Genomic DNA, 52,319 nt, shown 5'->3' with positions numbered 1-52,319 from the left:
GACCGACATGACACCACGGCGGTTTGAGCCCTCTGCCTGCACAGCGAGCCCGGAGGACCTACCTCCATCACCAACACAGCACGGTCCACAATCACGACCTCCTACATCGCAACCACTCGCCTTTCAGGACACACTCCTCTGCTGATCAAGCTCGTCAGAGATCTTCCCTTCCTGGGTGATCGTCGACCTCCATGATCAGCAGAGGATTTGCATCATCTGGCCGCCTTGAGCCGGAGCTCGCCGACCGATCGCGTGATGCCCTGTCCTTGAGATCAAGACCCCCCAACTCCCACTATCCAGAGGAGGAAGGGCGTTTCCGTGTTACGGCACCGACCCACCCACCACAATCCGCCGTGGGTTAAGGCTCAGGCTTCAGGATCTGTTCGCCATGTAGCGGGCGAACAAACTCAAGAGAGTGACCGCTGCCCACGAGATGATGCCGTACACCAGCGCCAAGCAAGCGGCGAGCACGCCGACGAGAAGGCCGCCGAAGAAAGCGCCCTCATTCGCGCCCTTGGTGATGCCCACGACCACAGCGACCACAGCGGCCACAACCCACAGGATCAGGACTACAGCCGCCAAGACACGAAATAGCCCAGCGACCGTTCGGGCACGGGTTTCCAGAAATGAGTCGAAGACCACCGGGGTCTGGGGCAAACCAGACGGGGCCTCGGACATGCCCACCTCCGACGACTGTGTGCCAACTCGCGGCTTAGCTATCCTCGGCCAGTCAGGCCAGCGACCTGGAGCCCGAGGAGCAGGTCAGATCTCGCCCCGGTCGTCCCGGCGCTTCCTCCAGCGCTCCTCCATGCGGTCCATGAAGCCTCCCTGCCCAACGTGACCACCTTTGTGGGCGGCCACTGAGGAAGTGCGTGGGCGAGCTGAATCCACGTCGTTAGATACCCCCTGGCGACTGGTAACGGCTCCATAGATCAGGAATCCGCCCGCGATCATCGCTAGGAAGCCAAGAACGCCGATGACGGCCCAAGAAGTCGCCACCCCTGCCAGGAGGATGCCAACCCCTAGAACAATGCCTAGTACACCGAGCAAGGTGCGCAGTCGGTCGATCTGCACGCGATGGGTCTTGCGCAGGTTCTCAGCGAACTTCGGATCCTCCGCGTACAGGGCCTTTTCCATCTGGTCCAGCAGACGCCGTTCGTGTTCCGATAGCGGCATGCGACACCTCCCTTCTGCTCCTTCCAGAATAGGCAGCGGCAGGTCATGTTCCAAGCCGGGACCGAAATCTGTGAGCACTTAGACTGTGTTCTGTTGTGTGTGATCAGCGGCTCCAGCTTCCGGCTGGACTGCCGGGGGGTCTGGACTTGATGTCATTCTGCCCGTACTGACCAGTCGTCGCCTGCGGTTTGCGCACAGCGGCTACCGAATTAGCAACCGTGTGGCCGCTCATTCCATTCCTTCAGCGACGCCGGTTGTTGCCTTGGGAAGGCGGCATCCCAGGTTCCCGGCGATCCACCAAACTCGCGGGACACACAGATCCTCTGCCGAAGCGGTCCTCGATCCGATCGACCGCTCGCTCCACATCACGCCAATCCGGGCCCGTGTCGCCGAGCGTCAACTGGCGAGGAGTGTCGGCCACTTCTGTCAGCCCGCTGACCCTTACACCGACCAGCCGGAGCCGGGCCCGTTGCAGTCCAAGCCCGGAGAACAGCTTGCGGGCAACCGTGTAGACATCTCTGCCTGTGTCTGTCGCATCAGGAAGAGTCCGGGAACGGGTGATGGTGGAGAAGTCCGCAAATCTGACTTTGAGGTGGACGGTCCTTCCCACATAGCCTCTGCCACGCATCCGGGATGCGACCTTCTCGCTGAGCCGGAGAAGCTCCCGGATCACATGTTCCGGATCGTCGACGTCCGAGGAGAACGTTTCCTCCGCGCCCATGCTCCGATCCGGCAGACGAGATCTGACCCTGCGCGGATCACGGCCCCACACGAGGTCGGCAAGATTCACGGCTGCCGCGTGGCCCAAGACCAGCCGCAACGTCTCGACTGGAGTGGCGGCGATGTCGCTGACCGTTCGCAGACCGAGTCGGCGCAACGTCTCATCGGTGCGCTCGCCCACTCCCCAGAGAGCAGCAACAGGCAGTGGATGCAAGAAAGCGATGACCTGATCTGGAGGGACGATTCGCATACCGTCAGGCTTGCTCAGTGTCGATGCCAGTTTCGCTATGAGTTTTGTGGAAGCCACGCCTACTGAACAAGTGACGCCCTGTTCGTCATTCACGCGGGCGCGGATGGTCCTGGCTATCTGGCCGGATGAGCCCAACCTGCGGCGGGATCCAGAAACGTCCAAAAATGCCTCATCCAGACTCAACGGCTCCACGATTGGTGAGATGGACCGGAACAGGGACATGACTGACTCGCTGACCTCCTGATAGCGCCGGAAATTCGGTTCAACTACTGTCGCCCGCGGGGCGAGTCTGCGCGCCCGCGCCATTGGCATCGCCGAGTGGATCCCAAGCGCGCGGGCCTCATAAGTAGCGGAGAGAACTACCCCGCGACTGCTCGAACCCCCGACTATCACGGGCTGACCACGAAGATCCGGGCGGTCCAGCAAGGACACCGACGCGTAGAAGGCATCCATGTCGACATGCAGGATCGAGCATGCACTGTCATCCACATCCGACGCGGCGGAAATCCGCGGACGCCTGATCTGACTAAGGCTCACCTGTTCACCACCCACTGCTTCCAGGACTCGAATGCCACAGCTTGGTCGGCGGACCCTCCGGATTCTCGTACTCGCGGGAGTCATCACGTATCCGCGGCGAAGCGGACTTGACGTTCTCCCCCGCTGGCTTTGTGTCCGAGTATGCCGACACCCGGAATCCGTTCGCGTGCACCAGAACCCGGCGTCGTTGACCCACCGTTGCCGAACCGACGGAAGCGTCTGCCGTGCCTGCCGTGCCTGCCGTGCCTGCCGGAGAGTCGAGCAGCATCCCACGCACGCCTGGAACTCCCTGGGCAATCCATCTCTTTCGCACCGCTCCCAACTCCCAGCATCCGGTCGCCCGAATCGACACGCCGCGAGGACCTGTGCGACGCACGTGGCCTCGCACGAGCAACATCCAGGAGTGAAACAAAGTAGCCGCGTACGCGCCCTGCGCGTCTGAGAAGAACGTGGCGTCCACCGGACCGGTTGAGTCGTCCAGCGTCAAGAACACAACCCGCCTCCCGCCGCGAACGGGCGGAGTCTGCGTAGCGACCTTAACTCCTGCCACCAAGATCTCGGCGCGCGAACGACAGGTCAACAGATCACGGGCACGTACCACATCCAGATCTCGGAGCAACGGCTCGTAGAAAGACACGACGTGACCGCTCACGTCCATGCCGAGGATCTCCACCTCAGCCCGAACTCGCTCGCCCGCGGTCATGTCTGGCAAGCCACTAAGGGTAGCGGTCGGGGTATCAGCCAGGCCCAGAACCAACTGCACCGGAATGTCCTCCGGAGCGCGGACGGCAGCGGGAGCTTGCGACTGTCGGCGCACAGCCAGTACCAAGTCCTGGCCTGGAGAGCCCGCATGCGACTTGGCGGGTTCGCGGCCAGCGGCCCGCCGCGCACCCCGCGCACCTCTGGATCGGGTGTAGCGATCCATGCAGATCACCTGAAGGAGCAAATCGCGCCGATTAGCCGGTCCGGTACCCGAGTTCGCCCCGGTACCGTCCAGATTGTCGAATCCCCCGGTCAGGACTAAGTGCTCGGCTGTTGGGCGGGACACCCCGGCCCTATGCCAGAAATCAGCCAACGACTCATACGGTCGCCCAGCGATGATCGAGACTTCCTCGGCTGCGGAAATTCCCTTGACATCCGAGAGCGGAACCCGGATTCCACCCAGATCGTTTGAGCTTCCCTGCGCTGGATCACCCGCGTCCGAAACCCGTTCTACGCGATAGACCCGGTCGGACTCGTTGACGTCCACGCCGAGTATCCGGATGCCGAAGTTCCGGGCGTCGTTGAGAATGAGCCGCTTGGGGTACATGCCTGGGTCGTGAGTGAGCACTCCCGCGAAGAACGCCGCCGGATGGTGGGCCTTCAGCCACACGGACTGATAGGTGGGCAGGGCGAAGGCAGCGGCATGCGCTTTGCAGAACCCGAATGAGGCGAATGCCCGCAACACATCCCACACCTCTTCCACAGTTCCCAATCCGTAGCCACGCCGCCGGGCTGCGAGGTAGAACCAGCCGCGCACCTTCTGCTGCCCCTCCGGACTACCCAGTTCGCGGCGAATCTCGTCTGCCTCAGCCAGGGAGCATCCTGTGATGACCGAAATGATCCGGATCACTTGCTCGTGGAATACGACCACCCCAGCGGTTTCCGACAGAACGGGCCGCAGGTCTTCGTGCAGATACTCAGGCTCCGCCCAGCCCTGCCTGGCTCGCAGGAATGGGTTGACCATGTCGCTCTTGACCGGGCCGGGACGGAACAGGGAGATATCTATGATCAGGTCGTCGAAAGTCTCCGGCGCGAATTTTCCAACTAGCTCCCGCTGGCCGGGCGACTCGATCTGGAAGCATCCAAGGGTCCGTGCGCTCCGGATCAACTCGAAGGTCGTCTCGTCGTCGCGGGGAATGGCGTCGATATCGATCCGTCTGCGGGTGTCTGCTCCGCCAGGGGCGCCTCCGCCGATCCTGGCGATCTCGTTCACCGAATGGGCCATAGCGGACTGCATCCGGATGCCGAGCACATCGAGTTTGAGAAACCCCATCTCCTCGACATCGTCCTTGTCGAACTGGCTCATCGGGAATCCAAGCCAGGACGCCTCGATTGGTGTGCGATCCAGCAAAGTCGAGTCCGACAGCAGCACGCCGCATGGATGCAGTGCTACGTGCCGCGGCAAGCCGTCCAGTGCCTCGACCAGATCGAAGAACCCGTCCAGACGACCCTGCTCCGCTAATCGGCCGAACCCTGAAGAACGAAGTTCCGGTAAGTCGGCCAGGGCCGCTCTGGCGTCCCGGGCCCGGATGTGCGGCAACGATTTGGCGAACAGGTCGACTTCACCTGGAGGCATGCCCAACGCGGCGCCCACGTCGCGGATGGCGTGCCTTGCCCGGTAGGTGTCCATCATCGATACGCACACACAGCGCTCTCCGCCGAAACGGTTCAGGATCTTCTCGTACACCTGGGTCCGGCGCGCTGACTCCACGTCTACGTCAATGTCCGGCAACGCCCGGCGAAGCGGGGACAGGAACCGTTCCATCAGCAGACCGTGCCGAAGCGGATCCACACCAGAGATGCCGAGGAGATAGTTCACCAGACTCCCCGCGCCCGATCCGCGAGCCGCCACCCGCACCCCCATACCCCGGATGAGGTCTACTACCTCCGCCACAGTCAAGAAGTAGCCGCCGAAGCCCAATGTGGCGATCGTTCGTAGTTCTTCCTCCAGTCTCTCCCGGGCCTTGACCGCATCCGCCCCGGGGTAGCCAACCCGGTGCAGACCCTCCTGGCAACGGCGCCTCAAGAGCTGATCAGCCGCCGCCTGGGCGGTGACACCAGGCGGTGGAACCCCGCCCATCAGCACATCCAGCTCTGGAACATGAACGGATCCGATGCCGAGGTCCGCCACTGGGTCCAGCGCGCATTCGTCGGCCAACTCCGCCGTCCGCCTGAGCCACTGGCGGGAGAACATGGCTGGATCCCTTTGGCCAGCCGCGACTGCCACTTGTTCGGCCACGAATAGCATCTCGGCTGCCGACTTCAGGTATCCCTCACTGTTGCCCCGGTCAAGATGCCGCCCGCTTATCGGCACCAGCCGGCGGACCGAGTCCAGAACATCAACGGCCCGCGCCTGCTCTTTCGTCGCATGGCGGACCGCATTCGACAAGATCACAGGGACTTGCCGCTGGACCGACCAGCCCAAGAGACGGGCCGCCGAGGGAATAGACAGACCCGCTATCCAGCCAGATGATCGGTTCGTGGTCAAAGACGCTCCCGCATCAGGAACCAGATGGGACACGACTTCCACAGCCACCCGGTCGAAGCACTGCCGCCACTGTCGCAGGATCTTGTCGGCGAGATCCGGCCTCCGCGCCGTAATCGCACGCCCCAGCTCCGACTCCGGGCCCAGGAGTAGGAGGAGCCCGGAGCTGTGTTCCGCTACCTGCTCGAACGTCGCGACGGGTTCGCCACGTGACCCACTCAGATGAGCGGCTGATACCAGGCGGCACAGCGAGGCCCACCCACGCGCGCCCTGCGCGAGCAGAACTACCCGCGCGTGGTCCTGGCCACGCCAGACACCGCCGCGCGCCGGTGTGCGTCTGTCCGCGCCCGGAGCACCGGAAGCTCGCCCCGCTGTCAATCCGCTTGAGTGAACTGCCAGATCGACTCCAAGCACTGGCCGGATCCCCGATTCACGGCAAGCGCGAACGAACCGGACCGCTCCGTACAACCCATCGCGATCCGTCAGTGCCAACGCGCTCTGCCCAAGATCCGCGGCACGCTGTACCAACGCATCCGGCGTTGACGCCCCGTACCGCAGCGAATACCCGGACGCCACATGTAGATGACTGAACGCGGTACCCGGCAACGTATTCATCCCGCCACCGATCCCGCGATCGATGAGACGCCAGGATCCAATGTGGCAGCGACGATGTTGAGGAAGTGATGGGACTCCCGAACTAGGTCATCAGCCTCACGTGCCGTGACGACATGATCCAGCCCCGCCAAAACCGCTGCCTGCTTACCGGCTCCCGACGCGAAGAACATCGACCACTCCACCAGTTCCGGCGCGACCGTCGGCAAAACTGACCACACATTGCGCGGACCCTGCCCACCGCCAGGTCGCGCACCTGCCGCCAGAACCGCGGCAGCAGCACGTAACGCACCTAGTTGGGCACGCACGTAGCGAGCGGCAGGCTTCGGTTCCACCATCGCGGCCTCGACCTCCGAGGCCGCAGCTGCGAGAAGTTCAAGACTTGCCGTGGGTATCTGAGTAACGGGAGCGCGCATGTCGCACCTTTCGTAGATCTATGGGTCTGGTCATGGGATGGGTCAGTCGAAAGACCGGGCGAGGAACCACTCCCCGGATATCTGGCACAGGTCATACACGCCTACCCAGGGTCCTGACGCGGCCTCAACTCTCCAGACCATCCGTTCCCCAGGGAGTTCCCCCGACTTGTGCACCGGTGCCAGCGAGAGCCACCATGAGTCACGCTCAACCCACCGGGCCAACACCAACTGGATCCTGTAGCGGCGCCTGCTCCAGAAGAATTCCGTCGGTGGCCCGCGCTCCGAAGCCGACCGGACCGTGATTGCATCCGCGTAGCGACGACTCATGTCGGACTCCCAACGATCAGGTTTCAGCAAGCCATATCGAACATGTGTTCGATATGGGCCAACGCTATGCGAAGGGTCCGACAACGGTCAATACCGGCTGGCGACCAGAAGCGCCGGACCGGTTGGAAGCCTGTGGTCGCAGAGGTCGACGTTCAACTGGGGGTCCCCCCGCCCGGCGAAGCCGGGGAGGGGGAGGGGTCTTTCCCCCGCAAGCTGGGGGCACCCCCTTTAGGGGGAGGGGACCCCCAGCAAGGACTGCTGATCACCCACCGTCCGGTTCGTCCCATTCGACCAGCCTTCCGCCGCGTGACACAGCTCGCAGTCTCCGCTCAGCGCGCGAGCGGACATCCGATGTGGCAACGATCAGCAAGCGGTCACCCACACGGAACCGCGAGTGCGCGTCTGGAACGAAGCCGGTTCCGTCGCGAACCACAAGTGACACCGACGCCCCCTCGGGAAGCCTCAGATCCGCCAAGTACAGGCCCGCGATCAAGGAGCCCAACGGGACATCAACTCCCAGTAGCGACGCTTTCATCCTGTCAAGCGGCGCAGCTTCAACGTCCAGTTCGTCCGCTTGGCCCGGCTCTCCAACGCCCAGCCGACGACCAGCCCAAGGCAGTAGCGGCGTTTGGATGAGAGTCAGTAACACGACCAGGATCAGCGTCGTATCGAACACTGTCTCCGATCCCGGCATACCCAACCCGAGCGGGATAGCCGCGAAGACGATTGGAACGGCGCCACGCAGACCAGCCACCCCCGTGAACGCTACCCAGCGCTTGGGCAACCCGGCGAACCCGAGCGAGAGCAGCACCGAAACCGGTCGAGCGAGCACCAACAGCGTGGCCCCGGCGACGATAGCCGGGACGATGGCGCTCACCGCCCTCTGAGGGTCGGCCAGAAGGCCAAGCATGATGAACAGGCCGATCTGCGCCGTCCAGGCCAGCCCCTCCGCGAATCCGACAACAGACTGACGATGGGGCAACTCTCTTGACGAACCGACTAGCACGGCCGCCACATACGTCGCCATGAACCCCGAGGTGTGCAGCACACTCGCCAGTCCATAGGCGCCGACCAGGACGCTCATGACCGCGATCGGGTATAGGCCGGACGCTGGCAAAGCGAGCCGGGGCAAAGCTTGCCGCGCAATCCAGCCCACCCCGATTCCGACGATCGCGCCGCCGATGATCTCGGCGAGCACGATCAACGGAACCATCCACGCCGAACCCGGATCGAAATCCGGAGCGGACACTACGACAACAAGCACCACAACCGGGGCGTCATTGAAGCCCGCTTCCGCCTCCAGGAGCGAGCGCAGGCGCGGATGCAGACGAAGTCGGCGCAGCACTGAGAACACGGCGGCTGCGTCAGTGGCCGCGACTACGGCTCCGATGAGCGTCGCGGTCCGGGCATCTACTCCGGCGATCCAGATCAGGGCGCCAGCCACCACGGAGATGCTTGCGGCCACTCCCACCGTCGCCAGCGCGACCGACGGCCACAGAACAGGACGCAGATCCTCAAGTCTGGTCGTCAGCCCACCTTCCGACAGGATGACGACCAGGGCGGCGTAGCCAAGCACCGCGCCCAGCATGGCGTCGTCGAGTCGCATGCTCGGGAAGGCCGCGCCCAGGCCGAGCCCGAGAGCCAAGTAGAGCAACAGGCCTGGGATCCCCAGCCGACTTGTGACGCGCACTCCGACTACCGCCACCAGAACAATGACGGCGCCGATCAGCAGGTAGTCCGCCAGCGCGCTCAGGTCCACGATCGCAGTCTCGCAGTTCGAGCCATCGCCTTGTTACCTTCGTCAGCTTCCAGCCCGGGCCGCGAACCGGTTCTGCAGGCCAAGTCGCGAGTAGATCTCTCGTGTGGCGGACGAGCGGTTCAGCGTGAAGAAGTGCAGACCCGGAGAGCCACCCGACAGCAGCCTTTCGCACATCTGGGTCGCCACGGACACACCCAGCAGCCTGACGGCCTCTCCGTCTTCGGCCACCGCATGGAACCGCGCAGCCAGAGCTTCGGGGAACTTGGCGCCGGACAACTGAGCGAACCGCTCGATCTGGGCCACGTTCGTCACTGGCATCACGCCGGGGATGATCGGGATCGAAACCCCCATGCGCGCCGTACGCTCCCGCAAGCGGAAGTAGTCATCCGCGTCGAAGAAGAACTGAGTCACGGCGAACGCGGCGCCGGCATCCTGCTTGCGCCTCAAGACCTGTGCATCGAACTCAAGGTCAGGCGCCTCCGGATGCCCCTCGGGGAACGCCGCCACACCCACAGTGAACGAGCCGAGACTCGTGATCAGCCGTACAAGGTCCTCAGCGTGATCCAGTCCTCCCGGATGCGGCTGCCAAGGTTGACCCGCCCCTCCCGGCGGGTCACCGCGGATGGCGAGGATGTTGGTGACCCCGGCGGACGCGTACTGGGCCACAACGTCACGAAGTTCGCCAGCACTGGCACCGACACAAGTGAGGTGACCCACGGGCGTGACCGTGGCCTGGTTCGCGATGCGCTCGGTCAAGCGGATAGTGCGGTCCCGGGTACTCCCCCCGGCGCCGTATGTCACCGACACGAAAGTTGGGTGCAGGGCCTCAAGCTCCCGCAAGGCCAGCCACAGTCGCTCGACCCCCACGTCGGTCTTCGGTGGGAAGAACTCGAACGAGAACGAACGCTCGCCAGCTTTGAGGATCTGCCCGAGCGAGGGCCGCGAGGTTTCGTGGCGCTGACTGGGCATCTGTAGAGGCTAGCCGAGCGGGTCCTGCGGAATCGAGGCGTCCGCATAGGGTCTACCCGTGACACCGAAGCAGCTCCGCGGGTCGGAGGATATTCCTCGCCTTACCGGGGAACGTCTGGAACGGTTCCTCGCCGAGAAGAGGATCGAACTGGCTCAGATCAGCTCCGAACTCGATCCGATCGCGGACTGCCTGTGTGACTTCCTGTCGGGCGGAAAGCGCCTGCGGGCCACCTTGCTGTTCATGGGCTGGCGGTGCGCGGGCGGCCCTGACTGCGACGCGATGATCGATGCCGCCGCCGCCATGGAACTCGTCCAGGCGGGCGCGCTGATCCACGACGATGTGATTGACGAATCCGACTTCCGCCGAGGCAAGCCCGCCGTCCACCGGTGTTTCAGCGGACTGCACGCGGACAGCGACTGGCATGGATCGGCGCACAGATTCGGCAACGCTTCGGCCGTACTGATCGGAAACCTCTGCCTGGCGTGGGCCGGCGAGTTGCTGGGCGAATGTGACCTGCCAGCCGAGGACGTGGCCCGGGCCAAGTCGTATTTCGCCATCATGCTGACCGAACTCATGGCTGGGCAGTACCTCGACGTCCTTGAGCAAGCAAGGGGCTCCGATAACGTAGCGGCCGCCCTGCGCGTCGCTGAGACCAAGACGGCGAAGTACACATTCGAGAGGCCATTGCAGATAGGGGCGGCTCTGGCCGGGGGAAGCGATGATCTGATGGAGGCGCTCTCGCGCTTCGCGCTACCCCTTGGCCGGGCATTCCAGATGCGCGACGACATGCTCGGTGTCTTCGGAGACCCGGACAAGACAGGCAAGCCAGCCGGCGACGACCTTCTGCAGGGCAAGCGAACCGTCCTCGTGGCACTCGCGCTCGCGTCGATGTCCGCCAATGATGCGCGCTTCCTGGACGCCAGTCTCGGGAATCGTGATCTTGATTCGGCGATGATCGACGACCTTCAGCGGATCATCGAGTCCTCGGGTGCGCGCCAGCAGGTGGAGGAACTCATATCCCAGGACACGCGCGAGGCGATCGGCGCGCTCGATGACGGTGGCTTCACCGCCGGGCCCCGACGGGCTCTTGAAGACATCGCGCGGGCGCTGTCGGCGCGGTCCGCCTGAGCGCGCGGTTCAGTCCCTCTCACTCCCTATCGGGCGGGCGACTGCTCCCGTTTGTTCAGATGACACCTTGCGTTTTCTGCTGCACACAGGGTAATGTCTGCCCATTCCGTCCAGTAGCTCGGAAACGGGGGCCGACAGATGAGTTTCTCGCCTTCTCGCCTTCTCGCCTTCTCGGGGCTGAGCGTGTTGATGGTTGGGCTGTTGTTCCAGCCAATGTCCGCTCAACCCGCGGCCGCCGCAGTCAACGATTCCACGGTTGAGTCGCTGCTGCGGCTAACGGCCAGGGCGATGGAACGACAGGCCCGGCCCTTGATTACGGGACGTGTTCCGCGGAGGAATGAGCCGTGGGTCAACGACACGACCGAGGCCTTGCGACTCAAGCCAGCACACAGCCGGTCACTGGCTCGTTTCGGGCGCAGCCTGAAACGGGCGGACAGCGGGTACTCCGACGTCAAGGTCAGGCTCCGCAAGGTCTCAAGCAGACGGGACGGCGAGAATCTCGTAATCGAGACGAAGAAGTACTTGCGCTTCTACTACACGGTACCGCCCGGGGCGAAGCCCGACGTGATGCATCAGGTTCAGGATGTGACGTTGACGTATCGGCGGGTGAGCGGCACATGGATTGCGGTCAGCGCGAAGACCCTGCTGCACCCCACCGCACCCCGTCAGCCCCTTGAGGACCCCTCCTTCCGTTTCCCCGTGCCGAAACGGGCAGCCGCCACTGCCATCGACAGGACGAGTCCCGCCTCGTCGCCTGACGCTACTGGCCCGGCTTCGGAGGCCCACGGCGAGGTCGCCACACAGGGGATGTCGAAAGCCAACAGGCTGAAAGTGCGTGACTACGCGCGGACTTGGGCCAAGGGGCACAACCCCGCGTACGGGGATCAGTGGAAGGAGGATTGCACGAACTTCGTCTCCCAAGCGGTCCGGGCAGGCGGTTGGAGCTACGTCGGCGACGGGTCCTGGTCACAACGCACCGAGTCGAACAAGTGGGGCTTCTACGACATGGACCCGCCATACAAGCTCACGTACACGACCCGCACGTGGGGCGGGGCCACGAACTTCTACCAGTTCGGCCGGTTCGAATCGCGCCGCCTGACGTGGACCAGCCACGTGAGCTACCTGGTCGCTGGGGACATCCTGCAGGCCGATTTCCATCCGGAAGTAGAAGTGGGGGTTGACCACAGCATGGTGGTAACGAAAGCGACCAAGAAGAACACCTACCTGAGCTACCACACCCCCAACACCTTGAACGAGAAGTTCAAGGACATCAGCAAGAGAAACCCGGAGGCGAGATGGTTCCCACTACACGTTTGATCCGATTCGCCATGGTGCCGCTGCTCGGTGCTGTTCTCGTGCTGTCGGGTTGTTTCCGGTCGGGTCCGGATTCGGTCGAAGCGGCCCTCTACGACTACGTGGCAGCGGTGAACGCCCGGGACCGCGCAGCGCTTGAGAAGCTAGCGCCAAGAAACGACCCGTCGAGCTGGGCGGATTGGGTACTTGCCAATGCGCCAGCGGGGCCGATGGAGATCCGGCACTTCAGAATCGAAGGCGGCGAATTCCCGGGAGTGAGCTACGCGTACGTGAAGTGGGGTGAAAACGGGGGCGTGCCCAAGGACGGAGCCTTCGGGCTACAGCGTCGGGACGGGGGTGTTGGTCCGTGGGCTATGGGATTCCTCTACGAGGGCCCAGGAAAGACCCCATCCCCCTCCCCGAAGCCCTCCCGCTCCCCCACCCGCAAGTAGCTCAGGAGACATCAGCAAGAGAACCCAGGAGCGACATGGTTCCCACTGCACGTCTGATCCGCGTCCTTCTGGTGCCGCTGCTGGGTGCTGTTCTCGTGCTGTCGGGTTGCTCGCGAGGCCCGGATTCGGCCGAAGCAGCCCTATACGACTACGAGGCGGCGGTGAACGCCAGAGACCGCGGCGCGCTTGAGAGGTTGTTCGCAGACGAAGATGACCCATCGGCCTGGGCGGATTGGGTGCTTAACCATGCACCGGCTGGGACGATGGAAATGCGGGAATTCCGGATCGAAATGCGCGGGATCCCGCATGTGATCTACGCGTGGGTGAAGTGGAATCACAACGGAGGCGTCCCCAAGGACGGAGCCTTTGTTCTGGGACGAGGCACTAGCCCGGATGGCAGCTCCTGGGAATCCTGGAGCGTGGGGTTCCTGAACGAGGGCCCGGGCGTCACCCCACCGAAGACATCCCGCTCCCCCACCCGCAAGTAGCGCGGCGCATCGCATCCCCGGAACCGCTGTAACCTCATCCGCGTGAGCAGGAGCGAGTCCGCGTCGCGAAGACGAGGCGGAAACCCGGATCCCTGGTCCGAATTCCTGGCACGCTACGGGCTGCCCGGGTTCTTGGGAACTTTGCTCATCATGGTCGGATCCCTGGGCGTTGGCTGGCTGCCCCTGGACACCGCGGTTCGGAGCTGGCCCCTGATCGATGTGCTGCGCGACTCGTCCCCGGGACTGATCCTGTCCAGGCTGATGATCTTCGCAGGCGTGGCCACTCTGCTCCAGACTTGGCTTGTCACCGGTTATGACCTGATGTCGGGGCACAGGTGGAACACCTGGCGCATGTCGGCTCTCATGGGCGCGTGGTCAGCGCCGCTGCTGTTCGGACCGCCATTGTTCAGCCGGGACGTGTACTCCTACTTCGGACAGGGTCGGCTGCTGCTGGAAGGCTACGACCCATACACAACAGGCGTGTCGGTCCTGCCGGGCTGGTTCTCCTACGGCGCGGACCCTATGTGGGGAGAGGCGGCCGCTCCGTACGGACCGCTTTTCCTACTGCTGTCGCGGGGGATCGCAGCCTTCAGCGGCAATCAAGCGTTCCTCGCGGCCATCATGTTCCGCTTGCTCGCTGTCGTTGGCATCGTGCTGATGCTCGTCGCGATTCCGAAACTCGCTGAGCGCCACGGGCTGGACCCGGCGAAGGCGTTGTGGCTGTCGGTCCTGAACCCGCTCGTGATCATGCACTTCGTAGCCGGTGCGCACAACGATGCGCTGATGGTGGGCCTGGTCCTGGTCGGGTTCGCACTCGCCCTGGAGTTCAGCCCACTCGTCGGCGCCGCGGCGATCGGTCTGGCCACATCGGTCAAACCCATCGCGCTTCTGGCCCTGCCGTTCATCGGACTGATACGGGCCGGCGTGGTGTCGAACCTGCTGAACCGCGCCTGGAACTGGGTTCTGGTCAGCATCTCGGCAGTGGCTGCCTTCGGTGTCACCGCACTCCTGGCCGGCGTTGGAATGGGCTGGGTCAACGCACTGTCCACGCCGGGCGAAGTCAAGACGTGGCTGTCCCCGCCCACCGCGCTCGGGATGGCAGTCGGCGGGGCGCTTCAAGCCCTGGGCTTGGCTCCAGGTAACGACGGAGCGGTCGCGTTCTTCAGGCTCATCGGGCTTGTGGCGTCTTTGGCCATCGTCGCGTACCTATGCGTGCGACCCAAGGGACGCTCCGCGGTGCGCGGAGCCGCTCTGGCGTTCGGGGCCGTCGTCGTGCTTGGGCCCGTGATCCAGCCCTGGTACCTGCTGTGGGTGCTTCCGCTCTTCGCCGTGACGGGCCTTAGCGCGGCCCAGCTTCGCTGGACGATCCTGCTGACCGCCGCGTTCGCGGTGCATGGGATGGCTGAAAGCAGTGCGACAGCCGACACCCTGCTTGAGCTAACTGATCTTGTCGCGATCGCCGTCGCGATCGGGATCGTGCTGCTGATCCTCCTGGCCAGTCCGCGCGAGAGGCAACTCGTCCTGAAAGGCCCAGGGTCCCGTGGGTTGCAGCCAGAGACTCCATCCGCCCAAGCGCGGGCCGATTCTTTGGTGATCTTGGCGTAGCGGTCGGCCAGCGCTCCAGAACCGGCGCTGGCACGCCGCTGGAGTGAAAGCGACTGCGCGCAGGACCGCGACCCTACACTCAACTTGATGGACACGATGGTCGCCGACCCGCTTGTCGGCCGAACGCTCGATCGCCGCTACCGAATCGACAGCAGGATCGCGGTCGGCGGAATGGCGTCGGTCTACCGGGCGACGGATCTTCGACTCGATCGGCCGGTCGCGTTGAAGGTCATGCTCCCAAGCTTCGCCGAGGACCCCGACTTCGTGACACGGTTCCAAATGGAGGCCCGCTCCGCGGCTCGGTTGTCCGACCCGAATGTAGTTGCGGTCTTCGACCAGGGAAAGTCCGACGACCACATCTACCTGGCGATGGAGTACGTGCCCGGACGCACCCTGCGCGACGTGCTGCGAAACCAGGGGGCCGTCTCGACCGAGCAAGCCCTGGCCATCATCGACCCCGTTCTGCAAGCACTGCGGGCGGCGCATCACGCCGGCTTCGTTCACAGGGACATCAAGCCGGAGAACGTCCTGCTCACAGCGAGCGGGCAGGTGAAAGTGGCCGACTTCGGCCTAGCTCGAGCTCTCCAGACGCCTAGCGCCGCGACGCGCGGGCTACTGATCGGTACGGCGGCATACCTGGCCCCCGAGCACGTCTCGCACGGCGTCAGCGACGAGCGCAGCGACGTTTATCAGGCGGGAATCCTGCTGTACGAACTGCTGGCGGGGCAGCCTCCCCACACCGGTGACAACGCTTGGACAGTTGCCTACAACCACGTCAACACGGATGTGCCCCACATCAGGGCCGCCAATCCGCACATCCCAGCTGAAGTGGATGCCCTCATCGCGGATGCGACTTCCCGGGACGCGAACGCGCGGCTCGCCACGGCCGCCAGCTTCCTGGCCAGGGTGCGAGCCATCGCCGCGACCCTCCCCCCTCCGCAACCGCTGTCGAACCCGAACGACACTCTCGTTGTCCCCACAGGCCCCCCGCCAGCGACCGACCTCGAACCGAGCACCCAAGACTCATGGGAGCCGCCGGTCTCCGGGGCACACCGTGGTCCCGGCCGCCGCTGGCGTGCCGGTCTTGTGATCACGCTGGTCGCAGTCCTGGCAACCGCGGCACTCGCGTGGGCGCTCGCGATACGCCCGTTCGACCGCACCGAAGTTCCGTCGATCACGGGTACTACGGAGTCCCGGGCGACCAAGCTCCTGGAATCCGCCGGATTCTCGGTCGAAGTGATGGACCGCGTGTTCAGCGAGACGGCGCCGACCGGCCGAGTAGTCGGCAGTGACCCAGCCCCAGGGCAGTCAGCGCGGATAGGGTCCACCGTCTCCCTGGTCGTATCACTTGGCCCCGAACGCTACGCCGTGCCAGACGTGAAGAAGATGACTGTGCCCGAAGCCGCCGACCGGCTGACCCAATCCAACCTGGTCGTCGGCGGGGAGACCTCCGCGTACCACGACAACATCGCGGCGGGCCTGGTCATACGCGCCAACCCGAAGATCGGAGCCGAAGTCAAGCGCGACACGAGCGTCTCGCTGGTGTTGTCCAAGGGCCCGGCCCCGGTGAAGATCCCCAACCTTCGCGGGATGAGCGAGGTTGACGCCCGGGCAACGCTGAAGCGGCTCGGTCTGAAGATCACAGCCACGACCCAGATCTCTGAGACTGTCCCCAAGGGCGACGTGATCAAGTCCGCTCCGCGCCCGGGCAAGACCGTGCCGCGCGGCAGCGAAGTAGCGCTGACCGTTTCGGAGGGACCACCGCCGGTCGTTGTTCCCAACGTCGTGGACATGCCCCGGGCCCAGGCTGTGGCTACTGTCCAGTCCGCCGGGCTCAAGGTCCGGATCGAAGAAGGAATCGTCACCCCGCTCGACCGGGTCTACTCCCAGGATCCACCAGGCGGCACGAGCATCCCGAAAGGCAGCACGGTCACCCTGAGCATCTTCTGAGCGCGGCACGCGGTTGGCCGATGCCGCGTTCCGCGGATGCTTTCACCGAATCAACACCGAACCGCAATCGCCGAGCCGAAGATGGCGAGTCGGCGCCACTGTAACCTCGAAAGTATCCGATTCCTCCCAGGGAAGGTCGTGAAACATGATGTACGGATACGGCGGAGGCGGGTTCTGGATGGTCCTGATGTGGCTGGTGCCGATAGCCATCATCGCCGTGATCGTTTGGGCGGTAGTCAAGCTGGCGCAAGGGTCAGGTTCGGGCTCGACTGAGTCGCAGCGGCCTCAAACCGCCGAGGAGATTCTCGACCGCCGCCTCGCTCTCGGGGAGATCGACCCCGCAACCCACGCCCAGCTGCGGGAGCAACTCAGGCGAGGGGGCAACGCGTCGCCATGAGCCAATCGACCGGGCGCCGAAAGCCCTTGACGGTCCTGCTAGTGGCCAGCCTTGCACTCATCGCGGTGATCATCTGGGGTACGACGCAGTCAACCTGGTCGCCCGGCGGTCCGTGGACGGCGGACAATCCGATGATGGGCGGACCCATGATGGGCGGCTCCATGATGGGGGGCCCGATGATGGGCGGGCCAGTCGTGGTCAGCGGAGACCCCGTCACCAATCCCTCCGAGGCTCGGCGCGCAGCGGAGCTCTTCGCCGATCAGCTTGGGCTTGAGGTCGGTGAAGTCATGCAGTTCGACAACGGCTACTACGCCGAGTTGGAGGCCTCAAGCGGAGACCCCGTCACCGAGGTCCTCATCGATCCGGATTCCGGCTCGGTCCAGGTCGAATGGGGACCGGCGATGATGTGGAATACCGGGTACGGCGCCTATGCACTGGCCGATTCACGGACTCCCGCAGTCTCAGCAGACGAAGCCGAGAGACTGGCCAACGAGTGGCTGTCTGGCGCCCGGAATGGTGAAACCGCTGGAGAGCCTGAGCCCTTCCCCGGCTACTACACGTTGCACACCCTCAGGGATGGCAACATCGTCGGGATGCTCTCGGTGAACGCGACCACCGGCGCTGTCTGGTACCACACGTGGCACGGCCGCTTCGTGCAGATCCAAGACGAGGACGAGGCGGCACCAACGCCGTCAGAGTCCGCGTCTCCACGCCGAAGCTGACCAGTTCGGCACCCATTGGCCGGACGCGCCCACAACCGAGCATTCCCGCATGGGGCATTGGCTGCCCCTACGCGGGCAATGCTAGCGTTGTGCTAGCATTGTGCTATGCCAGCGATCCACGTCCGAAATGTACCGGAGCCCGTTCTTGGAGCACTCAAGCGCCGCGCTCGGGCGAACCGCCGATCCATGCAGCAAGAGCTGCTCGTGATCCTGGAAACGGAACTCGCGACGCCGTCGTCTGAACTGCCCCCCATTGACTTGTTCTTCACCAAATCAGGGCGATCCGCGCCTCTGAGCAGGGACGAAATCTATGCAGGCGATCCCGAACGGTGAGGTGTTCCTGGACACCAATATCCTCGTGGCCGCTACGGATAGCACCCGCACTTGCCATTCGAGTGCCCTCGCGGTGTTCAATAGCTGGCCCAGCGCGGGCGCGATCCTGGTGAGCAGTTCACAAGTTCTTCGCGAGTACGCCTCGGTTGCCACTCGTCCCATCGATGCAAACGGGCTTGGCTTGTCGCCGGAACTGTGCGCCGCGAACATCTCGGCGTTCCTCAAGCGCGTGTCACTCCTGCCAGACGACGAGCGCGCCGTGTCCAAGTGGCTCGACGTGATGGTCGCGTCCGGAGCCAGGGGGCGCGCCGTGCACGACGCAGCCATCGTCGCAAGCGCAGTCGCGCGCGATGTTCGCCTGCTCCTGACTGTCGACGTCGACATGCTGGCGCGTTTCCGGAAGTTCGTACCGGTCTCCGGACTCATGCCGGACTGATTTCCAACGCACCGTTGACCCTGACTTCACGACGCCAACCGGGCCAGTCCTCACCGACGACTACCGGATGTCGAGGACCTTGAACACCTCTGCGGTCCTCCCCCTCGCGAAACAAGCCCGAGTCCCCTCCCGCGACGGACCCCCGCCGTCGCCAGTCCCCGAACAAAGGCCCGTGCATTCCCACGAATCGACTGGACCACCGAGAGGAGCGCTGGAGTTACCTTCACCGCCGACGCGAGTCCAGCGATCGCGATGCCGCCACGCTGACGTTTCGCTGCGGTAGTGCGTATCGCAGGCACCACTGCAGGACGAAGAAGACAGCCAGGGAGTTCGCCAGCCAACCCGTCCCCCGGGAACGAGAGCAAGTGGCTTGAAGACCAGGGCGGCGAACTGGTGCTCGCGGCCTGCCGACAAGGCGGCGCCCGGCACGCGGGACAATGACCCAAGGTTCCCGCGTCGAGGAGTGACTGTTGGTTGTCATCATGAGCACTACGGCCACGGCTGCCGAGATCGAGGCTGTAGTAGCCAGAGTCTCTGACGCCGACGGTGAAGCATTCGTCTCGCGCGGTGAGAGTCGGGCGATCATCGGCCTGATCGGCGACGTAGAACGGTTCCTCGATCTGAACATCGACGCGCTGCCCGGCGTCGAGGAAACCGTCCGAGTGTCAACGCCGTTCAAGCTCGTCTCGCGGGATCACCAGGCCGAGCGCACGACCGTCTGGGTCGGGCCAGCGGGCCACCAGGTCCCCATCGGGCCACGGACATTCACGTTGATCGCCGGTCCCTGCGCGGTGGAATCGGAGGAACAGACACTCGCAGCGGCACGCATGGCGCAAGCGGCGGGAGCGGTCATCCTGCGCGGCGGCGCGTTCAAGCCCCGCACGTCTCCCTACGCCTTCCAGGGCCTGGGGCAACGGGGCCTGGAGATCCTGGCTCACGTCCGCGAGGAAACGGGCCTGCCGGTGGCCACGGAAGTAGTCAGCCCCGCCGACGTCGAGGCGGTCGCGCAGTTCGCCGACATGGTCCAGCTAGGCACCCGGAACATGGCCAACTTCGCTCTGCTGCAGGAGGTCGGACGATGCGGCAAACCCGTCCTGCTCAAGCGCGGCATGAGTTCGACCATCGAGGAATGGCTAATGGCCGCCGAGTACATCGCGCAACGGGGCAACCTGGAGATCGTGCTGTGCGAGCGCGGAATCAGGACGTTCGAGACGAGCACCCGGAACACGCTCGACATCGCGGCAGTGCCGCTCGCGCACCTTCGGTCCCACCTGCCGGTGATCGTCGATCCGAGTCACAGCGGCGGTCACCGCGACCTTGTGATCCCACTGTCGAAGGCGGCGATCGCGGCGGGCGCCGACGGGTTGATCGTCGACGTGCATCCCCATCCCGAAATGGCCCTGTGCGATGGACCCCAAGCGCTCACCGAGCAGGACATCCCGCTCTTGCGCCAAGCATGTGAAGTTCAGGCGGCCGCTGCCGGGCGCCAGCCCGCCCAATACCGGGGTTGAGCGGCGACTAGTCGTGACTTCCGGGGCTGACGGCTTTGATCCCGTGGGCCGACAGCGCCGCCCGCAGCTCCCTGTCGAATGTGAGCATCTCGCTAACTCCCAGCGTGATCGCGGTAGCCAGGTGCACCGAGTCGAGTGTTGAGAGCGCGCGATCGCGCAGGTTCAGCGCGAGTTCCAGGTGTTCGCGTGACACATGTGCGATGTCCACACGCGACATGATGATCTCCACATTGCGGGGTTCGTAGGAGTCCCCCAGCCTGCGTATCGCCACCCTGTGCAGCTCCACCCTTGTGATAGCGGATGCGACCAGCCGTCCTCCGCTGACAGGAACCGCCTCGACGTATTCGGCAACGGCTTCCGATCCCCCCTCCTGCTTCAGAAGCTTGACTAGGGCGCTGGCGTCGGCGTAGACGACCTTCACTCCTTGCCTCGGTCCTGCCGGATCCAATCCTCCGAGCTACCGGGCAAGTCGACCCGTTCGATCTCGCCGAGACTCCCCTGAGGAACAGCACGCGTCAGCTGCCCGGTGAGCTCCATCTGCGCCAACCGCTCCTCGTCCGTAGCCTCGATCGGCATCAGCCTGGCCATCGGTCTGCCGTGGCGCGTCACAACGAAGTCCTCGTGCTCCCGCTCCACGCGGTCCAGGATCTTGCCCGCGTTGTTGTCCAGCTCCCGCTGGGGAATCGTCGTCGTCACCGCATCTCCTCCGCCAAGACATCTGTAGTAATACTACTACGCTCGAAGTCCGTCCGCTGAGCGAGTCACTCCAGCATCGACGGCCTACGCCGCCTCGAACTCCAGCAGCGCTGACTTCAGGGCGCTGCCGTAGGCGTACCGCCCGATTCCGCCAGCCCACGGCACGACACGCTGGCAGGGAACGAATGAGAATGCCAGCTTGAAGTGGCCCCGCTCTCCTTGTTACGTGGGGTAGTTCAGGGCTGCTGGTTTGTCGCGTTCGCGGGTGGTTTTCGGTGCTGGGTCCCGGTCGGCGTTGCGGCGGATTCGTTGGTCTGGATCAATGGATCGGTCTGGCTCAGGCCGAGTTCTTGAATGGGCGCGGCGGGTTGTCGCTTGGCTGGCGTTCCCGGAGGTGGTCTTCATGTCGTGTCGAGCAGGTCGTAGATGGCTACTGGCCCATCGCGGTGCGGACACACACCGCCGTAGCCGACGCGACAGCGGGGTTTGGCGCAACAATCGCACCATCGCTGTGCGTGTACCGACTCCACAAGATGGGCATTCGCGGACGGTGACGGCCTTTCGCTGCCCAGTCGGCGGGACTGGTGCGACCGGGCGCGGGACCGTCTCGCGTGTTCGGGACGACGCGGTCTTCCGGCAGTTGCCCGAGCGGTAGCGCTGGCGCCGCATGCGTTGAAACGCTGTCCCACGGATCGGGCAGATCGATTCACCGGCGGAGAATTCCTGTTCGGTCTTGACATGACCCCATCTCCTCACGAAATGGAGTCTCCCGACACGCCGGGGGCAGCGCAGCATGAGGTGGTTTGAAGCCCCCCCAGGGCGGCTCCGAAGGGCCAACCTTACATCAACTGCATGGCACGGTCATCGGCTACGACTACCTACACGTCGCGCCCTCCAACATTCCGCATACCAGGTCTTGACTGTTTCCAGCCCTCGCATGATGGATCCGTCTACATGGCTCCATGGGATTGACCCCGGTCACGAATCTGCGGCGGACCCGGCCGCCAGCGAGCAACCGCAGCCACGCCAAGCCATGCTATGAGCATGGGCAGCAAACGAACAGGAATCGCAACGCTTACGGTGTGTGTCACGTTGGTACTGGGTGCGTGCGCGCCGCAAACCGACACCGAACCGGTACGTGAGGCGGGTGCGCCGCAGACCACGCAGGCTCCACCCCTCAGGGACTGCACGAATGTCCCCAAGAAGCCCGCAGCCGACCTGTCCAACTGCGACCTGACCGGAGCTGACCTGAACAACGCCGACAACTGGACGACGCAATACGCTTTCGGGAAGAACGGCACTAAGTTCAAGTGGTGGGGGAGGATCAAAGTGCTAGGCGAGGGGACTCGAGTCCGAAAGATCATCGTCAATCCGGTGCATCCAACAGTCCTACCGGACTTCCCGAATTTTGCTGGCTGCCAAACCAAGGCTCGCTGGTGGACAGAACGTGACAAATTCTCAGGAGACTCTGCGACGGTTCCGTGCGGCGAACTGGCCGACCAAGTGCGGAAGTTCAAGTTCTATCCCCGTAGGGATGTTGGCGAGACCAAGTTGTGCGCGAGTTTCAGTTTCCCTAACAGCAATCCTCGCAAGAGGTGGGGTTGGGTTCAGGCGGTCTGCGTGGACATTTCCTGACGGCCCACCTTCGAGGCACTCAGAAGAATGCCAGCGCACAGAGCCAAGTAGATCGCGACATAAGCACTCTGCGCTAGGGTCGAGAGAAGACCTATCTCTATCGAGGTTCCAAGAAGTGGCAGTCTCAGCAGAAGTAGGAAGGCTGCCGCAAATCCGATGCTCCTTGCCCAGCGACTTGCGGAGCCGATGCAGACCGCAGTCGCTGGCAGTGCCCAAATCGCGTGGTGCTGCCATGATATGGGTGATACCAACAAAGATGTGAGACCGACCAGTGAGATGGCGCCGATCACACAATACTTGCGGGCGAGCACCGTAGCTGCCGTCAATCCCAGGATTGCCACGACAGCCGCCACGAACATCCACATGACTTGTGGCGCTCCCAGTCGCGTAAGGGCACCGTTCAGACTCTGATTCATGTAGGACGCCGGGTTTCCCACCCTCTGCACCCCCCAGATTTCCGACGAGAAGTACACCCATGTCGAGGAAGGCAGAAGTGCTAGCCCGAGGCCCGTGAGCAAGGCGACCAAGCTCAAGTTGACAACTACAGCGCGCCAGCGTCCTAGAAGTGCGAACCATAGGATGAAGAGGCCCGGCGTTAGCTTGATGGCAGTAAACACCCCTACCGTTGGGCCACTTCTACCCCGGGCGATCACGCCAAGGGCAGCGAAGAACACCAGGGGCACCAGAATCCCACTCACTTGTCCCAAAGCAAGCGAATCCGCCACTGGAGTTACCAGGCCAGCCCACAGCCCAAGAAGGAACCAATGGTGCCTGCGCAGGTCAAGGAACGATCCGAACGAGATTTGCACTAACCATGCCAGTGCCCCGACACTGACTATTGTCCACGCGCTGAATACCAGCCAGAACGGGGCGGACGAGAGCGGAGCGGCCGCGATAGCCGCAATGGGTGGGTAGGTGAAGGGCAGCGGCGTGGGTAATCCGGCGCCAAACTCAGGGGAATATAGATCCTCCCCCGACAGTGCCGCTTCGCCGGCTCGAAGGTATACAGCGAGGTCGATGCCAGGCTGAATGGACCGAGTCGCCCAGACGATGACCGCCAGGGCGCCAATCCCAAGCCCTGCTCCGGTTGCCAACAAGTCACGGACCGTGCTAGTGCGGATCACCGTCCGCTCCAGCACGGATCGCACGTGGAATGAAAGGGGGCGCACGCAACTATGATCCCGCATGCCGACAGCTCGGTTAGCGTGCACTGCCAATCCCCTCGAACCGTGTAGACGGGTCCGTCATGCGGCTGTCCTTTGTTGATCTTGCTGTTCGTAGGTGATCGGGCTGACTCTTCCACACAAGGAGTGGCGGCGGCGGTGGTTGCAGAGCTGGTCGATCCAGGCTCAGGTCGTTGACGGGCCGCAGCACGGGTGGGGAAGAACTTGCGGTAGACGAACTCGATCCTCACAGGGTGGAGTTGAGCGACTTGGCCGCTGGGGGAGTCCCCGGCCGGCACAGCAGGGGAGGGGAAGGTTGTCCACAGTGCCCATCCGACTCGCCCCATGGACTGGCGCAGTCCCATTGGACGGCAGGCCGTCACCAGATTCCAAGTAACTAGTATGTACAGCGGCCCGTCACCGGTGTGGATCAATGTCACATCCCCGCACCACACCTCGTCGACGGTGTCGGCCACGAAGCGGCGAAGGATTCCCACACCGCGTCGACCAGGCTCGCGAACCGTTGCTGCCGGGCAGTGACCGGCTGTCCGGTCGGCTTGGCCAACGCCTCCGGAGCGCTGCGGTCGCGTTGCTGGCGCCACGCCGAGATCAACGACCCATGCAGCCCCTCACGGCGTAGCAGCTCCCCCTTACCGGCCTTGTCCAGCTGCTCCTACTCAACCAGGATCGCGGCCTTGTAAGCCGCAGTGTACGTACGCCGCTCGGGGCGTTCCACCGACATCGGATCTGGCACGACAACAGTGCCACCACCGGGCACCTCAAACGTCTTGGTCAACATGTTCTTCCGGGTCCTTGCCGCCCTTGATCAGCAAAGAGAAACTAGCGGGAACCTGTCTCAAGGAAGGGTGACACGCAGGGGCCGGACAAAAATTGCCTGTCGATACAGTGAGGAAGGTGAACCGAATTGGAAATTGGATCTGACGTCGGCACCCGCCGCCTCCCGGCGTCCTGGCGGTTGAGCCCGGCGCGTTGGCCGGAGATGCCCTGCCCTCCGAATCGGCGGGTCTCGCCCGAAACACGCCACGTGAAATCCGGCGCCGGGGGTGTCACTGCTGGCAGTCTCGTGAAGCATGATGGGGATTTGTCGCAGGCCTTGGGGCGAATGCGGAGTCCCGCCCCGGGGGGAAGCGACCCGCAAGAGTCAGCAGGACAGCCAGTCGAAGCTGAGGCGGCGGTTCGCTCGCCTGTGCCGTGCTCCGCGCCACATCGGCCAAGGACAGGTCATCAAACCGGCGTTCGGCATCGACCTGGAGTTACGGGCGTGACGGCACGCCGGTCCGGAGGCCGGGCCAGTCGGCATGGATTGCGCTCCGAAGACGAGCAAGACGCTAATGGCCGTTAACGAAGCCGCAGACCGGCTCGGCCACCGAACAGCAGTCGGCATCCTGTCTTGGTGCGGAGGGTCCCTACTTGCAGCTGTCGGCGTTCTTCTGCTGATGAAACCTGGCCTGATCGACTTGGATGTCTACAGGGTCGGCGGTCAGAAGCTGGTGGAGGGAGTTCCGCTCTACTCGGGCCAGATGGGCGGCACCTGGCTGCCGTTCACCTACACGCCGTTCGCTGCGGTGCTGTTTGTCCCGCTTGCCGTGGTGCCAGGCCCCGTGGCCTCGCTCATCGTGGTTTGGGCTGCGATTGGCGCCCTGTTCAGAAGCACGTGGCTCATCGTCGGAGCGACCCGGTCGTCAGCCGGGGATCGAAGGCGAACCTCTCTCGTGGCGGTCTGGGCTGTCGTGACAGCCCTTGCGCTGATCGCTGAACCTACTACGGGAACGCTGGACTTCGGGCAAGTCAACACGATCCTGCTGTGGCTCGTGGTGGAGGACGTGCTGGGTTCAGGTCGAACGGCGCGGCGCAGTGGGGGTATTCTGACCGGCCTTGCTGCGGGGATCAAGCTGACCCCCGGAATCTTCCTGCTTATGTACCTGGCGGTGGGTGCATTCCGCCGTTTCGCAATTGGAGTCGGGGCTCTGATAGCGACTATGGCGATTGGCGCACTGGTTCAATTCGACCAAGCGCGGGAGTTCTGGACTGCTGTGCTTTGGCAAGACTCGCGTGTCGGGGGCGTCGCATACGTGTCAAACCAGTCGCTGAACGGACTTCTGTGGCGACTGCTCGGTCCTGGCGGTAACCGATGGCTGTGGCTCAGCGCCTCAGCACTCGTAGTTGTGGCAGCTATGTGGGCTTCGCGACGAGCCTGGACGACTCAGAAACTGCTCGCCCTTTCTGCCACGGCGCTTGCGATGCTTCTCGTCTCCCCGATCTCGTGGTCACACCACTGGGTTTGGTCCGTTCCCGCGCTGGTGTTGCTGTACTCGTGGTGGGACCGGGGAATCGGGGCACGGCTGGTGCTTGGGTCTGGTCTCGTAATCCTGCTGTCACACGCTCTGTTCCTCGTACCAAACGGGAACGACCTGGAGTACGGACACTCCTTGGCGGAGTCACTCGTCGCCAACAGCTACGTACTTTGGGGCATAGCCGCTCTGGCTTACTTGGTTGCGTGTTCAGCTCGCATGCGAGACGATCCGGCGAGCCTGCCAAGCTCCGCGATCTCGCAGGGACGAGATGAACCGAGCTGATTCGGCTGGTGCTTGAAACCGTTGAACTCCCCGTCGCATCAGGGCCCGTTCTCCGACCGGACGTTGAGTTCGCGAGGTGGTAAGCGTTGCCGGGAACTTGTCGGCAACGGCCCCTACACGCGCAGACGCTTGGTGGTGATTGGAGTGGCGATCGCCGTCGCGGCGCCCGTTTTCTATGTGTTCAGGCCCGGTGGGTCGTTGACAGTCTTGCAGCTGGCGATGTGCTGGGACTTCATCACCGGCAAAGTCGAAGTTCGCGCGCACAAGCCCCCTCTGCGGAATCGACGGCCTACCCCGCCTCGAACTCCAGCAGCGCTGACTTCAGGGCGCTGCCATAGGCGTACCGCCCGATACCGCCAGCCGACGGCACGACCCGGTGGCAGGGAACGAACGGGGCGACTCGATTGCTCGCACACGCGGCTCCGACGGCGCGGGCCGCCCTCGCATGGCCAGCCATTGCCGCGATCTGCCCGTAGGTCGACGTGGATCCACCGGGAATCGAGCGCATCTGATCCCAGACCGCCTGGCGGAACGGCGACCCAGGTTGCGACACCGGAACCCGCGACAGCGCGTCCGGCTCGCCACCTAGCCAGTCCCTCACGCACGCGGCAACGCCCGTGTCGACGACCCTGACAACATCTCCTGCTCCAGGCGGAATCGGCAGGTTGCCAATGCGCACGAACCCCGACGATACGACCGATCCGTCTACCACGGCCACGGACAGCGGCCACCCGAAGGGCGTCGCGAACTGCATCACTTGAACGAGCACGATCACCACCCCTCCGCTCCTAAAGGACCTGATCGGGCGGCCAGTCAGATCGTGCTCTCGCTCAGCATCCCTGCAACCAAGAACGCGAGCTCCAACGACTGCTCCCGGTTCAATCTAGGATCGCACGCAGTCTCATTACGGTCCGACGGGTCCGCATCGGCGACACCCTCGGTGCCCCCGACGCATTCGGTCACGTCATCCCCGGTTAGCTCCACGTGCAGCCCACCGGGGTGCGTCCCCAAAGACCGGTGGAGCGCGAAGAACTCCTTGCCCTCCGTGACGACGTCATCGAAGGACCTCGTCTTGTATCCGGAATTCGACTCCCGCGTGTTCCCGTGCATCGGGTCGCCCCGATTTGGCTCATGATTCTGGGTTGGGGCGTAGAGGGGCCTCTGACTAGGGGTTTTGCTGCTGGAGGGCTGTGGTTTGCGCACTAGCCGAGCTTCGTAGGGTGCGGTTTGGCACACATCCGCACCGTGAAGACTTCCTCGGGGGCTACGGCGGTGCAGATTGTGCGCTCTTCGCGTAGAGGTTCACGCGGAATCGAACACGTCGGCTCAGCGCACACCAGCGAAGAAGTTGCCGCATTGCGGGCTGCGGCGGTGCCGCTGAGCCGGATCGAGCACCCAAATCCGGGTGATGTCGTCATCTTCGAGATAGGTCGAACAAGAGCCCGCCACCCACCTGACAAGTTCACTGGTGCGAGTTCTGGCGGTCAGTAATACCACCGTGCGACATACTTAGCCCGAGTCATCAGTTTCGTCGGTTGATGCCGAACGGGCCCGTTCAGCGATAATGCGGTGCTTCTCAGCGATTTCCGGGTGCGCGGCAAGTCTTCTGCTTCGGTGGTATTCGGGATACCACAGCGTGAACCTTATAGCCCCGAACAAAGCCGCTAGAGGGATTATCCACGTAAAGACTATGTTGTTGTTCATCGGACTTGGCAAGAAATCGCAGATCACGCCAATCACAAACGACAGCCCCCACACTGCTGTGATCGTCTGGCTGACCCTGACAACACCTGCTCGGAATTTGGGGTTGTGCTCCCACTGAATCCGGTCAACGCTGAGCCTGGCATAGTACAAGGTGAACGGGCGCTTCACAGCTATCCCAATGAACGCGGTCAGAACCAGCGCAATCTCGGCGACTGATCCCGACCAGTTCCGAAGCCACGTATCCAGGTGGGGGTCGACAAATGCCAAAACGAGCATTGCCCCAAACAAGATTGTGCCCACCGTGCTGAGCTGATGCAGGCCTCGGCCTCGCACTAACCCGAGAATCATCCATGATGCCGACATCAGAACCGAGATCGAGGTGACCAACAAGAACGTGCCGGGGGCCGAGAACAGCGACATGATGATATATGGCACAAAGCCGTAAAAGATCATGAGCGGTGAGACGCCCTTGACCTGGATCTTCTCGGAATCCTCGTCGTCAGAGTCTGGCTGGCGCATAGCGTCATGGTAGTTGTGATCAACCCGGCAAGGCCACCTTTCGGCGAGACTGACGAAGACTGCCCTCAAGGCCGATGAGCGATGGAGCAGCGACCGTCTGTTCACATTGTCGGACTCCCCGGAAGGTGCCACAACGGTCGTGCACGGACTCTTCGGCGCGATGACGTCCGCCTGCGAGGCCGCGGCAGCCGATTCGGACACCCGACTCGGCTCATGATTCTGGGTTGGGGCCTGGGAGGGGCCTCTGACTAGGGGTCTTGCTGCAGGAGGCCTGTGGTGTGCGCACTAGCCGAGCTTCGTAGCGTGAGGTTTGGCATACATCCGCACCGTGAAGACTTCCTCGGGGGGCTACGGCGGTGCAGATTGTGCGCTCTTCGCGTCGAGGTTCACGCAGAATCGAACACGTCGGCTCAGCGCACACCAGCGCAGAAGTTGCCGCATTGCGGGCTCTACGCAACGAAGCGTGGTCTTCGGGTTCGGATCGGTAGTCCGACCAATCTATGCCCCAACACGTGAATCCATCGACGCGAACAAGACGACCCCTCCGCTCCTACAGGACCTGATCGGGCGGCCAGTCAGATCGTCCGCTCGCTCAGCATCCCGGCAACCAAGAACGCGAGCTCCAACGACTGCTCCCGGTTCAATCTCGGATCGCACGCGGTCTCGTATCGGTCCGATAGGTCCGCCTCGGCGACACCCTCGGTGCCCCCGACGCATTCGGTCACGTCATCCCCGGTCAGCTCGACATGCAGCCCACCCGGATGCGTCCCCAAGGACCGGTGGACCGCGAAGAACTCCTTGACCTCCGTGACAACGTCGTCGAAGGACCTCGTCTTGTACCCGGAATCCGACTCCCGGGTGTTGCCGTGCATCGGGTCGCAAATCCACACGACCGGGTGCTGCGCGGCGATGACCTTCTCGACGATGTCTGGAAGCACACCGCGAATGTTGGCGGCTCCCATCCTGGAGATGATCGTCAACCTGCCCGGTATCCGGTGCGGGTCCAGGCGCTCGATCAGGCCGAGAACGTCATCGGGGTGGGCACTCGGACCGACTTTGACCCCGATCGGGTTGTTCACGGTCGCCGCGAAATCGACGTGCGCACCGTCGAGCTGGCGGGTGCGTTCCCCAACCCACAGGAAGTGGCCTGACGACCCGAAGTGGCGCCGGGAGACAGGGTCGAACCGCACCAGAGACCGCTCGTAGTCCAGCGAGAGCGCCTCGTGTCCCACGAAGAACTCGACCCCGCGCAGCTCCTCTGGATCCGCTCCACAGGCGCTCATGAACGCGAGCGCGCGGTCGATACCGGCAGCCAGCTCCTCGTACCGCCGCCCGGCGGGCGACTCTCTGACGAAGTCACGGTTCCAGGTGTGCACCTGGCGCAGGTCAGCGCTGCCATCCTGCGTGAAGGACCTCACGAGATTCATCACAGCGTTGCTGGCCCGGTAGGCCCGCAACATACGATCCGGGTCGGGAGTCCGGGCACCGGCGCTGAACTCCAGCCCGTTGACGGCGTCTCCGAAGTACGAGGCCAGCTCCACACCGTCCCGCCGCTCCGTCGGCCTGCTGCGCGGCTTGAAGTACTGGCCGGCCATCCGACCGATCTTCACCACGGGCAGCGAAGCGCCATAGGTGAGCACGACGGCCATCTGGAGGACTGTCCTCAACCGCGCTCTAATCGAGGTGATCGTGTTCGCGTCAAAGGTTTCCGCGCAGTCCCCTGCCATCAGGACGAACGCCTCGCCCCTCTCAGCCGCAGCCAACCTCTGCGTGAGCAGATCGCACTCCGCCGACTGGACCAGCGCGGGCACTCCGCGAAGAATCGCAGCGACGTGCGCTACGGCGGGTTCATCCACCCACGGGATCTGCTGAGCGACCGGAAGGTCCGGCCATTCGATGTCGGGCGAGGTCACCACACAAGGGTACGGTCCAGAACAGGTCGGCGCCGACCCAGCGATCTTCGGACCGGTCAACTCCCGCTAGCGGACGAGCCGCCCTGGTCACGCTCGTCCTCTGCGGCGCCCCCGCCACCCTCGCCGGGGCCGCGCGGCTCATCTGCTGGGACCTGCTCCCTGGCCCGTGCCGCATCCTTCGCGTCCGTGGCGTACATGTCTTCGTAGCGCTGCCCGGTCAGCTGGATCATCTCGTACATCATCTCGTCGGTCACCGACCTCAGGATGAAGCGGTCGCTCTCCATTCCGTAGTAGCGAGAGAAGTCCAAAGGCTTTCCGATCCGCACGCCAACGCGGCGCAGCTTCGGGAGGATCCTGCCGGTCGGCTGGGCTTCATAAGTCGCGATCATCCCGACTGGTATGACCGGGACCTGGGCATGGAGAGCAACCCTCGCCGCTCCGGTGCGTCCTCGGAACAAGGTGCCGTCCAGCGACCTGGTCCCTTCCGGATAGAAAGCCAGGAGGTGACCTTCCCGAAGAATCCGCAATCCGGTGTTCAGAGCCGCTTCCGAGGCCTGCCCACCGGAGCGGTCTATGGGTACCTGGCCCGTGCCCGCGAAGAACATGCGCATGAGCAAGCCCTTGATCCCCCTGGTCGTGAAGTAGTCGCTCTTCGCCAAGAATGTGACCCGTCTTCCGAGCACCAGCGGCAGGAAGATGGAGTCGGAGAAGGACAAGTGGTTGCTGATCAGGACAGCCGCCCCCTCCCTGGGGACGTTGTCGCCGCCTTCAAGCCACGGGCGGAAGAGCAGCTTCAGCCAGGGGCCCAGAACGAAATGCTTGAGGAAGTAGTACAGCACTTGCCAACGACCTCCAGTCGGGTTTCCTCCGAATCCTCCCACGCCGCGTGCGACCATGGTTGCCTAGCCGGGAGCGGGGCCAAGCGTACGCCCCGCGATCTTTCAGGAGGGCAGATGTCGCTGATCCCAGGAGCCGAGCCGTACCAGAGCATCAAGGGACCAGTCGGAGTCGTGTTGCAGCATGGCTTCACCGGCTCACCGAAATCCATGAAGCCCTGGGCGAAGTTCCTCGCCAAGAATGGCTACTCAGTCTCCGTCCCCCGGCTCCCAGGGCACGGCACGACCTGGCAGGAGATGAACAAGACGCGCTGGACCGACTGGTACGCCGAAACTTCACGCGCTTTCGACGAGCTGCGGTCCAAGTGCGATCAGGTGTTCATCATGGGCATGTCGATGGGCGGCGCACTTGCGCTGCGCCTCGCCGAAGAGCGCGGCGACCAGGTCGCCGGCCTCGTGCTGATCAATCCGGCGCTGTTCACCCTGCGCATGGATCGCCACCTGTTGCCGTACCTGCGTCACATCGTTCCGGCCTTCCCGGGTATCTCGAATGACATCAAGAAGCCAAATCAGGATGAGGGGGCATACGACCGGATTCCGCTCCAGGCGGCCTACTCCATGTCTCAGCTTTGGTCCACGACCATGAAAGACATAGGCTCGGTGAATCAGCCAATCCTGGTCTTCACAAGTCGCGACGATCACGTGGTTGAGAACGAGAATTCCGGATGGATCATGCAGCACGTGCCAAGCGCCAACCGGCGGCAGCTTTTTCTGGAGAACAGCTACCACGTCGCCACCCTGGACAACGACGCGGAGCTGATCTTCTCCGAGAGCCTCGCGTTCATCCAAGAAGTGACAGCCTGAGCCAGTCTTGTGACTGACTCGACGCCTCTGTGCACGCTGCCTCCGGAACTGATAGCGCATGTGGGGCAGCTCCTAACGGACGCGGACATCACGTTCCTGGTGGCCGAATCGGCGCCGGGACAAGTCACGGTGCTGGTCGACACCGCCGATGAGGAACGGGCACGCGCTGTGATTCGCCTGGTTCTGCCTCATGTCCTCGAGGGGACGGACCACGCGTTCCATTTGTCGCAGCGATTGGTGCGCTCCGGGAGACCCGATGAGCCCCCGGGCGCTGCGGACGATCCCGTCTCGCCCGAACTTCATGAGCTGGCCGATGACTTCGTTCCACAGACCCCGCCGCCCTTGCCTAAGCCTCGCGACGGGGTCTCACGCTTCGCGTGGACGGCAGTCGTGGCCGGTCCTGGGGTCCTGTTGCTCCCGTCGCTTCTCCCGCTGCCGGTGATGCTGGCTCCCATGGGCATGGCCCTGTTCATCGCCGGCTTCGTGACCTTGGTCGCGCGCATGCCCGACCGGCCACGCCAGGACGACGGCTGGGACGACGGCGCGGTCCTGTAGTTCCGACCTAGCCGGAGCTAGTCGCCGCCCTTGGCCTTCCGAGCCTTCGATGCTTCCTCAACTCGCGCGGCCGCGGCCTTAGGCGAGATCAGTACGTGAGGCGTCGGGCCGTGATCGCGTGCCAGGTCAGCGGCGCCGACGATGCCGGCCGCGTTCCCGAGCTCGGCGGGAATGATATCCGGCATGAGTCGCTGGGAGCGCGCCAGCAGCTGAGGCGCGAACTCGCGCTTCGTCGGCTCAAGCAGCAGGTCACCGGCTTCCACGACCCCACCACCGATCACGAACGCTGCCGGGTCTAGCAGAGTGGAGACCTCGACCAGTCCACGAGACAGCCACCCCCCGAGAACCTCGAATGCCTCGATCGCAACCGGGTCACCGCGCCGGGCAGCCTCGGTGATGTCTGGACCCTGTACTCCCTCAGGAGTCCCGTCGCCCAACGACATCAAGATTCCGGCCTCCGGGCGCCGCTCCAGCGCCAACTCGCGGGCAATGCGCACTAGGGCGTTTCCACTGGCGTAGGCCTCCCAGCAACCATGTCGTCCGCACCCACACAGCCTGCCGTCCGGAACCAGCCGCAGGTGGCCGAATTCCCCGCTGACGCCGCTCGCGCCTCGCTGGAGCTTCCCGCCGAGTATCACGCCGCCCCCGATGCCTGTCCCCACGGTCACCATCACGAGGTCGTTCGCACCCCGGCCAGCTCCGAAGCGGAACTCCCCCCATGCGGCAGCGTTGGCGTCGTTCTCAACCACCGTCGGCAGGCCGAGCGCCCGCTCGATCCTGATCCTCAGGGGCTCATCAACCCAACCGAGATTGGGCGCGAAAATCACCTTGGACCGGGTCGCGTCCACGAGCCCGGCGCAACCGACACCGACCGCTTCCAGGTCGTGGGACTCTTGGAGCTCCGCCACTAGTTCGACTATGACGTCCATAACGCCATCGGGGTCGCGGACCGGAGTCGCCTTCCTGGACGAGGCGACGATCTCTCCCTCAGTGTTGACCACGCCTACCGCGATCTTCGTACCACCAATATCGACGCCAGCAGTCAGCATTATTCACACGTCCTTCCGGTTTCCCTCAACGGAAGGCTAGTGACTTGTCAGATGGGTGTCCCGCCATGAAGCCACACCGATCAGATTCCTGGACCGTCCCCAGACCCGTTCGATTCGTCCGTGAGCCACTCGTCATCTAAGGGAACATGGCGGACCTCCGCCTCCGTGCTTGGGGGCGCGAACGCCTGGCGCACAGCTTCGGCGAATTGGATCGCCGCGGCGGTCAGAGCTTCAACGGTCTCGGGGCTGGTGGATCTGGCCTTGGCTAGCGCGATGCATACGGGGCAGCGGCAGCATTCGTCTGCGGCATCGCGCGCGATGTCATTCCCAGGAGATCCGAACGCTGCTAGCCATTCCGCCGCTGTGGAGCCCAGCCGTGCTGCCGTCGGGTCTGCCATGAGACGGTCCCGAACAGCGACGAACAGCTTCGCTGCCTCTTCCGCGGCCGTGCCTTGGGCCTGATCCCGCGCGCGTTCTGACCCCTCGCCGCCCGGATGGTCCGTCACTTCCCACCCCCGCCATCTCGTGGTAGAAATCTCACTCTCAACACACCGCGCGACAGTCCCGCTCCGACAACTCGGTACCTGTGCAAGGCTCCCGGCAACGCGATTACGCGACGGTAAGACCCTACAGTCACGATCACCTCGTTGCCACGTTCAGCGATGTCAACGTCACCGCGCGTGGCCAGCGGTAGTCGAAGCACGAGCACAACCTGCTGCCCAAGCCGCTCAAGGCTCATCGGAGACTCAACGCTCGGCAGTCCCAGGGGATCGCCGCCAGGGTAGATCGCCTCCGCCAAGTTCCTCAGGGCTTCGAGTCCGACGGGCTCGCCAACTAGGTATGAGCCCACCAGCACAGGCAACGGGGCCATGTCTACTTCAGCCTGCTGGAGCCGGGCGGCTTGGGCGCGCGCCCAACCGTTGCGCCACTCGTCGCCGCCTGGCGGGAACACCCGGTTGGCGATCGCGGCATCCACCCGGTATCCATACAGCGACAGCGACGTCAAGGTGCGCCTGGCCTCGGCGAGAACGACCGCGTCAGGCGTGAAGACGAGCCGTACCGAAGACCCAGGAGATGTCAGGACCTTGCGGACGTCGGCCAAGTCCGCGTGCAACCGCTCGATGGCGTCCATCACCGAGGTGTTCGGCATAGGCACCCCGGCCGCGCGGGACAGCGGAACCCGCAGCGCTGTGACCACGCGGCGCTCTACTGGCCAGATCCTGCTCATGAACCAATCCAGGGCCTCCGGCAGAGCTAGCAGCCGCAGCGTTTCAGCGGTCGGAGCGCAGTCCAGTGCGACTAGGTCATAACGGTTTGACCGAACCTGTTCCCGAACCTCTAGTAGTGCGAGAACTTCCTCCGCCCCGGGCAAGACTGTGAGTTCCTCGGCTGCCACAGAATCCAGACCCGCGCTGGACAGGACACTCAGCAAGTACTCCTGCACCGAATGCCACGAACGCTCCAGCAGTGCCCGCGAGTCCAAGTGCGACACTTCGAGGTTCTCGGCCACGGCCACCGGGCGCCCAGCCGGGATCGCTAGGCCGAAGACGTCCGCGAGCGAGTGGGCCGGATCGGTCGACATGACAAGGGTGCGCAGACCGCGATCAGCGGCTGCGACAGCGGTCGCGGCCGAAAGTGTTGTCTTGCCCACTCCCCCTTTGCCGGTGAACAGAACAACCCGCGCGCTAACGCCCGGTGAGACATCACCACTGCCGCCAGTCATGGTCGGGACTCGACGCGCTCTTTCAACCCGCGCAGGGCGGTCCCGACGATGTGGCGTTCGGCCCGGCGGCGCAGGGTACCGATCAGAGGCATGTCAAGCGTCATGGTCAGTTCGTATGTCACCTGGGTGATGCCTTTGCTCCGCTTCAGGCACGTATACCGCCCATGCATGGAAGAAACGATGCCGCCTTGTGTGAGGTGCCAACTTACCTCGCGCGGTCTCCACTCGTATTCGTATTCGTGTGTTTCCACTACGGGTGGGGCGTCAAGAACAACCCTCACAGTGCGCGGACGACCGTTCCGGAAGGTAGTCAGAACCTCGGCCGATCCTATTCCCGTACACCACTGAGGGTAGCTAGGAAGATCCGCGATGACCGCCATGATCGCGGCGGGCGGCGCGGCGATCTCGGTCTGCGCCCAGGTGTGCTCCGGCATGCTCGCAGGCTACATGGGGTCTCGAATCGCGAGCACGGCTCACAGCCGGACTTCGAACGCCTTGCCGCTGCTGCGGAAGTGGCCAACGTTGACGACCTGCGTCCGCCCGATCGTCACCCTGGGCACGAGGGGCTGATGGACGTGACCGTGCAGCGCGTACCGTGGCTGGACGTCCCGTATGTACCGCAACAGAGCCTGGCTCCCGCGTTCGAAGCGCCTCGCCACAACGTCATACGTGCAGTCCGGGAAGTCGGGCGGAATGTGAGAGCACAGCACATCCACAGGGCCGAGCTTGGCGACCTTGGCGTCGAACTCCTCGGGGTCCAGCTCGAAAGGCGTACGCATGGCGGATCGCAGCCCACCGCCGACGAACCCGACGCGCAAACCCCCCACGTCAACTGCCTCTCCGTCCACGATCTCATGGTCCGCCCTGGCGTAGGTCGGCCAGAGCACGGGCAGGTCCACGTTGCCGTAGGTGAGGAACCCCGCGGGCATGGCCGCGAACGTCTCCGCGTATTGCTGTCCGACGCGTTCGTTGATCGTCCGCCAGATGTCCCCGCCGACGGCTCCCCACAGGTCGCGGCTGAACGACCTCGCCTCGTCGTACTTGCGCCGTGTCCTCAGATCGATGTACCGGCGCGCATTGACCTCCCCGAAGAGACCCGCGAAGACTCCGATGGCTGGATCCTCGTAGTCCAGGAACAAGATCAGGTCGCCAAGACAGATGAACACGTCGGCGCCGTCGGCGGACTGCGCCAATCCCTCGGTCCGTGCGTGCACGTCGCTGATCGCGCGGATGAGCACTACCGCTCCACCAGCCACAGGACCAAGACTCCCAGACCCACGGCCAGCAGTGCGACTGCCAAAGTCCCCACGAGCATGACCGCGACGCGCACGGGCGTTCTCGACATGGCGCGACGCAGTCGTGTCGGCGCCTCCGACTCGTGGGCCGCCAGGAGTGCCACCATCTCGGCCAAGTTCGCTGCGGAGTCATCCGCAGGTGCGGGCTCCCGCACGGCGTCCGGCGCGGAATCCAGGGTCGTCGGGTCGGCGGACGACCCCAACTTCTCAAGACACCTGGGGCACCACTGGGCGCCGATAGGCACGATCGCGCCACACTCTGGGCATCTTGACGTGTTACGCACGACGGACTACCGCCATCCTCCGTCGCCGGGCTGGCGTTCACCTTCCATCTCGGCCTTGAGTGCCCAGACGGTTCGCTTCCAGCGCAGCGCCTCGCGGCGCCGCAAGCGGTCGGCAGCACGCCGACCTCGTGGGGAATCGGTCAGGACTCGTGGCTGGGTAGCGGATCCAGGCGACACGGGGTCAGCTCGCAAGTAGTAATGCAAGATCACGCCATCTCCGAATTCCTCAAGCCAGAGTTCCGCCGAGCCCACCATCGCCCCAGTAACAGACCACCGAATCCCCTTGACTCCACGATCCATGAAGACACTCAGGCTCAACTCGGGCCACCACTGCGCCCACCGGCGCCTCTCTTGGACGACGGCGGCGAGCCGGGCGGGTGACACCACGAGGAATGTTTCATCAACCAGGTCGACAACGGGCACCTACCCATAGTGCCCTAACGCCGGGACGCCGACCAGAAGCGCGGCCTCAGTCCGGATCGCTCACCCCAGTTGACACCGCCCGCGGAGTCTGGCCTAGGGTCCAGCAAAGACTCCGAGTCAATTGTGGGGAACCAATGCGCGAATACTCAGAATCTGCGATCGTCAAGGCGCCCACCACGGGCAATCTCACGATTCACATCCTCGAGAACGAACGCGACGCACCCGATCATCCGGCGATCATGCGGCTGATTTCCGGGTCTTGGCGCGGAATGCCCATGCGCCAGTTCGCCGATGAGATTCGCGCCCTGGCCAAGGGGATCATCGCCAGCGGGGTTCAGCCCGGGGACCGGGTTTGCATCATGTCCAAAACTCGATATGAGTGGACTTTGGCCAACTACGCCCTTTGGTTCGCCGGTGCGGTCATGGTGCCCATCTACGACACCTCAAGCGCGGAGCAAGTGGAGTGGATCCTGTCGGACTCCGGGGCGGTCGGAGTGTTCCTGGAGACTGACCGACACCGCGAGGTGTTCGATCAGGTTTCCGCTGGCCTTCCAAGCGTCACGCGCGTGTGGATGATCGACGACGGCGCGCTGGACGATCTGACTCAGTCCGGCGTTGAGGTATCGGATGAAGACCTGGAGGCAAGGCGCTCGAGCCTGCAGCCGGACAGCGTCGCCACGATCATCTACACATCGGGCACCACGGGGCGTCCAAAAGGCTGCGCCCTAAGCCACAGCAACTTCATGTTCGAGATTGACGCTGTCGTCAATGGTCTTCCGGGTGTCTTCACGAAGGAGTCCTCAACACTGCTGTTCCTGCCGCTGGCGCATGTGTTCGGGCTGCTCATCCAACTTGGCTGCGTCCGCAGCCAAGTGAGCTTGGGTCACACCTCCGACATCAAGAACCTCGTGCAAAGCCTGGGCACGTTCCATCCCACCTTCTTGCTGTCGGTGCCGCGAGTGTTCGAGAAGGTCTACAACATGGCCCAGCAGAAGGCTGAGGCTGGCGGGAAAGCTGGCATCTTCGACGCCGCGGCAAGTACCGCGATCGACTACAGCCGGGCCATGGACACAGGCGGCCCAGGGCTCGTCCTGAAGCTGAAGCACGCCCTCTTCGACAAGCTCGTCTATGGCAAGTTGCGCGCCGCGTTGGGCGGTCAGGTGACCTACGCCGTGTCCGGTGGGGCGCCCCTCGGAGAGCGGCTCGGACACTTCTTCCGCGGGCTGGGCGTCACGGTGCTCGAGGGATACGGGTTGACCGAGACAACGGGCGCGTCAACTGTGAACAGGCCCGATCAGGTCAAGCCTGGAACGGTCGGCAAACCCCTTCCCGGTTCATCTGCTCGCATCGCTGACGACGGCGAGGTCCTTCTAGCGGGACCGCAGATATTCCTGGACTACTGGAACAACGAAGCGGCGACTTCCGAGGCCATGGACAAGGATGGCTGGTTCCACTCGGGCGACATCGGAACCATTGACGATGAGGGCTTCGTCAGGATCACTGGCCGCAAGAAGGAACTCATCGTCACCGCTGGCGGCAAGAATGTCGCTCCGGCGGTACTCGAGGACCGCCTACGAGCCCACTCGCTGGTCAGCCAGTGCATGGTCGTCGGCGATGCGCAACCGTTCATCGCCTGTCTGGTGACTCTGGACGCGGAGTCGTTGCCTGCCTGGCTGGAGCAACGCGGCAAGCCCGCCGACACCCCAGCCAACGACCTGGTCGGCGACAAGGAGATCCAAGACGCGATCCAAGAAGCCGTAGATGACGCGAACAAGGCCGTCTCCAAAGCAGAGGCGATCAAGAAGTTCACCGTTCTACCCGTGGATTGGACCGAAGAAGGCGGTCAGCTCACCCCATCGCTGAAGCTGAAGCGCAATGTGGTTCTCGAAGAGTTCGCAGGGGCGATTGTCGAACTCTATTCCTAGGGCTGCATTCCTAAGGCTGCGCGGGCACGGTGCCTTCGGCCTCTGGTCGCGCGACAACTTCGATGCTGTCGGATGAGCCACACCAACGGCACCGAACGTCCTGCACAGCTTCTGACCTGACTACCAGTTCGCTGATGTCCCGATCTCCGGCGAGTGTGAAGTGCCAGTACTCGGTCACGGTTCGGGATCGCGTCACGTCGAAGCGCGTGAGATTGCCGCACTGGCCACAGCGCCAGCTGCTGCCCTCGGACGGAATTGACAGTTCCACTTCAGCTCCCCATCTCGACGCGGTCGCTCGACGTGGCGCAGCCGCGCGACAAGACTAAGCGTTGTCGGACGCCTGGCATAGATTCACGTGCGTGACAGCGAACACGACGATGGGTGCGCACCCTGCGTTCCAGAGCTCATTCGACGATCTGGGCCTGCCGCTTCACGATGTGAACTTCGTGGTCGTAGACCTTGAGACAACCGGCGGATCGCCCGCTCAATCCCGGATCACCGAGATCGGGGCTGTTCGGACTTGCGGCGGGGTTGTGCTGGGCGAGTTCTCCACTCTGGTCAACCCACAAGTCGCCATCCCCCCGTTCATCGCAGCGCTCACGGGTATCACAACGGCCGCTGTCGCGTCCGCTCCGCTGCTGACGACCGCGTTGCCGTCCTGGCTGGAGTTCGCCGACGGCTCCGTGCTAGTTGCCCACAACGCTAGATTCGACACAGGATTCCTCAAAGTCGGCTGTGCTGCGATTGGCGCGAGGTGGCCGGACTTCAAGGTTGTCGACACGATGACACTGTCGAGGGCTCTGCTATCCCGGGACGACGTCCGCGACCACCGCCTGTCGACGCTTGCCGCGTACTTCCGCGCCGGCACCGATCCCAATCATCGAGCGCTCGCGGACGCCAGGGCCACTGTCGACGTCCTGCACGGGCTCCTGGAGCGCGCGGGCAGCCTCGGGGCGCATCATCTGGACGACTTACTGCAGCTGTGTTCCCCGGTGACCAAGGCCCAGGTGCGCAAGCGGACGCTGGCCGATGGACTACCGGAACTGCCCGGCGTCTACATCTTCGAGGACCGGCGTGGCAACGCCCTATACGTCGGCAAGTCGAAGTGCATCCGGAAGCGAGTGCGCACCTACTTCACAGCCTCTGAGCGGCGCAAGCGAATGGCGGAGATGATCCAGGTCGCGGCGAAGGTAACGGCCATCCCCTGCGCCACTTCACTCGAAGCCGAAGTTCGCGAGGTTCGGCTCATAGCTGAACGCCGCCCGGTCTACAACCGCCGCTCCAGGAACCCGGAGAGGGCCGTGTGGCTCAAGCTCACCGATGAGCCGTTCCCGCGGGTGTCCATTGTGAGCAAGGTGCCCTCTGTCGCCGACCCCCAGAGCGCCTGTGCCGGACCCTTCTCGTCCAGGCGATCCGCTCAAGCCGCGAGCGAGGCTCTGCTCGAAGCTGTTCCGCTTCGTTCATGCTTGACCAGGCTCTCGCGAGCGCGTCGCGCCCAGCCGTGTGTCGCGGCGCAACTCGAGCAATGCCTGGCGCCTTGTTCCGATCCGGCCGCTGACGCCCCGTACGCCGAAATCACGCAGTCCGCGCGTTCGGCGCTGCTGTCGGACTCCGAACCCCTCGCCACCACTATTCGGGACCGAATGCGCCAGCTGGCCCAGCTAGAGGAGTTCGAGGAGGCGGCTGCCTGGCGGGAGCGACTGCGGGCATTGCTAACCGGCATCGACCGACGACAAAGGGAATCGATGATCACTGCTTGTCCGGAGGTCGTGGCCGCTCGGCTGGACGGCTCGGAATGGGAAGTGCACGTAATTCGCCATGGTCGACTCGCAGGCGCCAGCCGTGTCCAGGCCGGAGCGGATCCCCGGGCGGTCGTGGAAGCGACCGTCGCCACGGCGCAGTATGTGGCGGCTCCTGGGATCGGATCAGCGCCGCACCTGCCCGAGGAGTCAGCGCTGGTCCTGCGCTGGCTGTCTTCCGAGGGCGTCCGCTTGGTGCGGCTCGATGGGGTTCTGGCTTTGCCTGTCGGAGGTGCGGGCCGGGACCTCGCCAAGCTCGGCCGTCCCCAGCTCATCGAGTACCCCGACAGCGAGCCCCCGAGAGGTGCGGCGTCTCCGGTCCCCCAGGCCCTGGTGTCCCGGTTACGGCCCGTCTGATCCCTCGGCCAGCGACTTGGACACTTCCACCCACCTGTTGAGCTGACTTTCCGCCGCACCGTTGTCAAGGGCATGGCGGACTCGATCGAGAGCTCGGGCAAGTTCCGCTATCAGACCGACCGGAGCAACGGCGGCTCCACTGGCCGACTCCGCAACAACTACGGCAGCGGCGGCGTTGATCGCGACCGCGTCCCGGATTGGCAGCACTTCCGACCTTGGCCGCCCCGCGAGGGCAGCGCGCGCCAACTCCGCGTTCTCAGCCGCGCCACCTCCAGCTAGAGATTCCGGATCCGCCCTGCCAATCCCAAGGGCGCGGGTGTCAACAACGGTCTCGGTAACCGAACCGCCGCGAGCGTCCCATACCCGCGTGGGGGCAACGGTCGTGATCTCGTCCATGCCGTCTTCACCCCGGACGACGAGGGCCGAGGTTCCCCTGTCAGCCAGCGCGCGCGCGACGACGGGAGCCATGGATGGATCGGCGACTCCGACGACTTGGGCCGCGGGCCGCGCCGGATTCGCCAGCGGGCCAAGGATGTTGAACACAGTCGGGATTCCCAGTTCCCGGCGTACCGGACCGGCGTGCCGCATCGCTGGGTGGAAAACCGGCGCGAAGCAGAACGCGATGTTCACTTCCGCCAAGCACTGCGCGATCTGGTCTGGTCGCAGGGAAATGGCCACACCAAGCGCTTCTAGAACGTCGGCGGACCCCGACCTCGATGACGCGGCGCGGTTTCCGTGCTTCACCACCGGGATCCCGGTCGCCGCGACAACCACTGCGGCCATCGTGGAGATGTTCACGGAGCCAGACTGATCGCCGCCGGTCCCGCAGGTGTCCACAACCAGGCCAGGCACCGTCACCGGAACCGCGTGCTGGAGCATGACATCCACGAAATCGGAAACCTCGGCGCCACTTGGCCCCTTCGCCCGCAATGCCACGAGGAATGCCGCGATCTGTGCGGCAGTCGCCTCCCCCGTCATTACCGACTCCATGGCCCACCGCGCGCGCTCACCGGCGGTGTCCGAACCCGCTAGAAGGTCGGTCAGCAGCGCCGACCAGGACATCTCGGTCTCGGTCACAACTAGCCCGCTAGGCCTGGACCGGAGACGCGACACGTCTCCGCAGGAGCGTGGCCACCGTGTTGGGGAATTCCAGCGGATCAAGCGGCCACGGCGCGACTGCTTCCGCCTGGGACCATGTCGCCAACCAAGCGTCCGCCGGTCTGCCCACGACGAGCAGGACGGGCGGGCAAGGATCAACCTCGTCCTTGATCTGGCGGCAGATTCCCATTCCACCGGCTGGCACCGCGTCGCCGTCGAGAATCACAAGATCGAATGCCCCGGAGTCGACCAGGCGAATCGCGGCGGGCTCACTGGCGCACTCCACGTACTCAACCCGCGCCAGATCCGTAGATGGGTAGGGGCCGAGTAGGTCGATCATCCCCCGCCGACGATGAGCATCGTCTGAGTACACAAGCGCTTTCAGTTCCCCGGCCGGTCGATCTGCCATATCCGAATGCTAACGGGCACGACTCGAGCTACTGCAGGGCGCTGCCAGCCTTCCACTCGTCCCAGGACTCGTTCCAGACTGTGATGCCGTTTCCTGGGGCGACTTCGCTTCCGCCAGTGTTCTTGAAGATCACCACGTCACCTACGCGCAGGACGCTAACGAGCCATGCCGCATTCTCGGGACTGACGTTCGTGCAGCCGTGGCTGACGTTCGCGTAGCCCTGGGATCCCACAGACCACGGGGCCGAATGGATGAACTCCCCAGAATCGGTGACACGCATCGCGTTGTAGACGAGCAGGCGGTAGTACTCCGGATCGTCCTTCTGTATCCCCAGGGTTGCCGCGTCGAACACGACCGGCCCAGGCTCCCTGGTCATGATCACTTTGATGCCGGAGTAGGTCGCGTAACCGGACTTGCCCGTCGAGCTCGGGATGTCCCGGATGACCTTCCCGTTCCTCCGAACCACCAGGCGGTGGGTCTCCGAATTCTGAACCAGGATCATCCGGCGACCGATGCTGTAACTGCGCCTGAAGTTCTCCAGCGCGTACACGTCGTCGCCGGCATTCACGCCCTTGAGATCCGCCGCCACCTTGATGTCAGTCTTGGCCGGCCAGTACTTGCGCGGCCTGTAGGTGACGCTTTGATCCCCGTCCCAGGACCAGGCCCCTTCGATCGGCTCTCCGGAGGTCTCAACACGCAACCTCTTCTCGATCTCGGCCTTCCGCTTGATTGGCAGGTCGAAAGTCAGCGTGATCGGCATGCCGACCCCATACGTCTCATCCTCGGAAAGGTCCGACATTACCGTCAGAACCTTCTCTGGCTCGAACGTCCGGAAGGTCTCGTTGGCTGTCGACTCGACCCCCCGAAGATCCACAGCCTTGGCGGTGACCTTGTACTTGGTGCCAAACTCCAGATCGGATGTGTCCAGCTCCCAGATCTCGCCACCGCCGACCAGCTTGCCTCCGACCCGGCGTCCGTTCGGACCGGTCACCGACACGGACTCGATCCGGCCGTTGTCCACCCGGATACGCGGTGGCTTTTCAAACGTGGCCGCGCGATCTCCGAACAGGGCGGATCGAATTACTGCTTGAGACTCACCCCATGGGGCAGTGACCAGGCTCAACGACGGTCCGCACGCGGACAGCACGATACCCAGAGCCGCGGCTCCCCCGACGATCGCGCGCACGCGGCGACCGCCCAGGTTCGTCTTGTTCCGCTTCTCACGCACGTCCATGGGCTCCCGTCCGACTCGCCCCTAGCTGTCACATCCAGTGTGGGCCATGAATCCAAACTCGCCTAGCCGCGACACCATCTACAGACGTGAGCATGGTCTCACGGATCGTGAGCTCCAACGGCGGATTGGGCGGGATAATCCTCGGCGGTGCCGGTCGGGCCTGGAGCGGTACGGTGCTGACATGCCAGATGTGGCAACCCAAGATGGTGAGAACCGGCGCTATCTCGACGCGGCGTCGGGGTTGCCGCCGTCCCCGGCAACCCGCACCGCGCTCGCGAACGCCAGCGCGACCGCTTGGGCCGACCCGTCACGCCGCTACCCGCAGGCCGACGTGGCGCGCAGGCTTCTCGCGCATGCCCGCACCGCAGTGGCGGATGTCCTGGCCTGCCGACCGACCGAAATCGCCTTCACATCGTCCGCGGACGCGGCTCTGGCGGCAGGACTTCAGGGATGCCTGGCGAGCAGGCGTTCCGGGAGCCAACGGCGAGGCGTCGTTGTCTCAGCGGTCGAGGACCTGGGGCTGCTGCGGCGCGTCGACCGCATCGAGGCTCAGGGGATTCCCGTCACCGTTGTTCCCTGCGACCGCGCGGGACTGATAGACCCTGACCGGTTCATCACCGCCGTAGACGCAAGCGACGCGGCCGCCGCGTGTCTTCAAATGGCCAACGGTGAAGTTGGGACACTCCAGCCCATCGGCCCCGTTAGCCAAGCTCTGGAAGCGCGAAGGGTCCCGCTCATCAGCGACGCCCGGCACGTCGTCGGCCGAAGTGAGATCTCCAGCGGTTGGCACGTGCTAGCGGCGGAAGCACGCTACTGGGGGGGACCGCCAGGCGTTGGGATCTTGGCGGTGCGCAGCGGGGTCGGGTTCCAGCCCATGGACAACGGACCACTTGGAGTGGAAGGGGTAGCGCCGCCAGTTCCCGCAGTCGCGGCCGCCGCCCTGGCCCTGGAGCAGGCAGCCGCAACTGTGAGCGAGACGGCTCGCACATGTGGCGAGCTGACGCAGAGGCTGCGTGAGCGGCTGGTGGCTTCCATCCCCAACTGCGAGGCCCTGGGGTCGCCGGACCAACGCTTGGGTCACATCCTGATGGTGACTTTCCTCTACGTGGCCGCGGAGCAGCTCGTGGACGAACTAGCGGGCATGGGCTGGGCGGTGTCCAGCGGGGCTTCGTGTGTGTCGGATACGCGGCGGCCCCATCACGTGCTCGCTGCGATGGGAGTCTCGAGCCATGGCAGCCTGCGCGTCTCTCTGCAGCCTGCCGCCAAGAGCGCTGATGTCGACGAATTCGCGCGGGACCTGACAATCGCGGTGACGAGGATCCGCGAACAGACCGGAGTGAGCGACCTGTGACCGCGGACGCGACTCCGGACCGAGTCCTTGACGAGCGCGGCTCCGTTTGCCCGCACCCCGTAACCTCCCTTGCCCGGGCCGCGCGCGAGCTGGTATCCGGGCTAGTGGAGCTGCTGGCGGACGATCCCACAGCACAGCTCGACATTCCGGCCTGGTGCTGGACGCACGGAGCCGAACTGCTTAGCCAGACGACCACCGATGGTGTGACGCGGTTTCTCATCCGGCTTTCTGATCCGGGTGCCGGCCCAGGGTCAAACCAAGAGTGACCGGCGCAGATGAACGCCGACTTCTTCGGCCGACTCCGGCCCGAATGCCTCCCCGAGGCGAGCTAGGAACTCACTTGGCTCGAATCCATACTCCTGCGTGCCCACGGTCTCGATCACGCAGGTCGCCAGCATCGCACCGAGCTCGGCGCATCTGACCAGCGGCAGATCCCACGACATGCCAGCCAGGAAGCCAGCCCGGAATGCGTCGCCGACTCCAGTGGGGTCAAGCCGGACACGTTCCTTGGGGCAACCGATGAAGACCGGTTCGCGGCCCTTCTGGTCGATCCGGGAACCACGAGGACCCAGGGTCGTGATCCTCGTGGGCACAGCCGACAGGACTTCCTCGTCGGTCCAGCCAGTGCGCTGGTGAATGAGCGCGGATTCGTACTCGTTGTTGAATAGCATCGAGGCGCCTTGGAGCAACCCGATGACCTCCTCACGGTTCATCGAGGACAGCTGCTGGGACGGGTCGGCTATGAACGGCACGCCTCTGAACCTGCATTCCTCCGCGTGGCGGTCCATGGCTTCTGGGTCGTTGGCGCTGATGACGACGACGCTCCCGTCGGTCAACCGCTCAAGCACCGGGGCCAATTCAATCTCGCGGGCTTCCTTCATGGCGCCCGCGTAGAAGGTGGCGATTTGATTGCCATCACGGTCCGTCGTGCACACGAAGCGGGCCGTCTGCTGAACCTCCGAGATGTGAACCGACGTCGTGTCGACGCCGTGCCGGTCAAGCCAGGAGCGGTAGTCACCGAAGTCCGAACCGGCCGCCCCCACCAACATGGGCTTCAAGCCAAGCCGAGCCAGGCCGAAGGCGATGTTCGCGGCCGCGCCCCCACGTCGCACTTCGAGCTTGTCCGCGAGGAAGGAGACCGAGATGGATTCCAGCTGCTCGCGCATCAGCGAGTCGGCGAACCGACCCGGGAAGACCATGAGGTGGTCGGTCGCGATCGATCCAGTTACGACTATGCGCATGTCAGAACCGTACTGGGTAGCCGCCTATCCTGAGTCCCCCGAACCTCCATCGCTTGCCTCTGCGGAGGCCCAGATGGTGCAAATACTCTGTTGATCAAGCTCGTCAGCGATCCTCCCTTCCTGGGTGATCGTCGACCTCCATGATCAACAGAGGATCTGCACCATCAGGCTGCGTTGAGCCTTCGCTCGCCGGATGGCCGAGTGAGGTTGGTGCCCTGCCTGGATACGATGCCGACCCACCGACCACACACTCCGGTTGATTCAGGCCTAGTGGAAGGAGTCGCCGCAGGCGCAGGTTCCCGTCGCGTTGGGGTTGTCTATGGTGAACCCCTGCTTGGAGATGCTGTCCACGAAATCTATCGTCGCGCCACCGAGATAGGGACCGCTCATCCGGTCAACCACGACCGCTACGCCGTCGAAATCGATCCGAGTGTCGCCGTCCAAGGAACGGTCATCGAAGAAGAGCTGATACCGCAGGCCTGAGCACCCACCAGGTTGGACAGCCACACGCAGCGCGAGATCGTCCCTGCCTTCCGCGGCCAGTAGCGCTCGGACCTTGTCGGATGCGGGCTCTGTGAGCTGGATGGTTTGCGGCGCACTCTGGGCCGTGTCTGCCGTCATTCGCACTCTCCCTGGGACTTCAGCCTCGGAATGAGGCATGCCTAAGTCTAGAACCCGGATGGCGATTGGGCCATTCCCAGGTCCTCGATGAGCGGACATGCGGCGCCGGATGCAGACCGGTGCCACAATGGATTGGTGACTTCCGCGACAAGCGCACCGGCCACTCCCTTGGCACTGCTGCTGCTCGACCAGGGGGCCGAGGCTGACACTGAGAAGGGCGTCGAGTGCCCTGGCGTGCTGCCACCTTGCTCAGACCCCAACGTTGTGACTGACGTCACGCGGCTGAAGAAGGAACTGGGTGACCGCCTGTTCATCCTGGGCCATCACTACCAGCGCGACGAAGTCATCCAGTTCGCGGATGTCACCGGCGACTCCTTCAAGCTGGCTCAAAGGGCAGCGGCGCAGAAGAGCGCGGAGTTCATCGTCTTCTGTGGCGTCCACTTCATGGCGGAGTCCGCCGACATCCTCACCGGAGACAATCAGACGGTCATACTTCCCGATCTCGCGGCCGGCTGCTCGATGGCGGACATGGCCGACATCAGCCAGGTGGAACGAGCCTGGGCGACGCTGGAGGACGCCGGGGTCGCTGGCACGACGGTCCCGATCACGTACATGAACTCAACAGCGGCGATCAAGGCGTTCACAGGACGTCACGGGGGGGCGGTGTGCACGTCATCCAATGCCAAACGTGTTCTTCAGTGGGCGTTCGACCGTGGGGACCGCGTGCTGTTCCTGCCCGATGAGCACCTCGGGCGCAACACCGCCGTGCTCGAGCTGGGATTGTCCTTGGACGACTGCGTCGTGTATGACCCGCACAAGCCCGACGGAGGGCTGAGCGAGGAGGACTTGAGGGCCGCCAAGATGGTTCTGTGGCGAGGCCACTGCTCAGTTCACGCCAGGTTCAGCCCCAAGTGCGTCGCCGAAGTCCGGAAGCGCATCCCCGGCATCAAGGTGCTCGTTCATCCTGAATGCCGCCACGAAGTTGTCTCAGCCGCGGATCTCGTCGGCTCGACGGAGTTCATCATCAAGACGATTGAGAGCGCCGAGCCCGGCTCCGCGTGGGCGATTGGCACGGAACTGAACCTCGTCAGGCGGCTCGCGCAGCAACACCCGGACAAGCGGATCACATTCTTGGATCAGTCAGTTTGCTTCTGCTCTACGATGAACCGGATCGACCTGCCGCACCTGCGCTGGGCGCTAGACGAACTGTCGCGCGGGCGCGTGGTCAACCCCATCAAGGTTGACCCCGAGACATCCATCTGGGCCAAGGTCGCTTTGGACCGGATGCTCACCCTTCCCGGGGGGTGATGGAGTCCCCGCACGTCGGTCGGCAGGGTTGACACCTGCGCTTGGGGGCCTGAGCCGGTGGCCTTCCCCTCGTACCGTGTAGACGCCACATCAGGTTCGCCAGTCAGCAACGCCTCGCGCGAGCGAGCCAGTCGATCCGCCGACCGGAGCTTCCACTCGGTCTCGTCAGTTCGGATGTCCCGCGACTGCGCCAGCGCTGCCGGCCAGGAGACGAACCCGCACCAGCCGAGCGTCCCAGCCTGGCGTCCCTCGTTCACGATCTTGCCAGTAGCAATCGGTGACGTTCCTCTCGCGCTGAGACTGCTCCGGAATCTGCTACTTCGTCGCCCCACACCTGATCTGTTATAGTTTCGCTCAAAGAAACTATAAGCCGGTATAGGTGGGTCCGCATGGAAGTGACATTTCGGCGCCCAGATGCCCCTTCGGCTCTGGTCCAGGCCGCCCTAGCGCGACTGGCGACTGGGCAGGACGGCGACGCGGTGGAAAGCGAACGGCTCGACTGCAAGGCGGATCCGACTGGTGCGGATGGCGACATCAGTCATTCCTTTGAGGCCGACAAGGTGCTCGGCGTGGTCGGGCCAGCGGTAGCGTGCATGTCGAACACCTCAGGGGGTGGGGCGGTCCTGTTCGGGGTCGCCGATCGGGGCTCGCATTCAGGCACCGCCGTGCCGATCCCATGGCTCCGCAAACGGATCTTGGAGACCACCGGCGCGACAGTTCAGATCGACGAGTACGGGCTTGGGGGCGTGCGGGTTCTTGCCCTGCTGGTCGGAGAATCAGGCAAGCCGCTCTCGTACCGAAAGCAGGCGTCGCGGCATCGGGTGGGTGCACAGTGCGTTCCGCTGGACCTCGGGGTCTGGCAGCAGGTCCGTGCCCGGTCAGCACCCGACCCCTCGGCCATGGCATCCGCATTCACAGTGGACGACGCCACGTCGTCGGCAATCGAGGCGGCGCGCCGCTATCTGCGGGAGAGCGGGGAGGACGCTGCAGTCCAATTAGCGGAGGCAGCACCCCGTGCGCTCCTGGAGCGGATCGGCGCCGTCAACGAGTACGACCCGCACCAACTCAACCACGCGGGCGCCTGGCTCTTCGCCGCCGCACCGGCTCCGGGCATCCACTACCTGTATCGCCCCACGCCTGGAGCGGACTCGGACACGGACTACCGGGGGTCGGTCGAATCCTTGCTGCAGCAGATCGCCACAGTGGAACAGTTGCTGCAGACCAAGATCGGCAAGGTGCATGTGGGCACCGGTTTCGCGCGGGGACAGGTTGACCGTCTGCCCTTCAACGCAGCACGGGAAGCCGTGCTGAACGGGATCGCCCACCGCAACTGGGAGGCCGCCGAACCCACGGTGGTCGAGCATGTAGGGGACAGGCTCAGGGTGGACTCACCCGGGGCGCTCCTGCCCGGGATCACGCCAGCGAACATCATGACGCACGTCAGTGTCCCGAGGTACCCGCGGCTGGCCGAACTACTGCATCGGCTCCGACTTGTGGAGCGGCAGGGGATCGGGGTCGACCGCATGGTTGAGGCCATGCTCCGCCGCGGCTTGGAACCGCCGACCGTGGAGGCCACGGACCGTCGAGTCGCCGTGACGCTGCACGGGGGTGAACCCGACCCCTCGATGCTTTCCCTGGCCAGCGAGCCGACAGACGCTGGCCACCCGCTGGATCTGGACGCACTGATCATTGTGGATCGAGCCACTCGCAGCGGCTGGGTCGACGCGACCACCGTTGCCGCATACCTCCAGCGGTCTGCCCCCGACGCGGGCGCGCGCCTGGAGTCGAGCGCCCAGCAGACAGTGGATGGCGAGCCCGTCATAGTGGCGCTTCGGGGCGTTCCCGCTGGGACGACCCCCGTCTATCGGCCCTCGGATCGGGTTCGTCGCCGGCTCCCAGCCAGACACGCGCGTGTCCAAGCGGATGCCCGGCGCGCCCAGGTCGTGCAGTCGTTCGCTCAGGCGCGCGGCCGAATCTCGACCACCGAGGCAGGCGACCTCTTGGGCCTCAGCTACCCGGTGGTGCTGCGACTTCTGCAGCGACTCGCAGACGAAGGGATCTTGGCGCCGTCCGGCACAGGCGGGAGAGGCCACCACTACCTGCCGGTCGACCCAGAAGACCGCGGCACGCGGGAGTGATGTGTTTCCGCGCGGATGGTCCGGCGTGGGCGCCCGAGCCATCACAGAGAGTGTGGCTCTGCAGGCCCGTGGACACCGAGGGCTTTCCGGATCACTTCGAACGCTACGTCTCGTTCGCCGGCAATGCTCGGGGCGCGTGAGCCAGTCGCACCGATGCCCTCGTCCCCCGGAAACCACGGCAAAGCACGGATGCCTGGAATCCGCCCGAGCGCACTGGGGCCAAGTCAGGCGAGCATTCTCAGGTCCGCGGTATGACGGACCCGGCTACACGCTCCCAGGGGATTGCCACTCTCCATGCCTGCGCGGCCCAACACCGCGACACGGGAAAGCATGTCCAACCGCTTCAAGATCACCTCAGCCCAGCCACACGATCTAGCGAGGAGCCTCATTTAGCTACCAGTCTCGGTGATCAAACGGAAGGAGACCGTCGTGGCGCGTGGACGCCACCACCCGGCACCACCCAAGAAACGGTGTGTCGCCTACCGCCTCCGCCGTTGCGGCCGTTTCCGACAAACGCACCTCGAACCCCTCAGAAACACCCGTTGCAACGGGCGCATCCTTCAAGAACGGGCGCGTCTTCAAGCCCCTCAAGGAGTACCTCGAGGTGCGCGGCTACGCGGATGCCGCCCAATGGGTCTACGCGCAGGCGGTCGACCCCGGCGACTGGCATACCGACGGACTCGTCTCGCTGGCCGAGATCCGGCAGGTTCACGAGGTGGCCATGACTCCGGTCTGGCAGGTCGCGCCCCACCCTGACGCCACTGAACGCGAGGCGCCGGGCCACTTCCGAGAGCACGACATCCATCAGTTCGAGGGCGGAATGACCCCGCCGTCATGGCCGCTCGTGCCTGCCAGGATGCGTGGCTGGGTGGACCAGGTGAACTCCAGTGCATCCGAACTCGCCGCCCCAGTCGACCACCGGTTGCCGGAGGTACTGGCCCGGCTGCACACCGAATTCGAGGAAGTGCACCCGTTCATCGACGGCAACGGGCGTACCGGTCGGCTTCTGCTGAACCTGTTGCTCGTGCGCCTCGGCTACCCGCCGATCATCGTGCTCAAGAAGCAGCGCGACACCTATCTAGCCGCCCTGACCAAGGCCGACTACGGTTACTTGGTTCTTCGAAGTTGGGGGGGAGACACGATCTTGAGTTTGGTCAGCTTGGGCTGATTACGTCCGTGGCCCCTTGATGCTGGCGGTGTCTACGCCAAACCAGTAGAAGGAGCCACGGACATGGATGACGGTACGACGATTC

51 protein-coding genes are annotated in these 52,319 nt (G+C 64.2%); 21 read left to right on the top strand and 30 right to left on the bottom strand.

What is annotated here, in order from left to right; translation table 11 throughout:
- Positions 1-372: 372 nt before the first annotated feature.
- The 8 genes from Q8P38_09480 to metF all read right to left on the bottom strand — a co-directional run bounded on the left by Q8P38_09480 (position 373) and on the right by metF (position 10,013).
- A complete protein-coding gene (locus Q8P38_09480; GenBank protein MDP4014832.1) occupies positions 373-678 on the bottom strand; it encodes a hypothetical protein in 306 nt (101 codons plus the stop codon).
- An 84-nt stretch (positions 679-762) separates the two neighbouring features.
- Positions 763-1,176 carry a DUF3040 domain-containing protein gene (locus tag Q8P38_09475; protein MDP4014831.1) on the bottom strand — a complete coding sequence of 138 codons (414 nt, stop codon included), beginning with the start codon at positions 1,174-1,176 and terminating at the stop codon, positions 763-765.
- 241 nt (positions 1,177-1,417) lie between these two features.
- Positions 1,418-2,683 (bottom strand): DNA polymerase IV, encoded by a 1,266-nt coding sequence (gene dinB, locus Q8P38_09470; protein ID MDP4014830.1) that lies wholly within the window; start codon positions 2,681-2,683, stop codon positions 1,418-1,420.
- Positions 2,684-2,687: 4 nt separating this feature from the next.
- Positions 2,688-6,545 (bottom strand): DNA polymerase III subunit alpha, encoded by a 3,858-nt coding sequence (locus tag Q8P38_09465; GenBank protein MDP4014829.1) that lies wholly within the window; start codon positions 6,543-6,545, stop codon positions 2,688-2,690.
- Positions 6,542-6,958 (bottom strand): SAV_6107 family HEPN domain-containing protein, encoded by a 417-nt coding sequence (locus tag Q8P38_09460; GenBank protein ID MDP4014828.1) that lies wholly within the window; start codon positions 6,956-6,958, stop codon positions 6,542-6,544. Before Q8P38_09460 ends, Q8P38_09465 begins: the two co-directional genes overlap by 4 nt.
- 42 nt (positions 6,959-7,000) lie before the next feature.
- Positions 7,001-7,285 carry a DUF6504 family protein gene (locus tag Q8P38_09455; protein MDP4014827.1) on the bottom strand — a complete coding sequence of 95 codons (285 nt, stop codon included), beginning with the start codon at positions 7,283-7,285 and terminating at the stop codon, positions 7,001-7,003.
- 262 nt (positions 7,286-7,547) lie between these two features.
- The gene (locus Q8P38_09450) at positions 7,548-9,044 is read right to left on the bottom strand and encodes a potassium/proton antiporter (protein ID MDP4014826.1); all 1,497 of its coding nucleotides are present in this window, start codon (positions 9,042-9,044) and stop codon (positions 7,548-7,550) included.
- Positions 9,045-9,086: 42 nt separating this feature from the next.
- Positions 9,087-10,013 carry a methylenetetrahydrofolate reductase [NAD(P)H] gene (metF, locus tag Q8P38_09445; GenBank protein MDP4014825.1) on the bottom strand — a complete coding sequence of 309 codons (927 nt, stop codon included), beginning with the start codon at positions 10,011-10,013 and terminating at the stop codon, positions 9,087-9,089.
- A 58-nt stretch (positions 10,014-10,071) separates the two neighbouring features.
- Between metF and Q8P38_09440 the strand changes: the two genes are divergently transcribed.
- The 10 genes from Q8P38_09440 (at position 10,072) to aroF (ending at position 20,329) form a co-directional block, all read left to right on the top strand.
- Complete coding sequence (locus tag Q8P38_09440; GenBank protein ID MDP4014824.1) at positions 10,072-11,142, top strand: polyprenyl synthetase family protein; 1,071 nt, start codon at positions 10,072-10,074, stop codon at positions 11,140-11,142.
- A gap of 138 nt (positions 11,143-11,280) precedes the next feature.
- Positions 11,281-12,459 (top strand): amidase domain-containing protein, encoded by a 1,179-nt coding sequence (locus Q8P38_09435; protein ID MDP4014823.1) that lies wholly within the window; start codon positions 11,281-11,283, stop codon positions 12,457-12,459.
- A complete protein-coding gene (locus tag Q8P38_09430; protein MDP4014822.1) occupies positions 12,438-12,887 on the top strand; it encodes a hypothetical protein in 450 nt (149 codons plus the stop codon). The genes Q8P38_09435 and Q8P38_09430 overlap by 22 nt, the downstream gene beginning before the upstream one ends.
- A 35-nt stretch (positions 12,888-12,922) precedes the next feature.
- Positions 12,923-13,375: a hypothetical protein gene (locus tag Q8P38_09425; protein ID MDP4014821.1), complete on the top strand. Its 453-nt coding sequence runs from the start codon at positions 12,923-12,925 to the stop codon at positions 13,373-13,375.
- Between the two features lie 42 nt (positions 13,376-13,417).
- Positions 13,418-14,980, top strand: a complete 1,563-nt coding sequence (gene mptB / locus Q8P38_09420; protein MDP4014820.1) for a polyprenol phosphomannose-dependent alpha 1,6 mannosyltransferase MptB — start codon at positions 13,418-13,420, stop codon at positions 14,978-14,980.
- A gap of 87 nt (positions 14,981-15,067) precedes the next feature.
- The gene (gene pknB, locus Q8P38_09415; protein ID MDP4014819.1) at positions 15,068-16,930 is read left to right on the top strand and encodes a Stk1 family PASTA domain-containing Ser/Thr kinase; all 1,863 of its coding nucleotides are present in this window, start codon (positions 15,068-15,070) and stop codon (positions 16,928-16,930) included.
- Positions 16,931-17,075: 145 nt separating this feature from the next.
- Positions 17,076-17,327 (top strand): hypothetical protein, encoded by a 252-nt coding sequence (locus Q8P38_09410; GenBank protein ID MDP4014818.1) that lies wholly within the window; start codon positions 17,076-17,078, stop codon positions 17,325-17,327.
- Positions 17,324-18,049: a hypothetical protein gene (locus tag Q8P38_09405; GenBank protein MDP4014817.1), complete on the top strand. Its 726-nt coding sequence runs from the start codon at positions 17,324-17,326 to the stop codon at positions 18,047-18,049. The genes Q8P38_09410 and Q8P38_09405 overlap by 4 nt, the downstream gene beginning before the upstream one ends.
- A gap of 310 nt (positions 18,050-18,359) precedes the next feature.
- Entirely contained in the window at positions 18,360-18,818 is a 459-nt protein-coding gene (locus Q8P38_09400) for a PIN domain-containing protein (protein ID MDP4014816.1), read from the top strand.
- Between the two features lie 482 nt (positions 18,819-19,300).
- Positions 19,301-20,329 (top strand): 3-deoxy-7-phosphoheptulonate synthase, encoded by a 1,029-nt coding sequence (gene aroF / locus Q8P38_09395; GenBank protein ID MDP4014815.1) that lies wholly within the window; start codon positions 19,301-19,303, stop codon positions 20,327-20,329.
- A 7-nt stretch (positions 20,330-20,336) separates the two neighbouring features.
- Here the strand turns inward: aroF and Q8P38_09390 are convergent, their stop codons facing one another.
- Both Q8P38_09390 and Q8P38_09385 read right to left on the bottom strand, forming a co-directional pair.
- Entirely contained in the window at positions 20,337-20,750 is a 414-nt protein-coding gene (locus Q8P38_09390; protein MDP4014814.1) for a type II toxin-antitoxin system VapC family toxin, read from the bottom strand.
- A complete protein-coding gene (locus Q8P38_09385) occupies positions 20,747-21,025 on the bottom strand; it encodes a type II toxin-antitoxin system Phd/YefM family antitoxin (GenBank protein ID MDP4014813.1) in 279 nt (92 codons plus the stop codon). Before Q8P38_09385 ends, Q8P38_09390 begins: the two co-directional genes overlap by 4 nt.
- A gap of 1,044 nt (positions 21,026-22,069) precedes the next feature.
- Here Q8P38_09385 and Q8P38_09380 point away from each other — a divergent pair.
- A complete protein-coding gene (locus Q8P38_09380; GenBank protein MDP4014812.1) occupies positions 22,070-22,660 on the top strand; it encodes a hypothetical protein in 591 nt (196 codons plus the stop codon).
- On the opposite strand, the gene Q8P38_09375 is transcribed toward Q8P38_09380, so the two are convergent.
- Together Q8P38_09375 and Q8P38_09370 are read right to left on the bottom strand one after the other, a co-directional pair.
- Positions 22,633-23,829, bottom strand: coding sequence for a glycosyltransferase 87 family protein (locus Q8P38_09375; protein MDP4014811.1), 1,197 nt, complete (start codon positions 23,827-23,829; stop codon positions 22,633-22,635). The genes Q8P38_09380 and Q8P38_09375 overlap by 28 nt on opposite strands.
- A 667-nt stretch (positions 23,830-24,496) precedes the next feature.
- Positions 24,497-24,622 carry a hypothetical protein gene (locus tag Q8P38_09370; protein MDP4014810.1) on the bottom strand — a complete coding sequence of 42 codons (126 nt, stop codon included), beginning with the start codon at positions 24,620-24,622 and terminating at the stop codon, positions 24,497-24,499.
- A 658-nt stretch (positions 24,623-25,280) separates the two neighbouring features.
- Between Q8P38_09370 and Q8P38_09365 the strand changes: the two genes are divergently transcribed.
- Positions 25,281-26,420 (top strand): glycosyltransferase 87 family protein, encoded by a 1,140-nt coding sequence (locus Q8P38_09365; protein MDP4014809.1) that lies wholly within the window; start codon positions 25,281-25,283, stop codon positions 26,418-26,420.
- Positions 26,421-26,709: 289 nt separating this feature from the next.
- On the opposite strand, the gene Q8P38_09360 is transcribed toward Q8P38_09365, so the two are convergent.
- From Q8P38_09360 to Q8P38_09340, 5 genes are all read right to left on the bottom strand, one after another.
- The gene (locus tag Q8P38_09360) at positions 26,710-27,195 is read right to left on the bottom strand and encodes a methylated-DNA--[protein]-cysteine S-methyltransferase (GenBank protein ID MDP4014808.1); all 486 of its coding nucleotides are present in this window, start codon (positions 27,193-27,195) and stop codon (positions 26,710-26,712) included.
- 38 nt (positions 27,196-27,233) lie between these two features.
- Positions 27,234-27,530 carry a 3-deoxy-7-phosphoheptulonate synthase gene (locus tag Q8P38_09355; protein MDP4014807.1) on the bottom strand — a complete coding sequence of 99 codons (297 nt, stop codon included), beginning with the start codon at positions 27,528-27,530 and terminating at the stop codon, positions 27,234-27,236.
- Positions 27,531-27,929: 399 nt separating this feature from the next.
- The gene (locus Q8P38_09350; GenBank protein ID MDP4014806.1) at positions 27,930-28,643 is read right to left on the bottom strand and encodes a hypothetical protein; all 714 of its coding nucleotides are present in this window, start codon (positions 28,641-28,643) and stop codon (positions 27,930-27,932) included.
- Between the two features lie 575 nt (positions 28,644-29,218).
- Positions 29,219-30,556, bottom strand: a complete 1,338-nt coding sequence (locus Q8P38_09345) for a 3-deoxy-7-phosphoheptulonate synthase class II (GenBank protein MDP4014805.1) — start codon at positions 30,554-30,556, stop codon at positions 29,219-29,221.
- A 56-nt stretch (positions 30,557-30,612) separates the two neighbouring features.
- Complete coding sequence (locus Q8P38_09340; protein ID MDP4014804.1) at positions 30,613-31,437, bottom strand: lysophospholipid acyltransferase family protein; 825 nt, start codon at positions 31,435-31,437, stop codon at positions 30,613-30,615.
- Positions 31,438-31,509: 72 nt separating this feature from the next.
- On the opposite strand from Q8P38_09340, the gene Q8P38_09335 reads away from it, so the two are divergent.
- A complete protein-coding gene (locus Q8P38_09335; GenBank protein MDP4014803.1) occupies positions 31,510-32,256 on the top strand; it encodes an alpha/beta fold hydrolase in 747 nt (248 codons plus the stop codon).
- A gap of 9 nt (positions 32,257-32,265) precedes the next feature.
- Entirely contained in the window at positions 32,266-32,811 is a 546-nt protein-coding gene (locus Q8P38_09330; GenBank protein MDP4014802.1) for a hypothetical protein, read from the top strand.
- A gap of 17 nt (positions 32,812-32,828) precedes the next feature.
- Here the strand turns inward: Q8P38_09330 and Q8P38_09325 are convergent, their stop codons facing one another.
- From Q8P38_09325 to Q8P38_09295, 7 genes are all read right to left on the bottom strand, one after another.
- Positions 32,829-33,860, bottom strand: coding sequence for an ROK family glucokinase (locus tag Q8P38_09325; protein ID MDP4014801.1), 1,032 nt, complete (start codon positions 33,858-33,860; stop codon positions 32,829-32,831).
- A gap of 80 nt (positions 33,861-33,940) precedes the next feature.
- Positions 33,941-34,366: a hypothetical protein gene (locus Q8P38_09320; GenBank protein MDP4014800.1), complete on the bottom strand. Its 426-nt coding sequence runs from the start codon at positions 34,364-34,366 to the stop codon at positions 33,941-33,943.
- The gene (locus Q8P38_09315; protein MDP4014799.1) at positions 34,363-35,583 is read right to left on the bottom strand and encodes an ArsA family ATPase; all 1,221 of its coding nucleotides are present in this window, start codon (positions 35,581-35,583) and stop codon (positions 34,363-34,365) included. Before Q8P38_09315 ends, Q8P38_09320 begins: the two co-directional genes overlap by 4 nt.
- Entirely contained in the window at positions 35,580-36,017 is a 438-nt protein-coding gene (locus tag Q8P38_09310) for an SRPBCC family protein (protein MDP4014798.1), read from the bottom strand. The genes Q8P38_09315 and Q8P38_09310 overlap by 4 nt, the downstream gene beginning before the upstream one ends.
- Positions 36,018-36,056: 39 nt before the next feature.
- Positions 36,057-36,839 (bottom strand): metallophosphoesterase, encoded by a 783-nt coding sequence (locus tag Q8P38_09305; GenBank protein MDP4014797.1) that lies wholly within the window; start codon positions 36,837-36,839, stop codon positions 36,057-36,059.
- Positions 36,821-37,123 carry a hypothetical protein gene (locus tag Q8P38_09300; protein MDP4014796.1) on the bottom strand — a complete coding sequence of 101 codons (303 nt, stop codon included), beginning with the start codon at positions 37,121-37,123 and terminating at the stop codon, positions 36,821-36,823. The genes Q8P38_09305 and Q8P38_09300 overlap by 19 nt, the downstream gene beginning before the upstream one ends.
- Before the next feature lie 45 nt (positions 37,124-37,168).
- On the bottom strand, positions 37,169-37,585 hold the full coding sequence (locus Q8P38_09295) for a polyketide cyclase / dehydrase and lipid transport (protein MDP4014795.1): 417 nt from the start codon (positions 37,583-37,585) through the stop codon (positions 37,169-37,171).
- Between the two features lie 134 nt (positions 37,586-37,719).
- On the opposite strand from Q8P38_09295, the gene Q8P38_09290 reads away from it, so the two are divergent.
- Positions 37,720-39,510: an AMP-dependent synthetase/ligase gene (locus tag Q8P38_09290; GenBank protein ID MDP4014794.1), complete on the top strand. Its 1,791-nt coding sequence runs from the start codon at positions 37,720-37,722 to the stop codon at positions 39,508-39,510.
- A 10-nt stretch (positions 39,511-39,520) separates the two neighbouring features.
- On the opposite strand, the gene Q8P38_09285 is transcribed toward Q8P38_09290, so the two are convergent.
- Complete coding sequence (locus tag Q8P38_09285) at positions 39,521-39,778, bottom strand: hypothetical protein (GenBank protein MDP4014793.1); 258 nt, start codon at positions 39,776-39,778, stop codon at positions 39,521-39,523.
- Positions 39,779-39,869: 91 nt separating this feature from the next.
- Here Q8P38_09285 and Q8P38_09280 point away from each other — a divergent pair, with 91 nt between their 5' ends.
- The gene (locus Q8P38_09280; protein MDP4014792.1) at positions 39,870-41,666 is read left to right on the top strand and encodes a DEDD exonuclease domain-containing protein; all 1,797 of its coding nucleotides are present in this window, start codon (positions 39,870-39,872) and stop codon (positions 41,664-41,666) included.
- On the opposite strand, the gene trpD is transcribed toward Q8P38_09280, so the two are convergent.
- Genes trpD through Q8P38_09265 form a run of 3 tightly spaced genes read right to left on the bottom strand, consistent with a single transcriptional unit; the run spans position 41,652 to position 44,401 of the window.
- Positions 41,652-42,743, bottom strand: coding sequence for an anthranilate phosphoribosyltransferase (trpD, locus tag Q8P38_09275; GenBank protein ID MDP4014791.1), 1,092 nt, complete (start codon positions 42,741-42,743; stop codon positions 41,652-41,654). The genes Q8P38_09280 and trpD overlap by 15 nt on opposite strands.
- 10 nt (positions 42,744-42,753) lie before the next feature.
- On the bottom strand, positions 42,754-43,173 hold the full coding sequence (locus tag Q8P38_09270; protein MDP4014790.1) for a hypothetical protein: 420 nt from the start codon (positions 43,171-43,173) through the stop codon (positions 42,754-42,756).
- Positions 43,174-43,201: 28 nt separating this feature from the next.
- On the bottom strand, positions 43,202-44,401 hold the full coding sequence (locus Q8P38_09265; protein MDP4014789.1) for an Ig-like domain-containing protein: 1,200 nt from the start codon (positions 44,399-44,401) through the stop codon (positions 43,202-43,204).
- A gap of 187 nt (positions 44,402-44,588) precedes the next feature.
- On the opposite strand from Q8P38_09265, the gene Q8P38_09260 reads away from it, so the two are divergent.
- Together Q8P38_09260 and Q8P38_09255 are read left to right on the top strand one after the other, a co-directional pair.
- A complete protein-coding gene (locus Q8P38_09260) occupies positions 44,589-45,758 on the top strand; it encodes an aminotransferase class V-fold PLP-dependent enzyme (protein ID MDP4014788.1) in 1,170 nt (389 codons plus the stop codon).
- Positions 45,755-46,024: a sulfurtransferase TusA family protein gene (locus Q8P38_09255; GenBank protein MDP4014787.1), complete on the top strand. Its 270-nt coding sequence runs from the start codon at positions 45,755-45,757 to the stop codon at positions 46,022-46,024. Before Q8P38_09260 ends, Q8P38_09255 begins: the two co-directional genes overlap by 4 nt.
- On the opposite strand, the gene Q8P38_09250 is transcribed toward Q8P38_09255, so the two are convergent.
- Positions 46,010-46,999: a carbohydrate kinase family protein gene (locus Q8P38_09250; GenBank protein MDP4014786.1), complete on the bottom strand. Its 990-nt coding sequence runs from the start codon at positions 46,997-46,999 to the stop codon at positions 46,010-46,012. The genes Q8P38_09255 and Q8P38_09250 overlap by 15 nt on opposite strands.
- Positions 47,000-47,266: 267 nt before the next feature.
- The gene (gene erpA / locus Q8P38_09245; protein MDP4014785.1) at positions 47,267-47,620 is read right to left on the bottom strand and encodes an iron-sulfur cluster insertion protein ErpA; all 354 of its coding nucleotides are present in this window, start codon (positions 47,618-47,620) and stop codon (positions 47,267-47,269) included.
- A 135-nt stretch (positions 47,621-47,755) separates the two neighbouring features.
- Between erpA and nadA the strand changes: the two genes are divergently transcribed.
- The 3 genes from nadA to Q8P38_09230 all read left to right on the top strand — a co-directional run bounded on the left by nadA (position 47,756) and on the right by Q8P38_09230 (position 52,234).
- Complete coding sequence (gene nadA / locus Q8P38_09240; protein MDP4014784.1) at positions 47,756-48,928, top strand: quinolinate synthase NadA; 1,173 nt, start codon at positions 47,756-47,758, stop codon at positions 48,926-48,928.
- A gap of 389 nt (positions 48,929-49,317) precedes the next feature.
- Complete coding sequence (locus Q8P38_09235; GenBank protein MDP4014783.1) at positions 49,318-51,066, top strand: ATP-binding protein; 1,749 nt, start codon at positions 49,318-49,320, stop codon at positions 51,064-51,066.
- Between the two features lie 436 nt (positions 51,067-51,502).
- Positions 51,503-52,234, top strand: coding sequence for a Fic family protein (locus Q8P38_09230; protein ID MDP4014782.1), 732 nt, complete (start codon positions 51,503-51,505; stop codon positions 52,232-52,234).
- Positions 52,235-52,319 lie beyond the last annotated feature (85 nt).

The sequence above is a fragment of the Candidatus Nanopelagicales bacterium genome (assembly GCA_030700225.1).
In the GTDB taxonomy this organism is placed as follows: Bacteria; Actinomycetota; Actinomycetes; order S36-B12.
Note: the sequence above shows the minus strand (reverse complement) of the source record. Positions and strands in the feature narration are given on the sequence as shown.

What these genes read in the sequence shown, in the direction of transcription:
- Q8P38_09380 (MDP4014812.1), top strand. Translation starts at nt 22,070, where the DNA reads ATGGGCAGCAAACGAACAGGAATCGCAACGCTTACGGTGTGTGTCACG.
- Q8P38_09425 (MDP4014821.1), top strand. Translation starts at nt 12,923, where the DNA reads ATGGTTCCCACTGCACGTCTGATCCGCGTCCTTCTGGTGCCGCTGCTG.
- Q8P38_09410 (MDP4014818.1), top strand. Translation starts at nt 17,076, where the DNA reads ATGATGTACGGATACGGCGGAGGCGGGTTCTGGATGGTCCTGATGTGG.
- Q8P38_09475 (MDP4014831.1), bottom strand. Translation starts at nt 1,176, where the DNA reads ATGCCGCTATCGGAACACGAACGGCGTCTGCTGGACCAGATGGAAAAG.
- Q8P38_09250 (MDP4014786.1), bottom strand. Translation starts at nt 46,999, where the DNA reads ATGCGCATAGTCGTAACTGGATCGATCGCGACCGACCACCTCATGGTC.
- Q8P38_09405 (MDP4014817.1), top strand. Translation starts at nt 17,324, where the DNA reads ATGAGCCAATCGACCGGGCGCCGAAAGCCCTTGACGGTCCTGCTAGTG.
- Q8P38_09235 (MDP4014783.1), top strand. Translation starts at nt 49,318, where the DNA reads ATGGAAGTGACATTTCGGCGCCCAGATGCCCCTTCGGCTCTGGTCCAG.
- Q8P38_09350 (MDP4014806.1), bottom strand. Translation starts at nt 28,643, where the DNA reads ATGCGCCAGCCAGACTCTGACGACGAGGATTCCGAGAAGATCCAGGTC.
- metF (MDP4014825.1), bottom strand. Translation starts at nt 10,013, where the DNA reads ATGCCCAGTCAGCGCCACGAAACCTCGCGGCCCTCGCTCGGGCAGATC.
- Q8P38_09310 (MDP4014798.1), bottom strand. Translation starts at nt 36,017, where the DNA reads ATGCCGGAGCACACCTGGGCGCAGACCGAGATCGCCGCGCCGCCCGCC.
- Q8P38_09460 (MDP4014828.1), bottom strand. Translation starts at nt 6,958, where the DNA reads ATGCGCGCTCCCGTTACTCAGATACCCACGGCAAGTCTTGAACTTCTC.
- aroF (MDP4014815.1), top strand. Translation starts at nt 19,301, where the DNA reads ATGAGCACTACGGCCACGGCTGCCGAGATCGAGGCTGTAGTAGCCAGA.
- Q8P38_09260 (MDP4014788.1), top strand. Translation starts at nt 44,589, where the DNA reads ATGCCAGATGTGGCAACCCAAGATGGTGAGAACCGGCGCTATCTCGAC.
- Q8P38_09400 (MDP4014816.1), top strand. Translation starts at nt 18,360, where the DNA reads ATGCAGGCGATCCCGAACGGTGAGGTGTTCCTGGACACCAATATCCTC.
- Q8P38_09270 (MDP4014790.1), bottom strand. Translation starts at nt 43,173, where the DNA reads ATGGCAGATCGACCGGCCGGGGAACTGAAAGCGCTTGTGTACTCAGAC.
- Q8P38_09290 (MDP4014794.1), top strand. Translation starts at nt 37,720, where the DNA reads ATGCGCGAATACTCAGAATCTGCGATCGTCAAGGCGCCCACCACGGGC.
- Q8P38_09335 (MDP4014803.1), top strand. Translation starts at nt 31,510, where the DNA reads ATGTCGCTGATCCCAGGAGCCGAGCCGTACCAGAGCATCAAGGGACCA.
- Q8P38_09430 (MDP4014822.1), top strand. Translation starts at nt 12,438, where the DNA reads ATGGTTCCCACTACACGTTTGATCCGATTCGCCATGGTGCCGCTGCTC.
- Q8P38_09365 (MDP4014809.1), top strand. Translation starts at nt 25,281, where the DNA reads ATGAAACCTGGCCTGATCGACTTGGATGTCTACAGGGTCGGCGGTCAG.
- Q8P38_09370 (MDP4014810.1), bottom strand. Translation starts at nt 24,622, where the DNA reads ATGTTGACCAAGACGTTTGAGGTGCCCGGTGGTGGCACTGTTGTCGTG.
- Q8P38_09325 (MDP4014801.1), bottom strand. Translation starts at nt 33,860, where the DNA reads ATGCTGACTGCTGGCGTCGATATTGGTGGTACGAAGATCGCGGTAGGC.
- Q8P38_09465 (MDP4014829.1), bottom strand. Translation starts at nt 6,545, where the DNA reads ATGAATACGTTGCCGGGTACCGCGTTCAGTCATCTACATGTGGCGTCC.
- Q8P38_09355 (MDP4014807.1), bottom strand. Translation starts at nt 27,530, where the DNA reads ATGCACGGGAACACGCGGGAGTCGAATTCCGGATACAAGACGAGGTCC.
- Q8P38_09480 (MDP4014832.1), bottom strand. Translation starts at nt 678, where the DNA reads ATGTCCGAGGCCCCGTCTGGTTTGCCCCAGACCCCGGTGGTCTTCGAC.
- pknB (MDP4014819.1), top strand. Translation starts at nt 15,068, where the DNA reads ATGGACACGATGGTCGCCGACCCGCTTGTCGGCCGAACGCTCGATCGC.
- Q8P38_09315 (MDP4014799.1), bottom strand. Translation starts at nt 35,583, where the DNA reads ATGACTGGCGGCAGTGGTGATGTCTCACCGGGCGTTAGCGCGCGGGTT.
- Q8P38_09455 (MDP4014827.1), bottom strand. Translation starts at nt 7,285, where the DNA reads ATGAGTCGTCGCTACGCGGATGCAATCACGGTCCGGTCGGCTTCGGAG.
- Q8P38_09435 (MDP4014823.1), top strand. Translation starts at nt 11,281, where the DNA reads ATGAGTTTCTCGCCTTCTCGCCTTCTCGCCTTCTCGGGGCTGAGCGTG.
- erpA (MDP4014785.1), bottom strand. Translation starts at nt 47,620, where the DNA reads ATGACGGCAGACACGGCCCAGAGTGCGCCGCAAACCATCCAGCTCACA.